This window comes from Pontibacillus salipaludis (assembly GCF_014642405.1).
GTDB lineage: Bacteria > Bacillota > Bacilli > Bacillales > BH030062 > Pontibacillus > Pontibacillus salipaludis.
On sequence record NZ_BMIN01000027.1, the window covers coordinates 1 to 47,005 of the forward strand.

Annotated in this window: 39 protein-coding genes; 33 read left to right on the forward strand and 6 right to left on the reverse strand. The window is 40.5% G+C overall.

The window, feature by feature from the left end:
• Both IEW76_RS21100 and IEW76_RS19740 read left to right on the forward strand, forming a co-directional pair.
• The coding region (locus tag IEW76_RS21100) for an IS3 family transposase (protein WP_188656125.1) at window positions 1-87 on the forward strand (87 nt) is incomplete at its 5' end.
• Between the two features lie 485 nt (window positions 88-572).
• On the forward strand, window positions 573-872 hold the full coding sequence (locus IEW76_RS19740; RefSeq protein WP_188656091.1) for a hypothetical protein: 300 nt from the start codon (window positions 573-575) through the stop codon (window positions 870-872).
• A gap of 169 nt (window positions 873-1,041) precedes the next feature.
• On the opposite strand, the gene IEW76_RS19745 is transcribed toward IEW76_RS19740, so the two are convergent.
• Window positions 1,042-1,224, reverse strand: coding sequence for a hypothetical protein (locus tag IEW76_RS19745; protein WP_188656092.1), 183 nt, complete (start codon window positions 1,222-1,224; stop codon window positions 1,042-1,044).
• 190 nt (window positions 1,225-1,414) lie between these two features.
• Between IEW76_RS19745 and IEW76_RS19750 the strand changes: the two genes are divergently transcribed.
• The 5 genes from IEW76_RS19750 to IEW76_RS19770 all read left to right on the forward strand — a co-directional run bounded on the left by IEW76_RS19750 (window position 1,415) and on the right by IEW76_RS19770 (window position 8,922).
• Window positions 1,415-1,894, forward strand: coding sequence for a competence protein ComK (locus IEW76_RS19750; protein ID WP_036779942.1), 480 nt, complete (start codon window positions 1,415-1,417; stop codon window positions 1,892-1,894).
• Window positions 1,895-2,717: 823 nt separating this feature from the next.
• Complete coding sequence (locus tag IEW76_RS19755; protein WP_188656093.1) at window positions 2,718-3,596, forward strand: TetR/AcrR family transcriptional regulator; 879 nt, start codon at window positions 2,718-2,720, stop codon at window positions 3,594-3,596.
• Window positions 3,597-3,623: 27 nt separating this feature from the next.
• Window positions 3,624-4,805, forward strand: a complete 1,182-nt coding sequence (locus tag IEW76_RS19760; RefSeq protein WP_188656094.1) for an efflux RND transporter periplasmic adaptor subunit — start codon at window positions 3,624-3,626, stop codon at window positions 4,803-4,805.
• Window positions 4,805-7,900: an efflux RND transporter permease subunit gene (locus IEW76_RS19765; protein WP_188656095.1), complete on the forward strand. Its 3,096-nt coding sequence runs from the start codon at window positions 4,805-4,807 to the stop codon at window positions 7,898-7,900. Before IEW76_RS19760 ends, IEW76_RS19765 begins: the two co-directional genes overlap by 1 nt.
• Before the next feature lie 284 nt (window positions 7,901-8,184).
• Entirely contained in the window at window positions 8,185-8,922 is a 738-nt protein-coding gene (locus IEW76_RS19770) for an adenine nucleotide alpha hydrolase family protein (RefSeq protein ID WP_188656096.1), read from the forward strand.
• A gap of 211 nt (window positions 8,923-9,133) precedes the next feature.
• Here IEW76_RS19770 and IEW76_RS19775 read toward each other — a convergent pair whose 3' ends face one another.
• The 3 genes from IEW76_RS19775 to IEW76_RS19785 are packed head-to-tail and all read right to left on the reverse strand — an operon-like array spanning window position 9,134 to window position 12,587.
• A complete protein-coding gene (locus IEW76_RS19775; protein WP_188656097.1) occupies window positions 9,134-10,192 on the reverse strand; it encodes a glycosyltransferase family 4 protein in 1,059 nt (352 codons plus the stop codon).
• 12 nt (window positions 10,193-10,204) lie between these two features.
• A complete protein-coding gene (locus IEW76_RS19780) occupies window positions 10,205-11,122 on the reverse strand; it encodes an NAD-dependent epimerase/dehydratase family protein (RefSeq protein ID WP_188656098.1) in 918 nt (305 codons plus the stop codon).
• Window positions 11,123-11,138: 16 nt separating this feature from the next.
• Window positions 11,139-12,587 (reverse strand): O-antigen ligase family protein, encoded by a 1,449-nt coding sequence (locus IEW76_RS19785; RefSeq protein ID WP_188656099.1) that lies wholly within the window; start codon window positions 12,585-12,587, stop codon window positions 11,139-11,141.
• 200 nt (window positions 12,588-12,787) lie between these two features.
• Here IEW76_RS19785 and murJ point away from each other — a divergent pair, with 200 nt between their 5' ends.
• From murJ to IEW76_RS19810, 5 genes are all read left to right on the forward strand, one after another.
• On the forward strand, window positions 12,788-14,335 hold the full coding sequence (murJ, locus tag IEW76_RS19790) for a murein biosynthesis integral membrane protein MurJ (protein WP_188656100.1): 1,548 nt from the start codon (window positions 12,788-12,790) through the stop codon (window positions 14,333-14,335).
• A 13-nt stretch (window positions 14,336-14,348) separates the two neighbouring features.
• Window positions 14,349-15,677: a phenylacetate--CoA ligase family protein gene (locus IEW76_RS19795; protein ID WP_188656101.1), complete on the forward strand. Its 1,329-nt coding sequence runs from the start codon at window positions 14,349-14,351 to the stop codon at window positions 15,675-15,677.
• Window positions 15,678-15,740: 63 nt separating this feature from the next.
• Window positions 15,741-17,024 carry a nucleotide sugar dehydrogenase gene (locus IEW76_RS19800; RefSeq protein ID WP_188656102.1) on the forward strand — a complete coding sequence of 428 codons (1,284 nt, stop codon included), beginning with the start codon at window positions 15,741-15,743 and terminating at the stop codon, window positions 17,022-17,024.
• Complete coding sequence (locus IEW76_RS19805) at window positions 17,011-17,748, forward strand: WecB/TagA/CpsF family glycosyltransferase (protein ID WP_188656103.1); 738 nt, start codon at window positions 17,011-17,013, stop codon at window positions 17,746-17,748. The genes IEW76_RS19800 and IEW76_RS19805 overlap by 14 nt, the downstream gene beginning before the upstream one ends.
• A 623-nt stretch (window positions 17,749-18,371) precedes the next feature.
• On the forward strand, window positions 18,372-20,861 hold the full coding sequence (locus IEW76_RS19810; RefSeq protein WP_188656104.1) for an N-acetylmuramoyl-L-alanine amidase: 2,490 nt from the start codon (window positions 18,372-18,374) through the stop codon (window positions 20,859-20,861).
• A 190-nt stretch (window positions 20,862-21,051) separates the two neighbouring features.
• Here IEW76_RS19810 and IEW76_RS19815 read toward each other — a convergent pair whose 3' ends face one another.
• A complete protein-coding gene (locus IEW76_RS19815) occupies window positions 21,052-22,458 on the reverse strand; it encodes an N-acetylglucosaminidase (protein ID WP_188656105.1) in 1,407 nt (468 codons plus the stop codon).
• Between the two features lie 486 nt (window positions 22,459-22,944).
• Entirely contained in the window at window positions 22,945-23,430 is a 486-nt protein-coding gene (locus IEW76_RS19820; RefSeq protein WP_188656106.1) for a competence protein ComK, read from the reverse strand.
• Between the two features lie 451 nt (window positions 23,431-23,881).
• Here IEW76_RS19820 and IEW76_RS19825 point away from each other — a divergent pair, with 451 nt between their 5' ends.
• The 21 genes from IEW76_RS19825 (at window position 23,882) to IEW76_RS19920 (ending at window position 46,840) form a co-directional block, all read left to right on the forward strand.
• Window positions 23,882-24,400 (forward strand): sigma-70 family RNA polymerase sigma factor, encoded by a 519-nt coding sequence (locus IEW76_RS19825; protein ID WP_188656107.1) that lies wholly within the window; start codon window positions 23,882-23,884, stop codon window positions 24,398-24,400.
• Window positions 24,401-24,610: 210 nt separating this feature from the next.
• The gene (locus IEW76_RS19830; RefSeq protein WP_188656108.1) at window positions 24,611-25,366 is read left to right on the forward strand and encodes a YveK family protein; all 756 of its coding nucleotides are present in this window, start codon (window positions 24,611-24,613) and stop codon (window positions 25,364-25,366) included.
• Window positions 25,356-26,054, forward strand: coding sequence for a CpsD/CapB family tyrosine-protein kinase (locus tag IEW76_RS19835; RefSeq protein WP_308422097.1), 699 nt, complete (start codon window positions 25,356-25,358; stop codon window positions 26,052-26,054). Before IEW76_RS19830 ends, IEW76_RS19835 begins: the two co-directional genes overlap by 11 nt.
• Window positions 26,055-26,260: 206 nt before the next feature.
• The gene (locus IEW76_RS19840) at window positions 26,261-27,034 is read left to right on the forward strand and encodes a tyrosine-protein phosphatase (protein ID WP_188656110.1); all 774 of its coding nucleotides are present in this window, start codon (window positions 26,261-26,263) and stop codon (window positions 27,032-27,034) included.
• Window positions 27,035-27,459: 425 nt separating this feature from the next.
• Complete coding sequence (locus IEW76_RS19845) at window positions 27,460-29,322, forward strand: polysaccharide biosynthesis protein (protein ID WP_188656111.1); 1,863 nt, start codon at window positions 27,460-27,462, stop codon at window positions 29,320-29,322.
• 139 nt (window positions 29,323-29,461) lie between these two features.
• Complete coding sequence (locus IEW76_RS19850) at window positions 29,462-30,574, forward strand: DegT/DnrJ/EryC1/StrS family aminotransferase (protein ID WP_188656112.1); 1,113 nt, start codon at window positions 29,462-29,464, stop codon at window positions 30,572-30,574.
• 21 nt (window positions 30,575-30,595) lie between these two features.
• Entirely contained in the window at window positions 30,596-31,183 is a 588-nt protein-coding gene (locus IEW76_RS19855; protein WP_188656113.1) for a sugar transferase, read from the forward strand.
• 38 nt (window positions 31,184-31,221) lie between these two features.
• Complete coding sequence (locus IEW76_RS19860; protein WP_188656114.1) at window positions 31,222-31,737, forward strand: GNAT family N-acetyltransferase; 516 nt, start codon at window positions 31,222-31,224, stop codon at window positions 31,735-31,737.
• Between the two features lie 39 nt (window positions 31,738-31,776).
• The gene (locus tag IEW76_RS19865; protein WP_188656115.1) at window positions 31,777-32,769 is read left to right on the forward strand and encodes an ATP-grasp domain-containing protein; all 993 of its coding nucleotides are present in this window, start codon (window positions 31,777-31,779) and stop codon (window positions 32,767-32,769) included.
• 459 nt (window positions 32,770-33,228) lie between these two features.
• Window positions 33,229-34,362, forward strand: coding sequence for a glycosyltransferase family 4 protein (locus tag IEW76_RS19870; RefSeq protein ID WP_188656116.1), 1,134 nt, complete (start codon window positions 33,229-33,231; stop codon window positions 34,360-34,362).
• Between the two features lie 65 nt (window positions 34,363-34,427).
• Entirely contained in the window at window positions 34,428-35,666 is a 1,239-nt protein-coding gene (locus tag IEW76_RS19875; RefSeq protein ID WP_188656117.1) for an oligosaccharide flippase family protein, read from the forward strand.
• A 5-nt stretch (window positions 35,667-35,671) separates the two neighbouring features.
• Entirely contained in the window at window positions 35,672-36,778 is a 1,107-nt protein-coding gene (locus tag IEW76_RS19880) for a polysaccharide pyruvyl transferase family protein (protein WP_188656118.1), read from the forward strand.
• Complete coding sequence (locus IEW76_RS19885) at window positions 36,775-37,590, forward strand: glycosyltransferase family 2 protein (RefSeq protein ID WP_188656119.1); 816 nt, start codon at window positions 36,775-36,777, stop codon at window positions 37,588-37,590. Before IEW76_RS19880 ends, IEW76_RS19885 begins: the two co-directional genes overlap by 4 nt.
• 3 nt (window positions 37,591-37,593) lie before the next feature.
• The gene (locus IEW76_RS19890) at window positions 37,594-38,886 is read left to right on the forward strand and encodes an O-antigen ligase family protein (protein WP_188656120.1); all 1,293 of its coding nucleotides are present in this window, start codon (window positions 37,594-37,596) and stop codon (window positions 38,884-38,886) included.
• Between the two features lie 359 nt (window positions 38,887-39,245).
• Window positions 39,246-40,253, forward strand: a complete 1,008-nt coding sequence (gene galE, locus IEW76_RS19895) for a UDP-glucose 4-epimerase GalE (protein WP_188656121.1) — start codon at window positions 39,246-39,248, stop codon at window positions 40,251-40,253.
• Between the two features lie 447 nt (window positions 40,254-40,700).
• Window positions 40,701-41,462 carry a transposase gene (locus tag IEW76_RS19900; RefSeq protein ID WP_188656122.1) on the forward strand — a complete coding sequence of 254 codons (762 nt, stop codon included), beginning with the start codon at window positions 40,701-40,703 and terminating at the stop codon, window positions 41,460-41,462.
• Between the two features lie 101 nt (window positions 41,463-41,563).
• Complete coding sequence (locus IEW76_RS21035; protein ID WP_308422098.1) at window positions 41,564-41,704, forward strand: hypothetical protein; 141 nt, start codon at window positions 41,564-41,566, stop codon at window positions 41,702-41,704.
• Window positions 41,705-43,093 carry a YifB family Mg chelatase-like AAA ATPase gene (locus IEW76_RS19905; protein ID WP_308422099.1) on the forward strand — a complete coding sequence of 463 codons (1,389 nt, stop codon included), beginning with the start codon at window positions 41,705-41,707 and terminating at the stop codon, window positions 43,091-43,093.
• Window positions 43,094-43,160: 67 nt separating this feature from the next.
• A complete protein-coding gene (locus tag IEW76_RS19910; RefSeq protein WP_229721318.1) occupies window positions 43,161-43,469 on the forward strand; it encodes a DUF2442 domain-containing protein in 309 nt (102 codons plus the stop codon).
• 147 nt (window positions 43,470-43,616) lie between these two features.
• Entirely contained in the window at window positions 43,617-45,380 is a 1,764-nt protein-coding gene (locus tag IEW76_RS19915) for an SEC-C metal-binding domain-containing protein (RefSeq protein WP_188656123.1), read from the forward strand.
• A gap of 689 nt (window positions 45,381-46,069) precedes the next feature.
• Window positions 46,070-46,840 (forward strand): metal-dependent hydrolase, encoded by a 771-nt coding sequence (locus IEW76_RS19920; RefSeq protein WP_188656124.1) that lies wholly within the window; start codon window positions 46,070-46,072, stop codon window positions 46,838-46,840.
• The last annotated feature ends 165 nt before the right edge of the window (window positions 46,841-47,005 follow it).

A 47,005-nucleotide genomic window follows, 5' to 3' on the forward strand; every position in this document is an offset into this window, starting at 1 on the left:
TATTATTACAATCATAAGCGAATTAAAATGAAGCTTGGCGGAAAGAGCCCTGTTACCTATAGAGAACAAGGCCAGACTGCAGCTTAAATACATATGACCAAAATTGTGGGTTCAGTGCACTACGTTCAGTCCGGGGTCTCGTCGACCTCTTTCTCCCGCAGGAGTCTCCCCGTTCCCCAGCCACCCCTTGCAGTAGTTTGAGAACGGCCCCGCAGCTTAAGTGTAGGTGCGCCCCCGCATACGGTATGTTTCCGTTTTTTCATATATGGCAAAGGTGGTTCGGGAAATTGCGAGACTCCTGCGGCAGTAGGAGCCTAGGGGAGACCCCACAGAGAGCGTAGCGAACGAGGAGGCTTCCCAGCCCGCCGCGGAAAGCGAGTGATTTCCCGAACCACCTTACTCTCAACCCTAGCAAACGGAAACATTCTCTCAGCTACTCTAAAAATAAAACCCAAAAAGTGTAAAAACCTATGCATACTTTTCCAAAATACGCTCATTCTAACAAATAGTACAACGGCCCTTCTGGCAGAGCTTCTGACCAGGAGCGTCCACTATACTTAGGAGGAATGAACATGAAAAAGAGTTGGTTATTTAAACTAGGTGCTTCGGCGCTGGCACTTTCACTGATGGCGGCTTGTGGTGATACAGAGGAAGAGACGCCTGAAGAGGAACAGCAGCAACAAGAAGAGCAACAGCAAGATGAAGAGCAAATGGAAGAAGAGAAGAACAAAGACGAAATGGAAAATGATGAAGATATGAATGAGGAAGAGAACCAAAAAGAAGAAGAAAACATGGAAAAAGAAGATGAAAACATGCAGCAAGGCGATAAAGAAGGCGAAACAAACAACACAGATGAAGATATGAACGAATAATAGAAGAAACCACTACCCTAAAGGTAGTGGTTTTTCCAGCTCCGGCGCCCAGCAACTAGTAGACTTCCCTCACCTCCGGTCGATCAGTCAACATCGGCTCGCTTACGCTCGTCGTGTTTCCTTGATCTCACTGCGGTTCAGTCCAGTCTATACGTTGCTAAACGGGCGCCTAAGCTTTTGTGTCAATAACAGCGCCGAGGGTTGGGTGTTCGGGCTCGCGTAGCGATTCCTCCACCATCTTCACTTCCTCAGAACCTTTTGTCTCCATACGAGTTAACGCACGATCCATCAATGAAAGATTGGACTGGCGCTTCACTCCGTATGTACCAATGGCAGGATGCATCTCCCCCATGTCAGCAATCCCTCCCAATAAATGGTGTTTAAATTATATCAGATAAAGGACTGAAACGATCGGAAAATGAATCTAAAATACTAGGTAATTAAAATTTTTTGTAAATTTAACAAAAAATTCTAAAAAATGAACCTTTATTCCGGTATAATATAATCACATAAATGTAAAAATATTCTATAAGGAGGAAGTAATGGGGGAAGAAATAAGAGAGGATTATATAATTAATGCGAATACAATGGGTGTCTTCTCTAATCTCCATCCAACGCGCCTATCTAAAATCCTTGAACCAAATCGTGTGATCTATTGTACAAAAACGCCTAAACAGATTATATCCGAGTCCTGTTTAACAGGCGGATCCACGTTTGTTGGAAGACAGTTAGCGATGGAGAAGATACTACAGACAAAAAGTAAGCTTCCAATACCAGTAAACCCGAGTGAAGGGACATTTATGTTTCCAACAATGTCCCCCAGAAATATGTACTGTGGCTGGATCTCGTTCTACCACGTTAAGCAATATGAAGAGAATAAAGGAGAAGGTGGGAGTAAAGTGGTCTTCACGGATGAGTCGATCATGGATATCGCCACATCAGGCTACTCCATCAAGCGCCAAATGCAACTCACCGGCCTCGCCATCGCCACCTTCTCCCGTCCCTTATACTTAAAATCCTAGAAAAGCCTGCCCCTAGCAGGCTTTTCTTTTTGGGCTCGAAACTGAGACACCTTAGTATGAATGGTGCCGTTACGTTTATGGAGTGTAGGGGTGTCTGGGGAACGACTCGCTTTCCACGGGCGAGCTGTCGAGCCTCCTCGATCGCTAGCGCTCTCTGTGGGGTCTCGTCGACCTCTTTCTCCCGTAGGAGTCTCCCCGTTCCCCAGCCACCCCTTGCAGTAGTTTGAGAACGGCCCCGCAGCTTAAGTATAGGTAGGCCTCCTCCGCATACGGCATGTTTCCGTTTTTTCATATATGGAAAAGGTGGTTCGGGAAATCGTGGTCTTACCTAGGCTCCTCACCCCGCGGGAGTCTCGCAGTCCCCAAGCCTACCCTGGCGTTAATTGGGTGGACGGACCGCATTATAAGTGCCTTTAAGCCCAATCATCCAGATATGGCACGTTTCCGTTAATCCCAAATTGGCAAAGGTGGTCCTGGAAATTGCGAGACTCCTGCGGGAGAAAGAGGTAGACGAGATCCCGCAGAGAGCGAAGCGAACGAGGAAGCTCGTCAGCTCGCCCGCGGAAAGCGAGTGATTTCCAGGACCACCTTACACTCTTCAAAGCTAACGGAAACGTATCTCAATCTAGAGCAAAAACGAATTCTCTCAAAGATTACCGCACATACTAAAAAAGACCAGCACAATACGCCCTCGAACGGTGGAAGGTATTGTAAAACCATCTCGAATATAGTATAGTATCCATGGCGTGACTGACCAGTCATGCCGAACCTCTATCTTACCCCGACGCAGGATGGTATGCTAGAGGGAGAGAGGATGAAGCACATGAATGAAAAGAAACAACGCATCATTGAAACCGGAATGAAGCTATTCGCAACAAAAGGCTTCCATTCGACATCCATACAAGAAATCGCAGACCAAAGTGGGGTCTCAAAAGGAGCTTTTTACTTACATTTCTCCTCAAAAGAAGACCTTACCTTACAAATTCACCACTATTACTATAACGATCTCGTAGAGCGGATTGCCGAGATGCGAAAGCTAGATCTCCCGCCTAAGGAATCGCTAGCCCGCCAGATTCAAGTGTACATTGAAGCGTTTCAAGATAATAAAGAATTCATCATTATGCACATGCGAGACAACGTCGATATTAAATCAGAAGCCAATAGCTTTATGATGGAAATGCGCAAGCAAACATTCCGGTGGAGCAACGAGAACCTTCTGAATATATATGGCGATGCTCTTTTGCCTAAGATCGTAGACGCATCCATTCTGTTAGAAGGCATGATGCAGAGTTATTTCAAATGGCTCGTCATCGATAGCCTGCCACTCGATTCCGAGCGTTTGTCTCATTTCATCGTTCGACGTGTAGATGACGCAATACATGGCATGATGGAAGAAGAGGATGCTCCGCAAATCTCAAGAGATCAAGTGGAATCGATTTCGATGGGATTAAGTACCCCTTCAGAAGAACGAACAATTCAAGACCAGCTTAAAGACATGAAAGATAAAGTAGCGAATCTATCACTACATAAGACACGCATCGAAGAACTGACACACGCACTTGAAATTATAGAGGCAGAAGCGAATAAAGATAAGCCTGAAAGAGTCGTAATCCAGGGCATGCTTGCCCACTTTAAAAACCTGCCGGAAATGGAGCAGGACTGCCAGGAGATCGCGGATCACCTGAACATTTCCTTATTGTAAGAGACAACAGAGGGGAGTACGAGAAGAATGAACAAGAAAGTATTAGCCGGGGCGTTTGCTGTACTTACACTCGTAATGGGAGCATGCTCAGACGATTCATCAGAAGACACAGGGTCAGAGGTAGAACAAGTCACGCCAGTTGAGGTGGCACAAGTAAGTAAGGGAGACCTCGTCGTTGAACGAGAAGTATTTGGACGAGCGATACCGAGTAAGAACGCTCCAATTTTGCCAAAGTCGACGGGTGAACTTGTCGAAGTGAACGTCTCAAAAGGGGACACCGTACAAAGAGGAGACGTCATTGGCCGCGTGAGCGCATCGAACGTAAACGATCAAATTCGCATTCAGGAAATCTCGGTCCAGTCGGCTCAGAAGCAGCTCGAAGCAGCACGCAGCCAGCGTAACGCAGCCGAAGAAGCTCTTGGAAATGCACGAGAACAACTTGAAGATGCGAAAGAACAACAAGAAGGACTTTCAGGACTAGCAAAAGAAAGTGCCAAACAAGCCGTTCGCCAAGCTGAAACTGGGGTGACTCAGGCCGAATCTCAACTAGAAAGTGCGGAAGTCGGCGTCGAACAAGCACAATTACAGGTTCAACAAGCCCAGGCGCAACTAGAACAAACAAGAGGACAACTGAGTAACGCAGCGATTGTAGCCACCGTCTCAGGCGAAGTCACTTCCGTAAACGGCGAAGTAGGGGACATGGTGTCAGGCCAACAGCCATTTGCCACAATCGTTTCCATTAGTCCAATTAACTTGCAAGTATCCGTTACAGCTAAAGAACTCTCTCTTTTTGAAAAAGACCAAGAGATTCCGGCTTATGTGAGTTCACTAGAGGAAGAAGTGACCTCTAAAGTATCCTATATTTCCTCTATCACAAACGACAGCGGTTTATATCCAGTTGAGGCAACCGTTACGAATGCAGATGGCAAGATCAAACCTGGTATGATGGCGAAGCTGCAACTGCCAGAAATGACGGTGTCTGATCATATCCTCGTACCGACCTCTGCTGTCGTAGAAGAAAATACAGAAACCTATGTGTATGTCATTGAAGAAGAGCGCGCGATGAAGGTAGCTGTTGAAGTCGTACGTTCACAGTCTGATTTAACGGCGGTCAAAGGCGACGTAGCGGAAGGAGATCAAGTCGTTACAAAAGGGCAGCTGACTCTGTCTGATGACAACAAGATCCGCATCATGAAGGAGGTAGACTAGTGAAACTCGTCGAAACCTCCGTCAAACGGCCTGTTGGCGTATTTATGATCGTTGTGGCGATCGTTGCTTTAGGGTTTGTCTCCCTTAGAAACTTGACGATCGACCTTTATCCAGAAATCGATCTTCCAATCGCAGTCGTTTCGACCAGCTACCCAGACGCCGCTCCTCAGGAAGTGGAGAAGCTCATCAGCCGACCTGTCGAATCGTCCGTCAGTTCAATAGAAGGAATTAATACCGTTCAGTCTCAGTCACAACCAGGCTCATCGCTTGTTATCCTGATGTTTGAGAACGGAACGAACTTAGATAATGCCCTTCTCGACGTCCGGGAGAAAATCGATCAAATCAAAAGCATTCTCCCAGAAGATGCAGGCGACCCGAGCATTCTGCGCTTTGACCCGCAACAGATTCCGGTCATGTGGGTTGGCCTATCTGGTAAAGATGCCTCAAGCCTTCAAGGCATTGCAGAAGACAACATTGTCCCGTATTTTGAACGGCAAGGCGGCGTTGGTTCTGTCAGCATTGAAGGAGGGCGCACACGTGAGGTGCAGGTGCAAATCGATCGTGCCCAGATGGCTCAGTACGGCTTAAACAGCCAGACGCTCGTTCAGGCCATTAACGCCGCCAACCAATCGACCTCAGCCGGCGTACTTGAAAAGGGTGATCAGGACCTCCAAGTACGAATCCAAGGCGAGTTCGAGTCGATTGAAGATGTGAGAGAAACCATTATCACATCACCAACAGGCGCTCAACTCGAACTGCAAGACGTGACGACCGTTGAAGATACCTTCAAAGACGTCACAACCATTTCTCGTGTAAACGGACAGCCCTCTGTCGTACTTTCTGTCTTAAAGAAATCGGACGGGAATACCGTTGAAGTGGCCAACAATGTAGCATCAGCGATGGATGACGTTGAGGAGGATTTACCGAGCGATGTAAGCATGGACATCGTCTTTGACACGTCCACCTTCATTAAACAGTCGATCCGATCTGTTGTACAAAACATTATACTCGGTGGCATATTCTCCGTGCTCATCTTGCTTTTATTCCTGAAAAGTGTGCGCGCAACGATTGTTATCGGGATATCGATTCCAATCGCAATCATATCCACGTTCACGCTTATGTACTTTACAGGCAACACCTTGAACGTCTTAACGATGGGAGGGCTCGCCCTCGGTATCGGAATGATGGTCGACAGTTCGATCGTTATTTTAGAAAATATCGTCGCCTACAGGCAGCAAGGCTACTCGTTAAAAGAAGCAGCGAAAGAAGGGGCATCAGAACTAGCCCCAGCCGTTATTGCATCAACGACCACAACACTCGTCGTATTCTTGCCGATCGTATTCGTTGAAGGAATCGCGTCAGAACTATTTACGCCGCTCGCCTTAACCGTGTCGTTCTCTCTGATTGCCTCACTCATCGTTTCGATTACACTCATTCCAATGCTGTCATCGAAACTATTAACAAAAGCAATGAAAGACAACGGCCGACGCTACTGGTTCGACCGGTTCTTGGATAAGGTCAACAATGGCTATCGCTCCATGCTAAGAGGGGTGTTGAGACATCGCTTAATCACCGTCATTGTCACGATTTTAGCCATTGTCGGGAGCGGTTTCCTTGTACCACAACTCGGAACAGAGTTCATCCCTCCTTCTGATCAAGGTCAGATCGAGGTAACCGTTGAAGCACCATCTGGCACATCGCTACAAGGAACCGAATCGATTACAAAACAAATTGATGAGAAATTAGAGCCATATGAGGAGATCATTTCATCGAATTACTTAAGCATCGGTGGAGGAGGGTTTGAAGGATTTTCATCTACTTCAAACGAAGCCTCTTATACCATTCAGCTCATCCCGCCAGAAGATAGGGAGAGAACAACGTCTACTGTGATGCAGCAAATTGATGAAGACCTCTCCGATATAGTCGGAGCTGAGATTACCGTTAGTGAAATGTCTGCAGGACTTGGTGGCGGCTCACCTGTTCAGATTCAGCTGAACGGTGAAGAATATGAAGTCCTACGAGAGCTTGCTGATCAAATCGTCTGGACGATCGATCAGGTGGATGGAGTTCACAATCCTGAATCCTCTGCATCAGAAGGACGCCCTGAAATCCAGGTCAATGTGGACCGGGATAAAGCAGCTCAATACGGCCTTTCCTATCAGCAAGTTATGAGCCAGGTGCAGCTTGGCTTTAGCGGTCAAACAGCCACCAGGTTCCGTGAAGCGGGTGACGAAGTAGATGTCCGCATTATACTTCCTGACGAAGAACGTCGTACCATTAGTGACTTAGAATCCATGAAGATTCAAACCGGTACCGGTGAAATGATTCCTTTAGCAACAGTGGCTGAGCTTGAACAAGTTCAAGGCCCAGCAACATTGCTAAGAGAAAATCAACAAAAGCAAGTCAACGTCTCAAGTGAAATTGTGAATCGTGACCTTGGAAGCATCACAGAAGATATCCGATCCGAGCTCGATCGCATTAACTTCCCTGAAGGCTATTCTTATTCCATTGGCGGTCAGGCAGAAGATATGGCCGACTCATTCGGAGACCTTGCTTTAGCTTTAATCTTCTCAATTTTCCTAGTATACGCCGTCATGGCCGTGCAATTTGAGAACTTCTTGTACCCATTTGTCATTATGTTCTCCATGCCAGCGACCATTATCGGAGTACTAGGCGGGCTGTACATTACCGATAAACCAATTAGTGTACCATCCATCATCGGGGTCATCATGCTCGCCGGGATCGTCGTAAACAACGCGATTGTGCTCGTGGATTACATTAACATCGTCAGACGAAAAGGCGTCGACCGCTACGAAGCGATTTTAGAAGCGGGACCAAGTCGACTACGTCCGATCTTAATGACCACGCTCACAACCGTACTCGGAATGATTCCTTTAGCACTAGGACTAGGACAAGGAGCAGAAGCCCAGCAACCGATGGCGATTACGATCATATTCGGACTCACCGTCTCAAGCTTCTTCACACTCCTACTCATTCCAGTTGTCTACACGTACTTCGACGACCTCTCACAACGCATTGTTCGTCTGTTTAGTAGAGGCAAGAAGAAACAGAAACCTAGAGAAGTACAAGATTAAACTAACGAAGGCCTGTCACATTTAGTGACAGGCCTTCGTAATGTATAGGAATTGAAATAGTTCTGATGGGGTAAAGGATAATCAGGGAAGCATAATTTTTTCGGCGTGGTTTGGGCAAAAACGACCCCCCTCGGAACTTATATTGTTCTTATATATCTTTATTGATATACTTAATTTGATTTTCAGACTGTACGATTCATTTTATAAATGATTTCGCTACGCATAGTAACGAAGAATAATTGAAATTTAAATACACAACAAGCTGAACGATGGAGGGTTTATGTATGGTAAACAATGTACTTTGGACAGGCGGTTGGGATTCAACATTCCGTGTCTTAAATTTGGTTTTAGATAAAAAGAAAACGATTCAACCTTATTATGTGAATGACCCAGTTCGTCCTTCAACAGAGATGGAAAAGAAAACGATGGATAAGATCAGAAAGCTCATGATCGAATTTGACCCATCTGCAAAAGAGCGCATTTTAGAAACGATCTACATAAAGAAAGAAGAGATTCCTGAAAACGAATCTATCACAACGGAATACAAGAAGCTTGCCAATTCCTCATGGAGACTAGGGGACCAATATGATTGGCTACCAAGGTACGTTGCAGCCAGCTCCATCACGAACCTTGAACTATCTGTACACAATGGGGACAAGGCTCAGAAAATGATCGATCAAGATGTTGAGAAGGTGGAAGATGGAGACGACTCCTACTACCGCCTTGTAGACAACCCATCCCAACCAGAATTCTGCATCTTTAGCTACTTCCGTTTCCCAATCATAGACATTACTAAGCTAGGGATGGAGGAAGTGGCGAAGAAGGGTGGCTACGATCATATCATGGAAGAAACATGGTTCTGCCATACCCCAAGAAAAGATGGAAAATCCTGTGGCCTATGCAACCCATGCAAAGCCGCAGCCGACGAAGGACTAGCCCGCCGCGTAACAACCCCAACCAAGGTTGATAAAGCGAAGTACTTCCTCTTTAAAGTAAAAAGAAGAATAAAGAAATCACTCTAATAAAAAAAGGCTCCCCAACCTCATCAAGAGGCAGGTGAGCCTTTTATAGTATGAATCCAAAGGGCTTGGGAGTATGTATCCGTTCGCCAAGGTTGAACGTAAGGTGGGCCGGAAACCACCTTGCACTCAAACCCTGGCTAACGGATACATTCTCTCAATTTCACTCCTGCATACAAAAAACCCATACAATTAGCCATTGCATGGGGAGAGATTAGCTCGTGAGCTCATCATAGAGCGTCTCTAGATTACGATTCAACTGATTAAAATCATATCGACCAACATGATCGAAATTGTACTTGCCCATCTCGCTAATCTCATCATAGCTCAACGATTGAATACGTTCCACGAAAGCAGAAACATCCCCAGCCTCGTGCAGATACCCTTCACGGCCGTCGTGTACCATATCAGGCACGCTCCCTACAGGTGTAGACAACACAGCCATACCAGATGCCATGCCCTCAATAATAGAAAGAGGCATTGCTTCGAAGTAAGAAGGGAGGATGAATAGATTCGCTCTTTTGAACTGGGCTAGTTTCTCCTCACCGGATAATTCCCCGAGCATCTCGACATTTAAGTCATGAGCTTTCACTTCATCATTTAGCTCTTCATATAAAGGACCGTTTCCGATAATCAGGAAGCGAATATTGTCAAAGTCCTTAAGTTGTTTCGCCATTTCAATAATGTCCCGGACACCTTTTCCTTTGTGCAGGCTACCGATAAAGAGAATGGTCTTATGATTAGAAGTGGTAGATACACAATCTTTATACTGCCCTGTAAAGATGGAGTTTGGAACAACTTTTAGTTTGTCTGGATTTAAATCGAACTTGTCCATATAGATGTCTTTCCATGACTCTGACAGGACGACGACCTGATCGGCAGCGTTCAGGGTTGAGAGAATGGACTTTTGCTTAGACGGGCTGCTGTCTTTGTAAAAGTCAATAAACATGCCGCTGTGAATATGCAAGATACACTGACGTTTGAAGAACTTCACTATGCGCAAGAAAATCTGACTCTTAGAGAATGATCCATAACCAGCCGTGTGGATATGGACAATCTGAGCATTTGATAGGAGGAGCTTTACGATAAAATGGAAAATCGAGATAACGTTGAATAAAGCCTTAACAAATTTATTCGTAGAATTCGTGGTCGTATCAAAGAACGTAAGCTCGTATCGATCGCTCTCAAATTCCTCTAAATTCTTCATGTAAATAGCCATGCCCCCAATAGGTGGGGGCAAAGGTCCTGCTTGTAGAATTTTTGTTTTACTCATTTCCTATGGCTCCTAATCGTTGCTAATTAGCTTCTGAATTCCATTATCAAGTGTGTAGGCTGGTTCCCACTTAAGAACAGACTTAGCTTCTGTATTATTGAGTACACTGTGCTCGATATCGCCTGGACGAGGTTCTGTATGGTTAACACCTCTGATCTCATTCTGGCTATATTTCTTGAAAAGCTCGACAAGGTCATTGACTGTCGTGCTTCCGTTAGAAGATACGTTAAGCGTCATATTATCTCCATGAGTAAGAGCCTGATAATTCGCCTGTGCCACATCTTTCACGAAGACAAAGTCTCGTGATTGTGTGCCGTCCCCGTGGATCTCAATTTGCTTGCCGTGCTTAATTAAATCGTTAAAGATTGCTACAACGCCACCTTCGCCGTGAGCGTCTTGTCTTGGTCCGTATACGTTTGAGTAACGTAGAACGGTATAGTTAATGTTGAACATGTCCGCATAAAGTTCTAAATACTTCTCAACCGTGTACTTAGATAAGCCGTACGGGGATAGTGGGTTTGTCTTGTGCTTCTCATCAATTGGTAGGTATGATGGGTTTCCATATACGGCTGCTGAAGAAGCAAAGACGATCTTGTTTACGCTCTTCGTTCTTGCAGCTTCTAACAGATTAAGTGTTCCTACAATATTCGTTTGTCCATCATGCAGCGGGTCTTCAATGGAAGCCGTAACGTTGATCTGGGCTGCCAGGTGAATAACAGATTGGGGCTTAAAGTCTTGAATGACACTCTCTACCGTAGTGTAGTCATTGATATCCCCTTCATAGAAGGCTACCTTATTTAAATCAAGGTTCTCCTTCTTTCCTGATGAGAGGTTATCGAGTACCCCGATATCTATATTCTTATTTTCAACAAGCATTTCAACAACGTGGGAGCCAATAAATCCTGCTCCGCCAGTCACTAGTACTTTCATTCCTTGTTTCCTCCTTCTAGATCGTTCTAGAATCTTGGTTTGACCAACTTACAATAAATAATGTTAAGACGATGGATAAATATATACTAACAGCAGGTGCGAACATCACGTGTCCTGCTAAGAAGGCGATTCCGAATCCGAGTGCCATTGATGATAGTAACAACAAGTTCTCAGGCGTGAAGACTAGAGCAGGTGTTTTCACTAAGCGCTTTAAGACTAGGAAGATCGTAATCAATAATGGTAAGAGGATAATGATAAATCCGATAATACCAAATGAGAAGAACAGGTCGAAGAAGTCCATCTCAATAAGCTTTGCCTTCTCTTCATAGTTACCCGCATAACCCATACCGAATAACTTCTGATAGAGATCTGCTTTAAGGTAATCGTTATACATGTCTGTGAAGTAGATGTTTCTGCTGCTTAGTATAATGTTCAAGATTTCTGAGTCGATCGTTACTCGATTGCTCTTTTTCTTTTCTTTATCCTCTCCACTCAGAGGATCTTCTGATTCATCCGGATCTAATTCCTCATTATTATCTTCGATAGGAGATTCTTCTTCTTGGGTGTCATTCGCTGGAGTAGAAGCCTCCTCTTTTAGTTGAATATAATCATTCGCTACGTTTGCAAATGAAGGTGACAGAGGAGTAATCAATAGGAAGAAGATAAAGAATGAAACAGCTGCAATAAATCTTGTCTTGAATGTAGGGTCCTTGGATTTCTTAATGGATTTAATAATCCAGATGATGAGATAGTTTGCTGCAATGATGAAGGACACAAGGAATACAGCGAAATGTCCCACTTTGGTTCCAATTAGTATGGAAATAATGGATAAAAGGATAACTGGAATAAAGTTGTAGATCTTCTTTAAAGTAGGCGTGTTCCTTAAAGCGTAGATATAGACAAGCGGGAAGCAAATTGCAACAATCGCGCTAATTTCATTACCAGCGTGGAACCAGCCTTTAAAGCCAAATTTCACGTAATCATAGGTTCTCTCAGCCGTACCGGTGATGATCGCTATGAACATCGAGAAACTTACAATCAACATGGCAATCGTGACAGCCTTCAAGATCTTAAGCTTCGTGGCCTGCACTTTGCTCATGGAGTCGAAGATCAGTAAGTAGGCACAGAAGTTGATTGAGAAGTAGACGGTTTTAGCAATGAGCTGAAGTTCTGAGAAAGGACTAAAGATAGGTTTTGCAAAGAAGTTGTAAACGAGTCCCATACCAATTACAATAAACAAACCTATTAGATAAGGTACGACATATTTCTTTAAAGTACTCTTATTTCCAAAGAAGATAAAGAGGACTGCGAATAACATGAATAATACCCGGCTAACGAGCCCGATCGTAATGCTTGAATCGAAATTCCTTATGTAAAAGAATGTTAATATGTCGAGTATTGGTTGGACGATGATGAAGGCAATTAAAATATTTGTAAATAAATTTTCTCTAAATCTGTTCCACATGATATCCTCCCGATGTATGATTATATATAAATTGACATATTGAAGTATAAACCATAAACATGTAACATGTCCATCGTTGTTAGAGTACACGTAGATGGGGTTTTTGTGTGCTTTAAAGTCAATCTATACGTTATTATTGGTAGATTTCACGAAGATCTGAATGGAAAATAGTACTAATTCTGTCGATTGGAGATACATATATGAACCAAGCTAATTTCTTGAAATCTGTCGGAATTGTCACACTCGTCACCATCATAGGGAAACTCCTGGGTTTTGGTCGAGAGACATTTATGGCAGCTTACTTTGGAACGTCATTTGAAGCGGATGCCTACTACGTTGCCTCGGTGATCCCGAATATCCTATTCGCGGCCATCGGTATGGCGATTACAACAGGGATGATCCCGCTCTACTTAGAATCAAAGAAGAATGACGAGCAACTTGCGAAAGAACAAGTGGGATCGATTACAGCCTTATTCACGATCTTCACCGTTGTCATTACAGCGATCTGCTTAATCTTTACGCGTGAGCTCATCAGTTTAATTGCTCCAGGGTTCACAGACGACGCTCGTTATATTGACTTAAGTGTCAAATTAACGCGAATTATGTTACCTGTAACGATATTCCTAGTGTTAACGAGTGTCGCGAAGGGTATCTTGAATGCGAACAAGAAGTTTTTAAGTCCAGCAGCTGTACCAGTAGCGAATAACCTGGTTATCATCATTTCGATTATCCTGTTAACGAAAGAATACGGCATTTACGGGGTGACGATCGGTACATTAATAGGTGGGATCGCACAGTTCGTCGTACAGTTACCAAGTTTGAAGAATCATCCTATTAAATTTAACTTCCAATTTAAAAAGCATAAAGAATACATCGTGAATACGTTCGCTATGTTCTTCCCGGTCATCGTTGCTGGGATTACGTTTCAATTTATGGAGATCTTTAACCGAATGATCGCCTCTGGTCTAGAAGAGGGGAGTATCTCAGCTCTTAACTATTCCATGAAGTTAATGTATTTACCTCTTAGTATCTTACTCATGTCATTAATTACTGTCTTTTATCCGAACTTAGTAGAAGCGGCGCAAGAGAATACAGCTCGTTTCCTTAATTTATTTTGGAAAGGGTTTATCAGTATCGCTGTCGTGACGATCCCCGTGATGGTCGTAATGGTCGTTGGAGCTTATCCACTTATCGAATTAATCTTCGAACGAGGAATCTTTAATTCAGATGATACAGCAATGACCAGTCACTCATTCTTTTATTATTCGATAGGGCTGATCTTCATTGCGTTAAGAGAATACCTGGTTAGGAACTTCTTAGTACTGAAAAAATCGAAGGTCGTCATGTACACAAGTATTATTGCGGTCATACTGAATGTCATTATTAGTTATACATTATCTCAGTATATGGGGCACGCAGGTGTTGCACTTGGTACATCCATTTCCTTTGCTTTACAGTTAATCATTCTAACGACGGTTCTGTATAAGCACTTCGGACCGGAAGAACTTGATCATAAAAAATATGGATTGGACATAATAAAATTAATTTCGTTATTCGGAATCCTATTTGTAGTAGGAGAGATCTTGTTTAACACCTTATTAGTTCAGTGGAGTACAAGTTTAGGTCAGTTAATTGTGTTAACATCGGTCGTCTTTGCCCTATTCTTTGGACTAGCTTATCTGCTCAGAATTAGCGAACTAACTGCTTTAATCAACCAGCTTAAAGCTAAGGTGATCAAACAAAAGTAAGGGGAGAATACACGTGAACGTAATCAATAAATCGAAACTGAAAGTGATGGAGAAGATCAGGAAGACCGACGCGCTCAAAGTCTATGAGGAGTATCAATCTTCTCAGTGGTGGGATCAAGAACAATTGATATCTCTTCAAGAGAAGAAGTTGCGCTCGTTGATCGAACACAGCTATCAAAACGTACCTTATTTCAGAGAATACATGACGAACAATGGTCTAATGCCAGAAGACATTACAAGCATTCAAGACTTAGAGAGGCTTCCCGTTATAGACAAAACCATCATTAAAGGTCACAAAAATGAATTCCTTGCGAATGATATGGATAAGTATGATCCAGATGAAAAGAGAACGGGCGGTTCAACAGGCGAACCACTGAAATACTACGTCTCTAAAGAATCGCACTCTCTAATGTGGGGAAACATTTGGAGAGGATGGAGTGTGAGTGGATACACTCCAGGAGATAAAGTAGCGGTATTAGCCGGCGGGTCCCTGTTATCAGGATTTGACTATAAGAGGCAGCTATATTACTACTTAAATAATTGGCTTCCTTTCTCCTCTTATGACATGTCGAAAGAGAAAATGTCAGAGTACGTCGATAAATTGAAGAAGGGGAACATTGAGTACTTGTACGCCTATTCCTCTTCAGCTTTCGAACTAGCTAACTTTATCATGGAACACCAGCTCACAGTGAACCTAAAAGGGGTCATTACCACCTCAGAAGTTCTCTTCCCTCATTACCGTGCAGCTATTGAAAAAGCATTTGGCTGTAAGGTATATGACCAATATGGTGCGAATGATGGAGGCGTCACAGCATTTGAATGTGAATATCACAATGGTCTTCACGTTGGTATGGAACGCTGCATTGTAGAAGTGGTTGATGAAGAGGGCCATGTCGTTCCGGACGGGGTAGAAGGTCGAATTCTCTTAACAGACCTATCTAATTATGCGATGCCATTTATAAGGTATGAAGTTGGTGATTATGGTGCATTAACGTATGAACCTTGTCCGTGTGGCAGAGGACTCATTAGACTGACCCATATTAAAGGAAGAAAGCAAGAGTTTATTTATACAGAAGAACGTGAAAAGGTTCATGGAGGATTCTTCTCAACGACTTTCCGTCAACATGATGAGATTGATCAATTCCAAGTCGTCCAAACCGTACCGGGGAAAGTGAGCATTCGGTTGAAAATCAACGATGGTGCGTTCTCTTCTAAGCTTGAAGACTTGGAGAAGCATATCCTCGAGAAGGGGCAACTGAACGAAGTGGAATTTGAGCTAACGGATACGTTTACGAAGACTAAAGGCGGTAAGCATAAATTCATCATTAATGAAGTGGATTAAAAGAATTCCCCAAATGTAAATGTTAAAATATAGATGAAAATGTAAAAAAGGAGTCTAACGGACATGACAAAGTCAATATGTGTAGTTGGTTTAGGGTATATCGGATTACCTACATCCGTAATGTTTGCCATTAACGGCCATAAAGTACGAGGCGTTGATGTGAACCATAGAGCTGTAGAAATGGTCAATAACAAGCAACTTCATTTGGAGGAAAATGGTTTAGAAGAGAGATTGAAAGAAGCGGTAGAGAACGGGAATCTACATGCTTCAACAGAGCCTGCGGAAGCGGATGTATTCATTATTGCTGTTCCATCTCCAATTAAGGCAGATAAAACAGCGAACTTAGAATACGTGAGGAAAGCCACAGCATCAATCGTTCCATTCGTGAAAGAAGGGGACCTTGTCATTCTTGAATCTACAGTTCCTCCTAGAACAGTTGAGGACGTAATGGTACCTGAACTAGAGAAATCAAATCTTGTGATCGGCGCACAACTATTCATTTCCCACTCACCTGAACGCGTTATTCCAGGTAAAGTCTTCCAGGAATTAGTGTCAAATGACCGCATTGTAGGGGGAATCAATGAGAAGTCTTCCTTAATGACGAAAGAATTATACGAAGTGTTCGTAAAAGGAACGATCCACCTAACAGACGCGACGACAGCTGAGATGGTCAAGGTCATCGAAAACACATACCGTGATGTGAACATTGCGTTTGCAAACGAATTAGCGATGATTAGTGAGAAGATCGGCGTAAACGCCTGGGAAGCGATCAAGCTAGCCAATTATCACCCTCGCGTTAATATCCATACGCCAGGACCCGGTGTCGGAGGACACTGTATTGCCGTAGACCCTTGGTTCTTAGCGGAAATTGAGCCTGATTTATCTAAGATTATTCAGCTATCAAGAAACACAAACGACTCCATGCCGATGTATACAGCTGATAAGATCTATGATTTCTTGAAAGAGCAAGGTCTAAATGACGGGAAAGTTGCTTTACTTGGCTTATCCTTCAAAGCGAACATTGACGACCAGCGTGAGAGTCCATCTCTTGCCGTCATTAACCACTTAATGGAGAGAGAAATTAACTTCAACGTGTTTGATCCGCATATTAAGGAAACGGTTGTAGTGAACCAAACGCATAGTCTAGAAGAAGCGGTCGATGGAGCGGACATCTTAGTTGTCTTAACAGACCATGACAAATTTAAAGCAATCGATCCAGCTCAATTAGATTCTCTCATGAGAACGAAAATGGTCTTTGATACAAAAAACGCACTACCTCTGCAAGACTGGGCGAAAGCAGGCTTCGTAGTGAAACGATTGGGCGATTCGAAAATTGAGAGAGACTAGAGAAGTAACGAAAGAAACGTATTTAGGCGTTGATGTCAGTCGGTATAGTTACAATGAGCTGATCGAGCAAACGCAGGAAGATATTAAAGAGAATAAGAAGTCCTTTATTGTAGCGATCAACCCTGAGAAGATCTTAAAGGCACAAGAAGACCCGGCCCTGCTACAATTACTAAACAAGGCTACTTATCAAATTCCAGATGGAGTGGGTGTCCTCTTAGCATCGAAGTTAAATGGCGGTGCGATTAAAGAGAGAATTACAGGAATTGATATGTTCCTAGCTCTCTGTGAGCAAGCTTCTAAAAGTGAACAATCCGTCTTTCTATACGGGGCGAAACCTGGTGTAGCCGAGAAAGCAAAGGAAACTCTGCTTGCGAAGTATCCTAATCTCAACGTAGCCGGTGTGTTAGACGGGTATGAGAAGGATGAGGAGAAGGTTATTCGTACAATTAACGAAGCGAAGCCTGATATCCTATTTGTAGCGCTCGGAAGTCCCGGCCAAGAGAATTGGATTGTAGACAATATGGACCGCTTAGACGTAAGGATCTTCCAAGGCGTGGGAGGTTCGTTCGACGTCCTGTCCGGGAACATTAAGCGTGCTCCTGAGATCTTGCAAAAGCTCGGGATGGAGTGGCTCTATCGTTTGTTGAAAGAGCCAAGGAGAATTAAGAGACAGATGAGATTACCGTTATTCCTTGTGAAAGTACTTAAAGATAAACGGAAATAAGGGTGATGAACTTTTGCAATAAGATCTTTTCCGTAGTTCTTATTGCCTATTAGAGGTCAATTGATAGATTTCGACATAATACAAGTTTTTTAGTCATAAATCCAGGCATTCGTTGCACTCTGCAGCGAATGCCTTTTTTTTGTGCGTGGAACCGACACGCAACTATACTCATGCTCTTAAAGTCACATTTACAAAATTAACATGAGTGTCATTGCTAGGTATAATAGACTTATAGTATAATTTATACGTATATGACAACATTTTACTTAGTTGTAGAATTAACGGATATTCCGCCGTAGACATATTGACTAGTGTAATTTTACTTAAGAGGGTCGTTAGCGTATAAGGGGGTATATGCTTACAGTCATCATAGTTTATGGGAATTTTTCGTTAACAATGAAGATGAATAATGGTTCTGCTGAGTTGAATCTATAACACTACCTAAGAAGAATCTTATGAGCAAAATTTATACATAATACGACATTTGTTCAAGCAGTCCTAACCATTACGACCACGCCTTTCTACTGCTAAAGTAAAGAGTAAGAGAAAACTAGAAAGTGGTTTCTTTGATTAATAGTCTTACATATTTGATTTGGGGGAACCGTTTAATCAGGAGGGAAAATGTGAATTACAAAAAAGTAGTTGTGTCGTTAGCGTTAAGTGTTTCGCTTTTAACAACACCTCTGTCATCTGTATCTGCCCTTGATGGGACTGTGCAGATTGATAGCGGTACATTGAACGTGCGCTCAAGTCCCACAACGGATGAGCAAAACGTAATTGGTTCATTAAGTGATGATGAAGTAGTTCAAGTTCTTGAGAGAAAAGACGGATGGGCTAAAATCCAAACAGGTGATCTGATCGGGTGGTCAAGTTTGTCGTTTGTAGAAGTAAATGACACGGTTACATTTAACGAGAAGTTTGATATTTACGATGCTCCAAACGGTAAGTATGTAGCATCTGCCGCGCCTAACACACTTAAGATTCTTGAAGAACAAGATGGTTGGTATAAGGTTAATACGTGGCTTGGGCAAAGATGGGTACAAGCCCCAGCACCTGACCCAGTAGTTATTAAGAAAGTACAGTACGACGAGAAATTTGCAATATATGACGCGCCAAAGGGAGATCAAGTAGCAACGGCCGCGCCAACAACAGTGAAAGTCTACGAAGAAAAGAACGGTTGGTATAAGATTGATACGTGGCTTGGAATGAAGTGGATCCAAGCCCCAGCGCCTGATCCTGTTGTCATTAAAGAAGTTCAATACAAAAAGAAATTCGGCATTTACAATGCTCCGAATGGAACCCAAGTATCAACAGCAGCCCCAACGACAGTGAAAGTCTACGAAGAACAAAACGGTTGGTATAAGATTGATACGTGGCTAGGGATGAAGTGGATCCAAGCCCCAGCGCCTGATCCTGTTGTCATTAAAGAAGTTCAATATCAAGAGAAGTTTGGCATTTACGATGCCCCAAATGGAACTCAAGTATCAACAGCGGCTCCAACGACAGTGAAAGTGTATGAAGAGCAAAGCGGATGGTACAAGATTGACACCTGGCTCGGGATGAAGTGGATCCAAGCTCCAGTACCAGGTCCTGTTGTGATAAAGAAAGTGCAATATGAAGAGAAATTTGGCATTTACAATGCTCCGAATGGAACTCAAGTATCAACAGCAGCCCCAACGACAGTGAAAGTCTACGAAGAACAAAACGGTTGGTATAAGATTGATACGTGGCTAGGAATGAAGTGGATCCAAGCACCTAAGGAAGCTATAGGAACAGTAACATATGATTACATATTTCCTATCTATAGTAAACAAAGTACAAGTTCCCAAGTGGGGGCAGCATATCCTGCAACGCTAGATGTTTATGATGTAGTAGGAGAATGGTATAAAGTTAAGACCTATAAAGGTGATACATGGGTTCTGGCACCTAAAGATATTCTGAAGAAATTGACTTATAAAGATTCGATCTCCCTTTACGCAACCCGAGATTTAACCCAATCTTCAGTAGGGACGCTTAGCGCTGGAGAGGTTAGCGTAATAGAAGAGACAGAGAGCTGGTATAAGATACAAACCAGAAATGGGCGGTACTGGATAACAAAACCTAAAGAAGACTTGCCGAAGGTTCAGTACACCGTTGATTTTGATCTTTATTCTTTGCATGACAAAACAAAGGAGATTACAACTGCAAAACCAACATCCGTTCCTGTTTATATGAAAGATGGTAATTGGTATCTAGTTGGAACTTGGAAAGGACCTTTATGGACGAAAGCACCTGAATTCACATTTGATGAAGGGATTACAACAGCTGATGTATTAAATGTTCGGTCTGCTCCTAAATATGGTGATTATGTCATTGATCAAATAACGGTTGGTACTGAAGTTAAAATTTATCGTTATGAAGGTGAATGGGCTTACATCAAATATGGAACTAAAGATGGTTGGGCACATACAGATTATATTACGGACATCGCCCAAAAATTGAATGGACGTAAAATTGTTCTCGATCCAGGTCATGGTGGATTTGATTCTGGAGCTGTTGCAATAGATCGTTCCCTTTTTGAAGAGCATGTAAACCTGGATTATGCAAGAACGTTAAAAGCGAAACTTGAAGCTCAAGGAGCAACCGTTTATATGACTCGTAATAGCGATGAACGGTGTTCCTCTGTTAATAGCGGTGCGCTTGATTTAGAGTGCCGCGCGACCTATGCGGAAACGGTTGATGGAGATATATTCATTTCCATTCATGCCAATAGCATGGGAACGACAAGCTGGAGTAATACAAGCGGTACGGAACTTTTCTACAATACAAGCCCGTGTAACCCTATGGAAACATGGTGCCTGGATGGGAGAGGGAATCCTTACCCAGGGAAAAGTGAGCAATTAGCAAAGAGTATCTGGGAAAACGTGAAGTATGTATTCGGTCCAAGTCCGCGTGGATTAGATGGTTCAACACATTATTACGTGAATCGACGCAATAGCGTTCCGTCTGTTTTAATTGAGATTGGATTTTTATCCAACTATTCAGATGTGCAGAATATGAAGAATAATGCTAAGAAAGAACAGTTTACAGATGGGATTACGACAGCTGTAATGAGTTACTTCTCAAGTAACTAACATAATGGATTTCAAAAAGGGAGTTAAGACATATACATGTTTTAGCTCCCTATTTGTATTATATGAGGAATCTAGAGCAGTCTCAGAGGTGTGGGGAGCTCATATGAACAACTGAGCATTCCTGATCAACACAAAAAGCCGCAAACCCTTTGGACGGGGGTTTGCGGCTTTCGCTGCGTTTATGTTCAGCTTAGTTGAATACCTCTGTATCTTCTGCTTTCACCCAAACGATCTGTTTGTTTTGGAGCATGGTTTTATAGAATCCATTTTGCTTATCGCGAATGTGAAATACAGTTAAATTATCTATTTTCTGCTCCTTTTGATCCACCTTGTAAAGGGAGGTTAATTTAGGTTCAGTATAGAGAAGTGCGTCATCACTGTTCACTATGCGGAAATTCACTCCATCGCCAGAGACACTTGTATCGTAAGGGAGGGATGCTTTAATAATCTGCTGTTCATTTGACGATAATCCTCGTAAGAATTTACCTGAATAGGCGTCTTTTAAGTCTGGTCCATCGATCACCATAGCGTCACTATGCATAGGCCCCCAGGTTGGGTCTGTATTTATAATCGGTACATCTCCACTCATGGTACGAAGCTTAAGTTGCTGTTTCTCGTAATCCATATAAAAAGTGTCATATTGCTCATAACGTTCCAATGAGCCCATTATTCTTCCGATCTTCTCATCCCATCTCACATCAGTTGCGTAACGAACATTCATTCCTTTTAGGTTAGGTCCGTGATAATATGCTGCGCCTTCTATTAAGTAGGCTTTCTTCACATACTGAGCATTATAAAGAATAGAGTCTGCGTAACTAGCAAATGATGTGGCACATGTGTAAGGGCAATGATCATATGCTTTTAGTCCGAATAAATTATGCTTGTCTCTGGCAATGGTGCTCATCCCCCACGCGGTTTCGTGGGCTGCGTGCGCGATAAGATAGACGGCATTTACATTGTATAATCCTTCGGCTTTTTGAAAAGCTTCGGTCCAGTTGGCTAACGAACTAGTAGGGCTGATCGCAAGAATTCTCTCTGTCATCTCTGCAGCATTAAATGAATCTCCTGCAGATTGATGGAGGTTGAATACGGTATACGGAGGGTCATAGGTGAATGCAAACTTCTTGAAGTCACCATAATATTCATAGTAATCATAAGAGTTTCCATCTCGTTCTCTAATATAATAGCGGCCTTCTTCCATATACGGAGAAGGATTGGTAGAGATATGAGGGGACCAAGTAGTGTCAGGGTAACCTGCTTTCATAACTCCGTTTTCTAGTGTGTAGTAGGGTACAGAGGGCTTTACTGTATCAATCACATTCGAAGATGTGATATCAGGATATGTACCAATCTTGAAATCTCCGTAGTATAAGTCCTCTTTGTTGCGATCAAGAACTTTGTCCTTATACTCTAGTAAGGACTGTGGTGCTTTCATAAGCATATGGGGAGTTATTGAATCTTTCTCATATAGACCGTATATGTATCCGTCTTGCTTCACTGTATAGTAATCAAATTGAATTTCATTGGCTGCTTCTACGGGAGTAATTAAAAAGCCAAGTAGAAACAAAACACAAAGAAATAGGATTCGTTGGATCAAATTTTTCACCTCGTTAAAGAAAATTAATTAGATGGTAGTACTTCTTAATCTTTAAATTTAGGACCCTCCCCCTAATATAATATAAGTTCACTAATTACATAAATCAACTGATTTGTAATATATAACCACAAGCAATCTGACCTCGATAAAAGTACGGTTCAGTAGCTATCTGATGAAGGTAATTTACTTTTAAAGAAGTGCACGAAAAATTTAGACCTTTTTTATACATTGTTTACTTAGTCTATTTAACTACTAAGCGCATGATAGAGGCGTATTTTTTTGATCGGCTAGAGTATTCGTTAAAAGTCGGTAGTTTTATTAGATCCCTTTATTAATATCGACAATAGTACAAGATGTTGAAGTAGTTTTTCTTTCTATGCGCTAATAAATTCATCATGTGCTTTTCCACTTAACGAAAGCCAGAAAGCAGCGGCTTTCTGGCTCATGGGAAGGGGGTGATGCGGGGATGGCATTTTTTACACGTCGCTATTGCTCGGCTATAGATTTCTTGTATTTAAAGAACGCCTCACACGTACGCTGGTATTGTTTATTTAATACATAATAGGAAACAGGGAAGTCCATGCGCGCACCGTTTAAGAAAATGATGTACGAACCATACTTGTCTCCGCCTTTTTTCCATACGTGCCAGGGAAAGATCCAAAAGCATCCGAATTGTTCAGGTGACATGGTCGGGAAGGCGAAGATGTTCAACTCGGGTTGGATCGCAAGTGGTGATTTTTTGTGGTAATCCAACTGAAACTTCATCGCCCTCCGAATCCCCTCAGGTGAACTTGACCAGTGCAGACAAGACGTCTCAATGATTTTGGACGTTCTTTCCTTAGAATAGATTTCTCCAGCATAGCGATCGATAATTGTTGCTTGATACCATTCATGATGGTAAGGTGCGAGCACCATTGTCGATGGAGTCACAATGTCTTTCTCCAATGTAAGAATCCCGTTATCGTTATTCATATATTCCGTTTCCCCCAACATTTATTTTCTATAAGCCTTTTCCATTACACGGCGTCTTATAAAAGGAACGCCGATCCTCCTCTCGTCATTCATTGGTCACTCACATCTGTGTTCGCCAGAGGTCCATTACTAGAGAGATTCTGAAGGCCTTTCATCATGGGGAATTTATGCACTCACCTCAACATTACCTATATTATAGTTATATAATTCCAAATATTTCAACTATAAATGTCAAGATACCTATAAAAATTACAATTCACATACAAAACTTTTAAATTTATATGGAAACAGAACAGATCCTTGTCCATTTTTGACGTTTCGGGGTGGGAAACGTAACGTTTGGGCGCTGAAACGCTACGTATGTCGACATGATGGGATAGGAATCTCGTTATATGATTCTCTTACCGGCGGAATACATGGAAAAAGCGCGCTTTTTAGAAACGAGGAAAGAGTGGCTAGAGAAGATTTAGAATTTGAAGAAATGATGGATCAGTTCACACCAATGATTCATCACATCATTCATAAACTACGTATTCGCGACCCTTACGGGGAGTTTTACCAGGAGGGGGTTCTCGCGCTGTGGGAAGCGGTGCAGTCTTTTCAAGAAGACAAAGGGAAGTTGTCGTCCTATGTTTATTTTATCGTACGGAATCGACTTATCTCTAAGATGCGCAAGGATAATCGGATGACCGAGAAGGATGATCAGTTTGCGCTCTTAATGGAAGAAGAAGCAGTCTGTTATGATGAACTATCGTTTAATCTCATCGATCCTTATGTATATAAAGAGATTGGTCGTCTGTTAACGAATAACCAGCTTAAATGGTTCAATGGCTTTATTCTGCGTGAGCAATCATTACAAGAAATCGCAGATAGGGAGAACACAACCCTGAATGCCGTCAAGAACTGGGGTAGGCTAGCTAAGGAGAAGCTCAGGCATTCATCTATTCTGTTAGACTACCTCACTGCATAATGAAAGACTAGTGCAGGAGTCGAAATAGGTCGAATGATTTATGTTGTTATAAAGGATGATCCCCATTGTAGTGCAAAGGGTCTCAGCCTTTGTTCATTTTATCGACAAAATTATGTAAAGATCTTTCAAAGAATACATGAAAAATTGTTAGATTATGCTATAATATGTCCATGTTTAAAGAAGTAGATACAATATCAGGGGGTAATACGAATGGAAGAAACGATTTCTCTTAAGGAAATCTTTGAGGTGTTGAAGAAACGAATCTTACTCATTCTTTCGATCATTGTAATGGCGACAGTGATCAGCGGAGTAATTAGCTTCTTCTTCTTAACACCAATCTATCAATCAAGTACGCAGTTTCTAGTCAATCAAGAGGAGAAAGCAGCATCAAACAGTACTTATAACGTAAATGATATTCGATTAAATGTGGAAATGATCAGTACATATCGAGACATAATTAAGAGTCCTATTATACTAGATGAAGTGATTGATGACATGAATCTTGATCTTAGCACAGATCAGTTAGCAGGGAAGTTCCAGTTATCAAACGGTCAGGACTCACAAGTTGTAACGGTAACAGTAACAGACCCATCTCATGAGAACGCAGTCATAATTGCCAATACGGTTGTGAAAGTGTTCCAGGACAAGGTTCCTGACATTATGAATGTCGACAACGTTCAAATTCTCTCAGAAGCGGAAGAAGTTATGAATCCGTCCCCGGTTAAACCAAATCCTATGCTGAATATCGCAATCGCATTTGTTCTTGGAGCGATGATTGGTGTTGGACTAGCCTTCTTATTAGAGTACCTGGATAACACGATTAAGGATGAACAAGATATTGAGAAAACGCTTGGCCTTCCTGTACTAGGAGTCATCTCACAGGTGAAACCTGAAGACGTAACGAATCCTCATTCAACAAGAGAACGAAACAGAACGAATGCAAGGAGTGATTCCATTGGCGCGTAAGAAACGACAAGTATTACAAAAAGCCGCAAGAACCCTCATAACAAACTTAAATCCTAAATCACCGATCTCGGAGCAATATCGAACCATCCGTACGAATCTTCAGTTCGCATCTGTTGATCAAGAGATGCGTACGATGCTTGTTACATCCTCTGGACCTTCTGAAGGAAAGTCCATGACAGCCTCAAACGTCGCGACCGTATTTGCTCAGCAAGGGAAGAAAGTCCTTTTGATTGATGGGGACTTACGTAAACCAACGATGCACTATACGTTCCGCGTCAGCAATCTAGTAGGGCTCAGTAGCTACCTTGTGGGGCAGAAGAAGCTGTCTGATGTTGCTTCTACGACAGAAGTCGAGAACTTAAGCATCATGCCTTGTGGTCCAATCCCACCAAACCCGGCTGAGCTTCTTGGTTCTGATGCGATGAGTAAATTAATAGAGGAAGCCAAAGAAACGTACGATATAGTCATCTTTGACACCCCTCCAGTTCTTGCCGTAACAGACTCGCAAATTCTTGCTAATGCTGTAGATGGGGTGTTGCTCGTTGTACGCAGTAAGCATACACAGCAAGAAGCCTCTCAAAAAGCGAAGGAGCTTCTCGATAACGCCCATGCGAAATTACTTGGAGTTGTCCTGAATGGAAAGAGCGTCAAGGAGAGCCAATATTACTATTATTATGGTGAAAAATAGCTAACATAAATAATCGCCTCTGACAATAGAGGTGTTTATTTTGAAAATTTAATAGGAAATTTAGACCGTTTTACAGAATGGAAGATTTTTCGACAATGTTCTCTGTTTCCAAAAGGATCAACCCTTGGTATAATTAGTAAACGCATCAATTATAACCTTCTGTACTTGATATATAGTCATGAAGGTGCAGAGAAAGGGTGAGACTTTTGATCGATATCCATAGTCACATCTTACCTGGTTTGGACGATGGCGCCCAAACGATGGAAGATAGCGTCGCAATGGCTCGAGCAGCTTATAAAGATGGAATTCGAACAATAGTAGCCACTCCCCATGACCAAAATGGGGCTTATGAGAATACGAGAGAAGAGATTCTTCAGGCTGTAAAAGATTTAAATAAAGAACTACAAGAACGTGATCTTCCGATTACGATCATTCCTGGACAGGAAACGCGAATCCATGGTGACATGGTGGATGATATTACGAAAGGTCGCTTGCTTCCGTTAAATGAGACAAGCGGGTATGTATTTGTGGAGCTTCCATCAGACCACGTCCCCCGTTATACAAGTCAATTACTATTTGATTTGCAAGTAGCTGGCTACAAGCCGGTGATCGTTCACCCTGAGCGAAACCGTGAACTCATCCAACATCCAGATCAGTTATACCGATTTGTGAAGAACGGGGCGTACACGCAAGTGACCGCTGCAAGTGTGGCTGGGAAATTCGGTAAGAAAATAGCGAAGTTCACCTTTGATATGATTGAAGCGAATCTAACACACTTTGTTGCTTCTGATGCACATAATACAACAAGTCGTTCCTTCCATATGAAGAAAGCGTATGACGCGATTGAGAAAGAGTTTGGTGAAGATGTGTATTACCAGTTCTTAGACAACGCGGAGCTTCTGCTTGAAGGGCAAGTGGCTGCGATGGACATGCCGAGTCGCATTAAGCAGAAGAAGTTTTTGGGGATTTTTAAGCGATAACTCCTAACAATTATGATGGTGTCTCGACTTTGAAATAGTTGAGCATCAGATCTATGATCCTATCAAAACGGGTGAAGTACCTTTGGCTCGTTTTGATAGATCTATTCTTAACTGGAAGACTCTTACGAATTAAGACAACTCTATGATAGGATAGATAAAACTATGAAAAAAACAGTAGCGGGAATCACAACTTCCCGTGCTTTTTCGTGCATCCAGTTGTAGATATTTTACATAAATACTATGTTTAGTCATAAGTGCAGGTTTTTGGCTAAACTCCATAAGCTTGCTGTAAACGTGTACTTATTTCGAATAATACCGTCATATTAACGAGAGGAGGTCAGGTACGTGAGTCGACTACTCAGTACAAATGGCTGCACCCTAAAGCCATCTAAGAACATGCGTAAGAAGAGAAGAGGTGTTGTTGAATGACGTTTGGTAAACGATTACTGTTACTCATAGCCATTGATTCCGCAATTGTATCCTTCTCCATCTTTATGTCGCACTTTTTCCTTAATCCTTATACCAATGTATTCGATACGGAGATGATTCTTGCGTCCGTCAGTTTACTGATTACCCACCATGTATTTTCTGCCATTTTTGGTTTGTACAGACGGGTTTGGCGCTATGCGAGTGTTCCGGAGCTAGTTGGAATTGGAGGAGTTGTTACCCTCTCTATTTTGAGTACAGCCGTTATGCAGCTATTGGTGTTCCAGAATACATATGAACGAGCTCTTGTTGTCACATGGATGCTACATATTATCCTAATCGGCGGTGTCCGATTTGCCTGGAAGTACTATAAAACATACGGCTTTCACTTTTCACTTACTAAACTGAAACAATCAAAAGAGCCATCCGTTCCTGTTGTTGAAGGGCAAACGAGGACTCTTATTATCGGAGCGGGATCCGCCGGCCGTATGCTTGCTCGCCAAATGCAGGAGAACGAGGCGGCAAATGTAAAAGTAGTTGGTTTCGTCGATGATGACTCTACAATGAGCCGTCTCAAAGTTACAGGACTACCTGTGTTCGGAACACTTGATAAGCTTTCTACTGTGGCGGAGTACGAGCAAGTGAACCATATTGTAATCGCAATGCCATCCGTAGATAAAGCACGCATTAAAGAGATCGTAACAGAAGCACAAAGTGTTGTGAAAAACGTCCAGATCTTGCCGATGATTGAAGACCTTGTGATGGGTAACATTTCAGTCAACCAAGTGCGTGACGTATCTATTGAAGACTTACTCGGTCGCGAACCGGTCGAACTCGAAATGGAAAGCGTCTCCGATACGCTCACGAACCGTACGATCCTTGTAACCGGTGCAGGCGGGTCAATCGGATCTGAAATTTGCCGCCAGGTTTGTAAGTTCGAACCGAAACGGATCGTTTTATTAGGTCACGGTGAAAACAGCATTTATACAATTGAAATGGAATTACGTAACCTGTATAGAGAACGATTCGAAATCGTTACGGAAATTGCGGATGTCCAACATAAAGAAAAAATGATGGATGTTATGGCGAAGCACCAACCGGACGTTGTCTACCACGTTGCAGCGCATAAACATGTTCCATTAATGGAGCGTAACCCGGAAGAAGCCGTGAAGAATAACGTCATTGGAACGAAGAACGTTGCTGAGGCTTCTGATGCACATGGAATCGGTACCTTTGTTATGGTCTCAACCGACAAAGCTGTAAACCCAACGAGTGTTATGGGAGCATCGAAACGTATGGCTGAAATGATTGTTCAGGATATGGACAAACGCAGTGGAACACGGTTTGTAGCAGTTCGTTTCGGTAACGTACTCGGATCCCGCGGTAGTGTTATTCCTCTATTTAAGAAGCAAATTGCTCAAGGTGGGCCTGTTACGGTTACGCACCCGGATATGATTCGTTACTTTATGACGATTCCGGAAGCATCTCGTCTAGTTATTCAGGCTGGATCCCTTGCGCAAGGTGGAGAGATCTTTGTGCTTGATATGGGTGAGCCTGTTAAGATTACTGACCTTGCTGAGAATCTTATTAAACTATCAGGATTTGATGTTGAGGAGATTGGGATTGAGTATACGGGTATGCGTCCTGGTGAGAAGATGTATGAGGAGCTTCTTGGGGATGATGAGGTTCATGATGAGCAGGTTTGGCCTAAGATTTATGTGGGGAAGGCAGTTGACTTGGATATAGGGCAAATTCATGAGTGTATACTCGATTATCCAGAATTAGAAGCTGATCGCCTACGTGGTCGCGTGCTCTCCATTGCAAAAGGAGAAGTACCTGAGTCCTTAATGGCAGTAAAATAACAAGGGTGTTTATAAGGCTTTCTTCTTCATGGAAGCCTTGTAGGAACCTAAATAGAAGATTTATTTACGTTTTAATGAAATACATATTATATAGAAGAAACTCGTTCAATCTACATATAAGGGAAGGAAGACATCAACTATGCCAGAGCGGATTTTCCTTTCATCTCCACATATGAGTGATGAAGGTTATGAAAGACAATTTGTGCAGGAGGCATTTGATACCAACTGGATCGCTCCGCTAGGTGAAAATGTTAATAAATTTGAAGAGGAATTAGCTGAAAAAGTAGGATCAAAATCCGCGGCAGCACTCTCTTCAGGTACAGCAGCGATTCACCTTGCGCTTAAAGCAGCTGGAGTAGGGGAGGGGGACATTGTCTTTTGTCCTTCCTTAACATTCTCGGCAACTGCTAATCCTATTATCTATCAAAATGCAACGCCTGTATTTATTGATAGTAATGAAGAAACGTGGAACATTTGTCCTGACGCGTTAGAAGAGGCATTTCAGAAATACCCGGAAGTTAAAGCGGTTATTGTGGTTCACTTGTACGGACTATCTGCTGATATGGATCGTATCATGGAGATCTGTAATAGATATAACGTTACAGTTATTGAAGATGCAGCTGAATCCCTTGGTGGTTACTATAAAGGACAACAGACCGGCACATTCGGTGATTATGGTATCTACTCTTTCAATGGTAACAAGATTATCACTACTTCTGGTGGCGGTATGCTTGTTTCAAATGATAAAGAACGAGTTCAAAAAGCACGCTTTTGGGCGACACAGTCCCGTGACAAGGCTAGGCATTATCAGCATAGTGAGCTTGGGTTTAACTATCGTATGAGTAACGTTGTGGCCGGAGTGGGTCGGGGTCAATTGAAAGTATTGGATGAGCGTGTGGAGAAGAAGAAATATATCTTTGAAACTTATAAAAAAGAGCTCGGTGATCTTGAAGGTGTGAACTTTATGCCTGTGAATGATTGGGATGAGCCTAACTTTTGGTTGAGTGCGATGACGTTAACAGGGGATGTTCGACCGGTTGATGTGATGGATGCGCTTGAGGAAGAGAATATTGAGTCTAGGCCGGTTTGGAAACCGATGCATATGCAACCATACTTTGAAGAGTATGATTTTGTGGGTGATGGTGTTGCTGAGCGGTTGTTTGAGATTGGGGTTTGTTTGCCGTCGGACACAAAGATGACGGCTGTTGATTTAAATAGGGTCATCGAAATTATAAAAAGGGTGTGGAGATAAAAGGTGAAAGGATTAAACTTAATGATTAAACGTTTAATTGATATCTTAGGAAGTATAATAGGTATAATATTAATCTCACCAATTATTATAATTATATCAATCTTAATAAAGGTATCTTCAAGTGGGCCAGTATTTTTCAGGCAGAGACGCCTAGGTAAAAATGGGCAAGTGTTCAAAATAATCAAGTTTCGAACGATGATAGTGGATGCTGAGAAAAAGGGGGATGGTTTAACTGTAAAAAACGAAAGTGATAATCGAATTACTAATGTGGGAAGGTTCTTAAGAGCCACTAGTCTTGATGAACTCCCCCAATTATTTAATGTGATAAGAGGTCAAATGAGTTTGGTAGGTCCGCGTCCCCCAGTTACTTATTTTCCCTATAAAGGTTATGAAAATTATCCCCATTGGGCAAAAAAGCGTTTTATGATGAACCCAGGAGTTACGGGTTTGACGCAAGTAACTGTAAGAAACTCAGTGAGTTGGAATGAAAGAATTGAAGTAGATAATAACTATATTGATAACTTCAATGTGGTCTTAGATATTAAAATTTTGCTTAGAACCATATTTAAACTTTTCAAAAACGAAAATATTTATATGAGTAAAAAATAATTGTAAAAATCCAAATATAATGTAAAGGGGAGAAGAATGTGATTAAAGGCGAAAAGATATACCTTAGAGCAATTTTAAAAAGTGATATTACATACCTCAATGAGTGGAAGAACGATGTTAAGACCTTTCAATATTTAGGGGGAGGATTTATCCCTACTTCTATAGATCAACAAGAAAAGTGGATAGACTCTTTAATAGATACTTCTGGTAATGATAAACGATTTATCATATCAGGTAATGATGGTTCGCCTTTGGGAATGGTGGGTCTATACGGTATAAATTGGAGGGATAGAACCTGTGAAATTGGTATCTATATTGGTAATCACAGCGCTAAAGGAAAGGGAGTTGGTAAAGAAGCTTGCGAATTAATGGAGTATTTTGCAAAAGAACATCTGAATTTAAGAAAAATAAAACTTAATGTAGTAACGGAAAATACTAAAGCATTACAAATGTGGAGTTCATTGGGATATATTAAGGCAGGAGAATATAAAGCGGAACGTTATATAAAGGGAGAATATAAAGATTTATCTTTAATGGAGAAAATGATTAATTAATTTAATATAGTTAAATTGGAATCATGGAGGAACTAAAATATGACCGAACAACTAAACATTCTTATCTTAAGTTGTGGAACGAGAAATAAGATTTTACAATATTTCAAAAAAGAACTAGATGGGAACGGACTAGTATATGCTGCTGATACTAGTGAACTTGCGCCTGCGCTTTATGAGGCTGATGAACATTTTATAATTCCAAGGTTGGACGAGGAAAATTATTTAGATAGCATTCTGTCTATTTGTAAAGAAAATAATATTAAAGCTGTATTATCTCTAATTGATCCGGAACTTAATGTATTGGCTAAACATAAAGATGACTTTTTAAATATTGGAACTTTACCTATTGTTTCAGATAAAGAGGCAGTTGAATTAAGTTTTGATAAGTATAAGATGTTCAAGTTCTTGGAAACAAACGGATACAACACTGTAAAAAGTTATATTGATAAAGAAGAATTTTACAAAGATATTGAGTATGGAGTTATTGATTACCCTGTATTTGTAAAGCCCGTCAAGGGGAGCGCTAGTATCAATATAAGTAAGGTGACTTCTAAAGAAGAAGTAGATTTATTATTTAACAGATTCGACAACTTAATGATTCAGGAATTCGTGGATGGACCAGAACTTGGGGCAGATGTATATATTGATATGATTTCTGGTGAAACAGTTGCAATCTTTACTAAAGAGAAAATTAAGATGAAAGCAGGTGAAACTGATAAATCAGTTTCTTTTAAAGAATATGAGCTTTTTGAGTTAATTAGTCGTTTTTGTGAAGAGGCCGGGTTTAAAGGAATAGTAGATGTAGACGTTTTTAAAGTGAAAGGTGAATACTACATTTCTGAAGTAAACCCAAGATTCGGGGGAGGTTATCCTCATGCCTACGAGTGTGGTGTAAATGTTCCTGAATTGATAATTAATAATATAAAACGTAAGAGTAATGAGGGTAATGTGGGGAACTTTGAGGCAGGAGTACATATGTTAAAGTTTAATGAAATTATGATAATGAATAAGGATAATCATATTCTTGACTAAATGATTTGTAGGAAAAATCAACTATATTTAAAATAATATATATTTAAGAATTTTCTTTCAGTTTGCAACTAGAAACTACAATCTACTATTGGTCTTTGTTTCTGAAGGTATAGTAAACTCATCTTTGTAATTGATAAAAAATTAATAAGAGAGAATTATATGGCGGGAGAGAAACCGATTAAGGTTTTTACAATTTTCTTTTTAATAATTCTTTCCTCTTTTATGCTATGCCTTTAATTCGATATGATACGTGGAACCAAAGATAATTAGTGTAATTGTGGAAATTCAGAAACTTTAAATACGTGAGTTACATATTTAAAGTTTCATTAACTACACACGCTCTTTTACCTGGATTATTGGTTCTTGATGACTAATCCTAATCGTCCTTTTGTATATAGATATTATTAGAAGTTTATAATGATAAATTCACATATTCTCTGTAGGTTAGGAGTTGCTTTAATGAAAATACTGTTTGTGGCTACACTCTCAAATACTGTTAATTCTTTTCTGGTTCCTCATATTAAACTTTTAATAAGAAAGGGACATAATGTAGATGTAGCTTTTAATAAAAAGAGACAGCCCTCACAAGAGTTACTAGATTTAGGTTGCAGAATTTTTGAGGTTGAATTTCAAAGATCACCTTTAAAAAAGAAGAATATACATGCATACAAAAGGATAAAAAAAATTATTACAAACGAGAAATATGATCTAGTACATACACACACACCTATTGCTTCATTAATTACTAGGTACGCGTGTAAAAATATAGGTGGTTTGAAAGTGTTATATACCGCACATGGTTTCCATTTTTTAAAAGGTTCTTCGATAAAAAATTGGTTAATCTATTATCCTATGGAAAAAATTGCGGCAAAGTGGACTGATGGATTAATTACGATCAATAATGAAGACTACTTCAGAGCTAATAATAGCATCCGTTTAAGAAAGCCTAATTCATCTTCAGTCTTTAAAACTAACGGCATAGGTCTAAATCTTAGTAAATTTTCCCCCACTTCAGCTGAGAAAAAGATTAATTTAAGAAGGAAATACAAATATAGTGAAAGTGATTTTATTCTTGTATATGTAGCTGAATTAAATAGTAATAAGCACCAAGATTTACTTTTAGATAGCCTGAGTTTATTAAAGAATAAGATACCAAACTTAAAACTCCTTCTTGTTGGTGAAGGTAAACTTGAAAGTTTATACAAAGAAAGGGTCAACAATCTAGGATTAAGTTCTAATGTTGATTTTTTAGGTTTTCGCACAGACATCCCAGACCTTTTGAAATTAGCAGATGTTGGAGTTGCATCTTCGAAGAGAGAAGGGCTTCCGGTGAATGTGATGGAGGTAATGGCTACAGGCTTACCACTCGTAGTTACTAATACAAGAGGTCATAATGACTTAGTTGTAAATGAAGAGAATGGATACTTAATTAATGGAAATGATACAAATGGTTTTGCCTCAGCTGTGTATAAGCTATATTCTAATGAAGATTTGAGAAGAAAATTAGGAGAAAAGAGCATCAAAAAGGTTGAAGAATACTCAGAAGAAAATGTGCTAGAACAACTTGATGGAATATATTCATTATATATATGATAAATTGATATTCATTCTATTTCATATGGATTTATTGCACGTTAGAAAGTGGTTGATTATATAATATGCTTCTGAAACATTTAAAAAATATTTCATTTCTTTTTTCATCTAAATTAGCTTCTACTTTCTTTGCGTTTATGGCACAAGTTTTAAGTGCTAGGATGCTAGCTAAAGAAGATTATGGGTTACTATCTTTTTATCTTATCTTAATAAATATACTCGCCTCTATCATAGGTTTTGGGCTAGGTAAATTTTGGTTAAGAAGATTCGCGGTAGAGGGCAAAGATGCAAATAGATGGGTAATCCCCTCAATTTGGACTATCTTGTTTCTATTTATAATTTCCCTTCCGATATATTTCTTTATCCCCTATTTTTCACTAGGAGCCAGTTCGCTCATCATTGGAATTACCTTATTACCGTTAATGTTATTTCAAAGTTCCAGCACTTTAATTATTGGTAAGTATCAAGTAGATAATAATTTTAAAAGCTTATCGTTCTTTGAAATGATGAAAAATACTGCTTTCTTACTTTCAGCGCTAACTCTCTTTGTACTAGGTTTTCACATTTTTCTTATTTCTTATGGTTTGTTAGCATTGATATTGCTGATCTTTACCATTATATCAATAAGAAGCTTTTACAAGAGGAACTTAAATATAAAACTAGAGACATCATCAAGACCGAAAATAAAAACCGTGTTATCGACAGCATGGCCTTTTGGGCTTCAAGGTGTATTGTACATGTTATATTACCAAGTTGATATTATATTAATTACAATTTTATTAGGTGCAATTCCAACTGGTTTATATAACGCCTCTTTTTCAATAATATCTTTAATTTTTATCTTTCCCAGTATGCTCTTTCAAGTATATTTGTTACCTAAGTCTAATACTTGGATTGTAAAAAAAGATATTGCTAAAGTTCAGTTTATAAGAAAAAAGTTAAGCTTTATTGCTTTATTATTAGGACTTCTAATAGCTATAGTTATTTATTTCTTAAGTGAGATAATTATAACCTTAATATATGGAGTAACTTTTTTTGATTCAGTGCTAATTCTTCAGGTACTTTTATTGTCCATCCCTTTTAGATTCGCCTCTAATTCGATAGGGGTTTTATTTGTTTCAGAGATTATGGTATCTAAAAAGGTGTATATTCAAGGTGGAGGAGCTCTATTAAATGTGTGTTTAAATTTATTATTGATAAAGCAATTTGGGGTTTTAGGAGCTGCTGTTAGCACTGTATTAACTGAAATATTAGTCGCTATTCTAATGTATACTTATTCTGCAAAAATAACGAAAGAGATGTGAGCATAATGAAGAAAGTTTTGTTGCGGGGTTATTATGGTTTTAATAATTTTGGTGATGATGCCCTTTTGCATACTTTAATATATCGGATTTTTAATGATAATAACCGTTATCAAATAACAGTACTATCCAAAGGTGAAGTATTCGACGATCCAAAAATTAAGTTTTCATCCACTAAAAAACTTAATATATTAAAAGAAGTTATTCAAAATAATGTCTTAGTCTTTGGTGGAGGTAGTCAGTTTCAAGATTTTGGTACTAAAAATAATAAAAAAGAATTAATTTTTAAATTATTATTGATAATACTTGCTAAAGTCTCTGGTTCAAAAGTTATTCAATTAGGAATTAGCGTGGGGCCCTTGAAAACTAGAATAGGAAAGACCTTAGCTAAAGCCTCACTATTACTATCAGACAAAACATTTGTGAGAGATGATAAATCATTCAGGTTTTTGGAAGAGAACCTTCCAGCTAAGAAAAAGTACTTTTTGATACCTGATTTAACCTTGTTGTTGCACGATTTAAAAAATAATGATGCTCAAGCCGAAATAAATATAGGTATTAATGTACTACCTTATCATAAAACTACAAAAGCGAATATTGAAAGTCAAGATAAGTTATTTAGCAATTTAAGAAAAGCTTTAATTAATATAAAGGATAATAATCCTAATATTAGATTCACATTTTTTGCTTTTCAAAACGATAGTAATGTAAGTGATAAAACTGAAATCGAGAAAATTTCTGATGGTGATTCTCAAGTTATTTCATACTTTAATTCGGTGGAAGATTTCAATGAATCAATAAATAAATGTACACATTTTATAAGTATGAGGTTTCATGCAGCCGTTTTTGCTTATATGAATAGGATACCACAAATTAACTTAGGGTATCATCAAAAGTGTTTAGAGTTTATGGAATATTATGGTTATACTGATGGGGCATTTTATGATATCAGAAGTAAGGAAATTTCCTCAAATAAATTACAAAATAGAATTGAAAGCTTAATTGAAACCCCAAATAATTTTTTGCCAACAGTTGACCCACTAAAAAATAAAAAAGAGTTTTCAAGTTTAATAGATGAAATTCAAAAAACTCTTGAAAAAGGGCGTGAAAAATGATGAAAAGAGTTCCAGTCAGTGTGATTATTCCCAGTTTTAATAGTCAAGACACTATAGAGCGCGCTGTTAAGTCCGTGGCGAACCAAACTCTTCTCCCTCTTGAAGTTATTATTATAGATGACCATAGTACATTAAAAGAAAATTACACTACATTAAAATATATAGAAGATCAGTACAGCCCCTATTTTAAATTGAAAGTTATAAAAAATAAGGAAAATCAAGGTCCTGGTGTATCAAGGAATAACGGTTGGGATATAAGTGATGGTGATTATGTAACATTTTTAGATGCTGATGATGCATGGCACAAGAAAAAGATAGAAATACAGTACAATTACATGAAGCGAAATCCAACAGTTGACTTTACATGTCATGAAAATTTGATATCTAATAGCAAAGATCCTATTGAAGTAAATGGATTGATATCAGAATACAAGGTGGATTTTAATTCATTACTAATTAAAAATGATATTGGGACCCGAACAGTTATGCTAAAAAGGTCTATAGCAAATAGATTTGCAAAAGGAAAATACCATTCAGAAGATTACCTTTTATGGATGGAAATTGCTTCCGATGGCTACTCTATTATTAAATTAAATATTCCATTATCTTATTCTTTTTCTCACCCTTATCTAGGAGATGGTTTAAGTGGTAATTTGTTTAAGATGTTTAAAGGTGAGTTAAATTCATTTTATCAATTATTAAAGGAGAAGAAACTTGGGAAATTTAAATACGCTTTAGTTACTTTTTTTTCTACCCTGAAGTTCATAAAAAGGATACTTTTTTCAGTAGGATATAGAACTTTAAGGAGGTAATTAATGATGGACAACTCTCAACAATACTCATGGCAGAAACATAAGATATTGCTTTTAGCTTGTATTATTTTAGGGGTATTTTTAAATCATTCTAATGTGATATTTGGTTTAAATATGTCGTTTGCAGATTTTATAATTTTATTTCTATTTTTCTATTTGACATATAATGAGAAGCTAACTATTCCTCTGGCACCATTGATTTTCTTTATAGCTATATCTGTTGTTGTGTTGTTTACTAGCTTCTTTTTTACTCCAAATATATTTCAAGTAACTACCGAACCGATTAGAAGCATTAGTGGTTATTTAAAGCTCTTGGCGTTATTTATGTTTTTTGTTGTAGGGTATAATCTTTCTAAGGTTAATATGGTTGAAACTATTATAAAATCTTACTCAATAGCAGCTGTGGTTATCAGCGCAATTGGCGTAACATTTTATACATTAAATATTAATATATTTTCTGATGCATTATATTATGCCGGTACAAGGTATAGAGGTTTAATGAATGATCCTAATTATTTCTCTATCTTACAGATAACTGCTTTAGTATATATTACTAGATTTAGAGGGCTTAATTTAAAGTTTAAGTATGTTGCGACAATACTATTAGGATTAGGTGTGGTAGTTTCAAGTTCAAAAACAGGTATGATTGTACTTGGATTGTATATAGCACTAAGAGTTTTGGAATATATCTTTTTTGAAGAGAGAAGCGTTAAGAAAGTAATATATTCTGCTATCTTTTTTATCTTTGCTACATTATTCATACTTTCTTACCAAAATATCATGGATGGCACTTTCTCTATAATAGTTAATTATATCCCTACGTTTTCTAGGGTTGAGGCACTATTTTTAGATTTTAATAGTGCAATTAGCGAAGGTGGATCCGGAAGGAGCGAAGCGTGGGGAACTGCCCTTAAATTAATTGCTTTATCACCTCTGATTGGTATAGGTGTAGGGAATTATACACTTATTAGTTCACACTATTTTGGTGTGGGAACTTTAGCTCACAACACTTATCTTCAATTCTTTGTAGAATTCGGTTTACCATTGGGGACGTTTTTCTTTGCGACGATATTTTTCCTTATTTTAAAATCTTCAAAAAAATATAACGATAGTAATATAAATACTATCAAGGTGCTTCGAGATATAATAATTGTTTTATTACTTGGGTCCATTGCTATATCATTAAATAACGCAAGAATTTTTTGGTTAGCACTAGGTGCTTTGATGTATTATTTAAAGAACAGTAATATAAAAAGTACGAAGTGGAGACATAGAGGAAGTGAAACTTTTATGTGATAAAAGGATGTTTATAGTTTTTAAGAACTGTGAATAGATTTTTCCTTTGAATCATTTAGGAAATAAGAAAGTAGCTTTATTATAAAAATATATTAGTTTCTTGGTATTACTTAACTTCAATGCATATTTGGAAAGGTTTATTTGTAACCTGTGGGGAATAGTTTATTGGTCTCTACATTAGTTTTGAATATCCTTTTTGAAGCATAACATTCTTTTAAGTAAAAAATCACCTCGATAATATGTGCTGTATGTACTTCGATATATTCTTAATTAATATAATTGGTTAATTTAATGAGAAGAAATTAGTAGATTGAGGTAGATTTCCAAGCTTCCAATTTTCTTAGAAGGGATAATGACTCATGAGTATACTTGTAACAGGGGGAGCAGGATTTATTGGATCTAATACATGTATTTCCCTTATAGATTCTGGGCATTCAGTAATAGTTGCAGATAACTTCTGTAATAGCGATCCACAAGTAATAGAGAATATACAAAAAATCACTCAAGCAAAGGTAGTAAAATATAAAGTTGATATAACCGATGAAAGTCAAGTGAGCTCCATATTTGAGAACCACTCTATAGAAGGGGTTATTCACTTTGCTGGTTATAAATCTGTGGGAGAATCTGTCGTGGAACCTGTAGCTTACTATCACAACAACCTGATGAGTACAATAGCTGTTGCCAAATCCTGCCTTGAATACGGTGTGAAGAAGTTAATCTTTAGTTCTTCAGCAACTGTTTATGGAGAAAATGTATCACCACTCGTAGAAGATATGCATTTACACCAGACAACTAACCCATATGGGGAAACAAAAGCTATGAGCGAGAGAATACTGAAAGATATTAGTTACGCTAACCCCCATTTATCTATCGCGTTGCTCCGGTATTTTAACCCCGTAGGAGCACATATTTCTGGCTTAATAGGGGAGGCACCTAATGGTATTCCAAATAATTTAATGCCTTATGTTACAAAAACCGCAAAAGGTGAGTTAGAGTACTTAAATGTTTTTGGTAATGATTATCCAACGGTAGACGGAACAGGAGTTCGAGATTATATTCATGTCACAGATTTAGCAGAGGGGCATGTAGCTGCTCTGCAAAATATAGAGAAAGGAGCACATGTATACAATTTAGGAACAGGTCGAGGTACTAGTGTATTAGAGTTAGTTACAACATTTGAAGAAGTCAATAAAATTAATATCCCCTATAAGATTGTAGATCGAAGACCTGGTGATATTGCAACATGTTATGCGGACGTAACTAAAGCAAAGAAAGAGTTAGGTTGGGAAGCGAAAAGGGATATAAGAGATATGTGTAGAGACTCATGGAGGTTTGAACAGAACCTTCATCGATTTGTTAAGGCCTAAACATTCAGTCATAGTAGGAAGCATGTGGACGGTTCGAGACCAGTGAAAAAGTCCAAACCTATCACTTAAAAGCATAAAAAAATAGAAAAACCCCCTGGATGGTATAATGATTACGACCAAATACCACAAACCATGAGGGGGGCTTGTGCTTCGACATGAGCCAAAGCAACTTAGTCTTCATTCTAAAAGTACCACGGGGACGGGTCCCATGGCACACATCGTGAGGGTATGTGAACCCTTTGCGGTGGTCTGGTGGCAAGCTTCTGAAAAGTTTGTCTTTTGTCAAAGTGGTTGAAGGAATTATAGGGTCTACAAAAAATTATTAGTATGAACAACCCTCGAATTGCAACCTCACCTTCATTAACTTTCTCCTTTATTTTATCCTATTATGACCCATGTAAATAAACCGGTGGACCTGTCCCCGTGGTAAAGCGAGGTGATTTTTATTTGCCGCGAAGACCAAGGAAGAAAAGCTTGAATGGTGTCTATCACATTATGTTGAGAGGGATCAATCAGCAGGCCATTTTTGAAGTGGAGGAAGATCGGATTCGATTCCTTGAGACGCTTAGACGTTATAAGAAAGTGAGTGGTTATAAACTCTATGGTAATTGTTTAATGGACAACCATGTTCACCTCTTACTAAAGGAAGAAGATGAGCCGGTGTCACTCGTGTTGAAGAGAATAAGTTCAAGCTATATCTACTGGTACAACATGAAGAATGATCGATGTGGTCCGTTGTTTCAGGGCAGATATAGAAGTGAGGCTGTTGAGGATCCTGCTTATTTTATCATTGTCCTGCGCTACATCCACCAGAACCCTCTTAAAGCAGGTTTGGTGAAAAGTGTGTGGGGTGGGAAATGGACCAGCTGTAAGGACTATGTTCAGGAAAAAGAAACGTTTATTGATAAAGGACGAGCTTTGCAGTTGTTCTCTGATGATCAGCGTAAGGCCATTCAACAGTATGTTGAATTTATGCAAAACCAAAATAAAGATCATTGCCTTGAGGTTAATGGAAGTGCGAGGCTGACTGATCAGCAGTTACAGGAGCACTTAAGAAATATGGGCATCCCGAGCAGTAGTTTAATTCAGAAATTGAACCGAGTAGATAGGGATGAAGTATTGAGCAGAATTAAAGAAATAGATGGCGTGTCTATTCGGCAACTATCTAGAATAACAGGAATCCCTAGACGCGTGATTAACCGTTTATAGAATCCACATTTTTATCCACATGAATCTCCATATCACCCCTCATACGACTTATCCATTTTCTAATCAGGAAGTTTAAAACCGTAGAATCAGGAGGTGACGCGATGGCAGTTGCCATTCAAAGCATCGGTCTAAAAGGAATTGAAGGCTATCCCGTAACCGTAGAAGTCGAGAAGCTAGACGGTGTAGAGTCTGTTGTGGTTGTCGGCTTACCCGGTGCTGCAGTAAAGGAGTCAAAGGAGTGAGTGCTAGCGGCTCTGAAAGGTTTTGGTATTAATTTTACCGATCGAAGGGTAATCGTGAACTTATCGCCTGCCGAGGAGAAGAAGCACGGCCCGATGTTTGATGTGGCCATGGCCATTGGGATTCTTAAGTGTTTCGGTACACTGAAGGGCGTGATTCCAGATGATACAGCGTTTATTGGATCCCTTTCGTTGACCGGAAAAGTTCAGTCGATCCGAGGCATTCTTCCTGCGATCATGTCAGCGAAGAAACTAGGGATCAAGCGTCTTTTTATCCCTTATGATTGCAGTGTGCCGATACAGGAAATTGAAGGGCTTGAGATTATCTACGTCGAATACCTGATGGAACTCGTCGATCATTTATCCGGAGGAGGCGGTTTGTCGATTGTACCTCCTATTACTGAGTTGGCTGTGGACCAAGCTTCTTTTGCTGGTGTTGATTTCAAAGAAGTCATAGGGCAGGAGAAGGCGAAGCGTGCGCTTGAGATTGCGGCAGCTGGTGGCCACAACGTTATGATGATCGGTCCGCCTGGCTGTGGGAAGAGCTTGTTAGCTGAGAGTTTCCCTTCGATAATGCCAATGTTAGAACTAGAGTCACAGCTTGAGAATGTAAGTTTATATGAGCTCGCCAATACCTCATTATCCTCACTAGGAAGACCACCCTTTCGCTCCCCGCACCATTCCACATCGGCAGTTTCCATCATTGGAGGCGGCTCAAATCCCACGCCTGGTGAAATTTCGTTAGCCAATCATGGCGTTCTTTTCTTAGATGAATTAGCCGAATTTCCGAAGAAAACGCTCGATATGCTACGTCAGCCGCTTGAATCCGGACAGGTAACCATCAGTCGTGCCCAAGCCACCGTTACGTATCCCGCCAAATTCCTGCTTTTATCCGCCATGAACCCGTGCCCTTGCGGCTACCTTGGCGCCACGACTCATTACTGCACCTGCTCCCCAAAGCATGTCCAAGCTTACCAGAACAAAGTATCAGGTCCTGTTCAGGATCGAATCGATATCATCCTTCATTTAACCCCGGTGAATCTCCAGCAAGAAAGGAAAGAAGACGCTCCTAGTTCCTCAGAGATACAGAAGCGGGTTCAATCAGCGCGTGATCTTCAGTATAAACGGCACGGGAAAGTGTGCTGTAACGCTGACCTGTCTATAGAAGAAGTACGAACGATGATCCCTTTAACAGAGGAGCAGAAATCGTTTCTTCAAAACAGAGCGGTGAAAGAGAATTGGAGTAATCGTGTACAAATGAAGATGCACCGTCTGGCCAGGACGATCTCTGATTTAAGAGGTGAAGAAGCGGTGTCGGATGAGGCGTTGTGGGAGGCGGTTACGATGAGGAGGGGGAATAGTGGGTTGGTTAAGAAGAAGGTGGTTAGGTGAAAGTTTTTTCATGTTAATAATTAAAGGATTATGAGAAGAATAGGAGTAGATACACTTAGAGCAGGAGGTGTTTTCTATCATTCTTATTCATAAGGCAGTGGCGATCCCAGAATTAGAGGGTTGGTTGCTCATCGATTTTTCAGATGGATCCAAAAAGTTTGTGGATATAAAACCACTTATGGAAGGTGTTCTAGAAAAACTAAGAGAACCAAACGTTTTCCATCAAGTCTATGTAGGCCCTGATTTAAAGACGGTCACCTGGCCTGGGGAGTTAGATTTAGATCCGGATCAGTTGTATAAAGATGGCATTGACGTGAGAGAAATTAAAAAGCTATTTGAATCAGCACAAGGTAGAAATTTATTAGAGAGAGCTTAATGGAAGCGTGGGGGAGAGATCCTGTGCTTCTTTTTTGTATGTAGCCAAGAAACGGATTCTTGGTGCATGTTTGAAAGAACCAGCGGACCCGTCCCTTTGGTACGCATGTTAAACTAGTACCATAATAATTGTGTAAGGAGCGGTTCCATGACGATCGCACGAAATGATCTTTGCCATTGCGGGAGTGGCAAGAAATATAAGAAGTGCTGTATGCAGAAGGATGAGCAGCAAGAGGCTTATGCATTGAAAGAGGAGCGGTTTCATGAACAAAAGGAGCAACTTGTCCATGCCGTTGAACGATTTCTAATGAATCAAGTCTCCTCTGATGAAATACGAAAATTGGAGAGAGAGTTTACAGAGCGTGCTGACCATAAAAGGAAAGATGCGGGGTTTGCTATGTTCTGGAGAATCTTCTTCTTCCGATATGAGAATGGACTTCGTGGGATTGAGTGGTTCTGGGAGTCAGAAAGTCATGCTTTACGGGATGAGATGAAAGAAATGGCCGAAAGATGGGTGAAGTTGACGCCGCGTTTATTGATGGCTGTTGACCTTAAAGAGGATGTTATTGTATATGAGGACATTCATACAAAGGAACAGTTCCCTTGTGCTAAAGAGAACCAAGGACCGGATCTTATAGCGTGGAACAGTACGATTGGGTTGTTGGAACCAATGGTTGATCGGTATTACTTTAATGGTCTCCGTGGTATGTATGGGCCTGAGGAGCTGTATGAAACGTATGACAAGGTTAAGTCTTGGATGACGGATGAGGGGATTTCTTATGAAGAAGCTCTACGTCGCTATTATCCAGAAATTCTAGCATCTCTAAACGGGAAGAAGTCTCCTAAAAAAGATCAAGAAGCCCTGCCTGTCACGGAGTTCACCTATATATATGATGTAGTGGAACCAGAAGTTGCGTCTGCTCTAATACAGAATGAGCCTGAGTTTACGATTGATCATTGGGATGAAAGGAAGATGAATTTTTCTTGGACAAAGAATTGGCAGGAATACACCGATAGTGAAGCCCCGGGAGTTGTGCGAATTGCGGATGAGTATGCGTCATTCACATGGAACAGGGTGACAGAAACCATTACGATGACGGCCTTTCACTTGAGGTATGTGAACCCAATGCTACGAAAAATGGTGGAATCTGACGGAGCCATTATGCTTCGTGAGGACCGTGAGAAACACCTGGGGGATTTACCAGGAGCCATTTATAAGAGGCAATCATTAAAAGTGGAACATGGCACTCCGAAGTTGTTTGGCACCTTGGCTCAGCAGCGAAGATTAATCCCTGTGGATGACCCAATTCTGCTTTATGGAAACCGGTCATTAAGAGGGTTAGTGGAGCAGGGTGAAGGTCATCTTGCTGAACGGTGGTTAAAGAGATCGGAGAACCAGTCTCATGTTATGCTTTGGAAAGATCAACAGGACCTTTCCGTCACGCCGGATTATAATGCGGTCAGGCGAGAGCTTGGGTTGCCGCTCTCTCCTTTTGTGACGTCGCGTGAGAGCAGGGTGACAACACTTGAATCTATTGAATCCCATGACGAGAGAGAAACCGTTGTAATCGAGGCAGAAGTTCCGTACTATGAAGACCTTGGTTTTACGGATGAGACGAAGAATGCCTTTTATGCTAGAGATTTAGTTCGTTTCTACCGGGAGAAAGTAGATGGCAAATCTGATTCTACGAAAAGGAAGTATAAGAAGGCGCTCTATGCTATTCGCGGTGCGTTAGAGCGGAAAGGGAGTTATGCTCGGAGTTGGGAGGAGCTTGGTGATGGCTTCTGGACGGAGGCGCTTTTTGAAGATGAAGAGGTTCAGGCGCAGTATCCGCGGTTGGTTCAATTTCATGAGTTTTCTTCTGTTGTGAAGGCGCTTTTCAAATGGTTGAGAAGTAAAGGTCTTCTCTGACTTCTTAAGAAATTAATGCGTAAGTAAAAAATGTCACAGATAGGCGATATCTGTGACATTTTTTGTGGTTATAGGGATAGTAAGGTCATTGATTAAGCTGTTCAATGACCTTTTCAAGTTAAAATTTTGTCAAAAGGTGAGAGGTCCATCTATTCTCTGACCTTTTAGAGTTCTTACTCTGGTGAAATGTAAGAGAGGAAGCGCGGGAACCGTCCCCGCGCTTCCCCGCGTTTCTTGGTATTTCGATTCTCCGCAGGATTTTGTTCACTGGTTTGCTACTTCCAATGAGAATCCAATCATTGATGTTCTGCCAAGCAAAAAGACAGAAGAGAATCTCCCTGGTGAGGAATATATGTAAAGTAAAAATATAGAATAGTAGTAGTGAAAGATGGGTCTTGTGCTCATCTTTTTTGTTTATTGGCAGTCCCGTTGGAGTCCCCCCTTTATGGTTCGACTTTTGTGAAACATTAAAAGGGATAAGTTTTTTTCTTTAAATAAGCATAGGGGGGGAGGCAGGGAAGTTAACCGTTTCTGTTCAGGATTCACAGCATACTGATCATTTCCAAACTGATTAACTTGACCAACAGTCAGAGGCGCTAGAAGACCTGCAAGAGCGGATCTATGAAAATACATAACTTTAAAATAAAACACGTAAAGTTGTGTCATATAAAATAGGGGAGGGGATGCATATGCATCTTACACGGTTAGGGCACGCGATGTTTTTGTTTAAGACGGAAGAGGGGAAAAAATACTTGGTGGATCCGTTTTTTGACATGAATCCAGGCTGTCCAGACGAATACCGAACAGAAGTCTTTTTCCGTTCATTGGACGGGATTTTGTTAACGCATGGACATTTTGATCACACGAGTGGCGTGAAAAAAGTATTGGATACGAATCCTGAATGTCAGATCATCGCACAATATGAGCTGGCTATGATTTTAATGGGAGAAGGGGTCCAGAATGTATTTCCTCTAAACTTCGGGGGCACGATTGAGCTTGATGGTGTTGCAGCCACCATGGTTCCAGCCAAGCATACATCAAGTTACGGAGAAACCACAGGGAACTTAACGTATGCAGGTGAAGCGGCAGGTTATGTACTTGATTTCACAAACGGTCCCGTTATTTATCATTCCGGGGACACAGCTTTAATGGCGGATATGAAATGGATTCAAGAAGTGTATCAGCCAACTATTGCGATCTTGTCTTCCTCGGGGACGTTTACGATGGGGCCGAAGGAAGCCGCGTATGCGGTGGATAACTTATTAAACGTGGAGGTTGTTATCCCTAGCCATACATTCCCGACAAGGGAAAAGGCACCCGCTCCATCTGACTATGATGCGTTATCAGAAGCATTTCCGATTATTGGGTTTATGGAAAATAAAGACCATGAAATGCTTCTTTATGTAAAAGGGAATACCCATGTTGTGGTGATGGGATACGGGGAGACACAAATGTTTTAAAAAACATCATAGGAAGCACGGGGCGGTTCCCGTGCTTCTTTTTTTGATGTGTGCCCGACATGGGCGCAAGCTTTAGGGTTAGAGTCCCGAACGGTGAAGGTCGTTGTAGCCGTTAGCCAAGGGCAAGGGTGTCCGGGGTGACCCGGAATCTGAAGGAAGCCGGAG

Bases quoted from the DNA above. Each gene is read 5' to 3' on its own strand.
- IEW76_RS19740 (WP_188656091.1), top strand. From the start codon at position 573: ATGAAAAAGAGTTGGTTATTTAAACTAGGTGCTTCGGCGCTGGCACTT.
- IEW76_RS19830 (WP_188656108.1), top strand. From the start codon at position 24,611: ATGGAAGAAACGATTTCTCTTAAGGAAATCTTTGAGGTGTTGAAGAAA.
- murJ (WP_188656100.1), top strand. From the start codon at position 12,788: ATGAACCAAGCTAATTTCTTGAAATCTGTCGGAATTGTCACACTCGTC.
- IEW76_RS19920 (WP_188656124.1), top strand. From the start codon at position 46,070: ATGCATCTTACACGGTTAGGGCACGCGATGTTTTTGTTTAAGACGGAA.
- IEW76_RS19760 (WP_188656094.1), top strand. From the start codon at position 3,624: ATGAACAAGAAAGTATTAGCCGGGGCGTTTGCTGTACTTACACTCGTA.
- IEW76_RS19770 (WP_188656096.1), top strand. From the start codon at position 8,185: ATGGTAAACAATGTACTTTGGACAGGCGGTTGGGATTCAACATTCCGT.
- IEW76_RS19890 (WP_188656120.1), top strand. From the start codon at position 37,594: ATGATGGACAACTCTCAACAATACTCATGGCAGAAACATAAGATATTG.
- IEW76_RS19800 (WP_188656102.1), top strand. From the start codon at position 15,741: ATGACAAAGTCAATATGTGTAGTTGGTTTAGGGTATATCGGATTACCT.
- IEW76_RS19785 (WP_188656099.1), bottom strand. From the start codon at position 12,587: ATGTGGAACAGATTTAGAGAAAATTTATTTACAAATATTTTAATTGCC.
- IEW76_RS19870 (WP_188656116.1), top strand. From the start codon at position 33,229: ATGAAAATACTGTTTGTGGCTACACTCTCAAATACTGTTAATTCTTTT.
- IEW76_RS21035 (WP_308422098.1), top strand. From the start codon at position 41,564: ATGGCAGTTGCCATTCAAAGCATCGGTCTAAAAGGAATTGAAGGCTAT.
- IEW76_RS19915 (WP_188656123.1), top strand. From the start codon at position 43,617: ATGACGATCGCACGAAATGATCTTTGCCATTGCGGGAGTGGCAAGAAA.
- IEW76_RS19875 (WP_188656117.1), top strand. From the start codon at position 34,428: ATGCTTCTGAAACATTTAAAAAATATTTCATTTCTTTTTTCATCTAAA.
- IEW76_RS19780 (WP_188656098.1), bottom strand. From the start codon at position 11,122: ATGAAAGTACTAGTGACTGGCGGAGCAGGATTTATTGGCTCCCACGTT.
- IEW76_RS19845 (WP_188656111.1), top strand. From the start codon at position 27,460: ATGACGTTTGGTAAACGATTACTGTTACTCATAGCCATTGATTCCGCA.
- IEW76_RS19755 (WP_188656093.1), top strand. From the start codon at position 2,718: ATGAATGAAAAGAAACAACGCATCATTGAAACCGGAATGAAGCTATTC.
- IEW76_RS19880 (WP_188656118.1), top strand. From the start codon at position 35,672: ATGAAGAAAGTTTTGTTGCGGGGTTATTATGGTTTTAATAATTTTGGT.
- IEW76_RS19850 (WP_188656112.1), top strand. From the start codon at position 29,462: ATGCCAGAGCGGATTTTCCTTTCATCTCCACATATGAGTGATGAAGGT.
- IEW76_RS19750 (WP_036779942.1), top strand. From the start codon at position 1,415: ATGGGGGAAGAAATAAGAGAGGATTATATAATTAATGCGAATACAATG.
- IEW76_RS19885 (WP_188656119.1), top strand. From the start codon at position 36,775: ATGATGAAAAGAGTTCCAGTCAGTGTGATTATTCCCAGTTTTAATAGT.
- IEW76_RS19855 (WP_188656113.1), top strand. From the start codon at position 30,596: ATGATTAAACGTTTAATTGATATCTTAGGAAGTATAATAGGTATAATA.
- IEW76_RS19820 (WP_188656106.1), bottom strand. From the start codon at position 23,430: ATGAATAACGATAACGGGATTCTTACATTGGAGAAAGACATTGTGACT.
- galE (WP_188656121.1), top strand. From the start codon at position 39,246: ATGAGTATACTTGTAACAGGGGGAGCAGGATTTATTGGATCTAATACA.
- IEW76_RS19745 (WP_188656092.1), bottom strand. From the start codon at position 1,224: ATGGGGGAGATGCATCCTGCCATTGGTACATACGGAGTGAAGCGCCAG.
- IEW76_RS19775 (WP_188656097.1), bottom strand. From the start codon at position 10,192: ATGAGTAAAACAAAAATTCTACAAGCAGGACCTTTGCCCCCACCTATT.
- IEW76_RS19865 (WP_188656115.1), top strand. From the start codon at position 31,777: ATGACCGAACAACTAAACATTCTTATCTTAAGTTGTGGAACGAGAAAT.